Source organism: Vibrio sp. 10N.222.54.E6 (assembly GCF_041473955.1).
Lineage (GTDB): Bacteria > Pseudomonadota > Gammaproteobacteria > Enterobacterales > Vibrionaceae > Vibrio > Vibrio tasmaniensis_A.
On the sequence record NZ_JBFRTD010000006.1, the window covers coordinates 1 to 57,671 of the forward strand.

The following is a 57,671-nucleotide window of genomic DNA, read 5'->3' on the forward strand; positions in this document are numbered from 1 at the left end:
CCGGGGGAATCCATGTAGCCGCGTTAAGTGGTGAGCAACGCCACCACAAAACTCAATTTGGACGCCGTAAACACTGAACTAAACCCAAACCCAAAATGCCAAGCGTGGGGAATCACTCTTAAATTGTTTGTTAGCAGTTTATACTTACACCACCTGTTTTTCTTTCAGTAAGTCTAAGTTACCTTTAAGGATTGACGAGAAGTCTGTTAATCGGTGATAAATAACCGTACCGTGACTTTTCATAGATTTTGAATCAGATGGATTGCAAGCTACTAACTTTTCCAATAAATCGGATAATTCATTACAAAACTTGTCTATTTCCGAGTAATAACCATCAAAAAGGATTTTATTCTTCCTCAAAGTAGTGATGAAATGTTGAACTTCTTCAGCATCTTTGTCAGGAGAGACTCCGGATAAGCTAGACATTGAAGCGGAAGGACCATATTTAGAAATCAAGTTGATTGTACGACTCAGCACAGCTTCGATTCCCGAAAAATCGACAGCCTTTCGAACGTTTATGATTTCGTCACGGTAAGTTTTTGCTTTGCTCGCTTCAGTAGTTGCTTTGTATGCTTGCCAAATAGCTATAACACCACCAACAATAGAAAGGAATGTAGCCACATAGTTTATGTAATTTGGCATACTACCTAGCCTCTAGAATTAATAGTATTTTGTCCGCTCCAAGTGTGTGAGGCTTACCAAACCCTTCCCATACCGATAACATTGCATCGTATTTGTCCAGTGTGGGCATATGCGAATTGAGGTCTGGAATCTCTTGACCATACCTCAGTTCATCGTAGCGCTCTAAGTCGACGATAAAATATCGACAATAAGCCATATACGAGCTCTCTTCATTTCCATCAAACCCCGGAAATTTAAGCCAGTAATGTTCTTTTACTGTAGTGTCTGCGCACTTTTTGGCTGAAAAATGGATTGTTCGATACATGTCTAAAATATCAAGAACCCTGCGACACTCTTCCTTCGATAGACCTTCCCATAGATTTTCATAAATCCAGTCATAGTGCAGTTCATAACCCTCAGATATTGCCTGACGGTGCTGAGCATAGTAATCCGCTTCTTCTGGATACAGTTTTTCTAATATCAAGAACTGATTGACCAAAGCTAAACGCTCTTTTTTATCTAATTTCATTTCAACTCCAATGTTAAATACTACGAAAACTGCTAACGCCAAATTAAGGTGTGAACAACGCTAACCACCTTACTTAAACCATTGTGCCATAAACACTAAACTGACTTGAGGTGAGGGCGTCAAGCGTTGTGAATCACTCTTAAATTTATTGTTAGCTGAATTTTTCAAACTGTTTTAAAAGATTATTTCATTTATCCAGTACTTTACTACGCTCGCCTTCTGACACGAAATTTAAGAGGATGGATAGTTCGATGAAGTCTGTATGGCTTCCCCAAATATCTCAGAGTCATAGCAACTTTTTATCCAAGACAACTCCTCACCAGTGATGCTATGAAATACTTCCAGAGGCATGTAGTCACAATGTTCAGGATTGGCAAAGTTAGACGTAGAATTTAACACAAAAACGAAAAAGTCAATAAAAACAGAATCTTAAATAAACAAAGCTGTGTATAAAAACAGTTAAACTTCCAATTTATGGCGCATAAAACTGCCTTTTATCAGCCTGCGTAGTCATTTTTTAGATCAAGTAATCTTGCATAGTTAAGCATCGATTAGATTATTCGATGTACCATATAGATAGGCGCTAAATTATTAGCGTACTCGATGCTCTATCGTGAAGTCAGGTAATGACTCCCAGTTGATTGTACGCATTCCACCAGTACAACCACTGACAGAAGTCTTGTATGAATTCAAGCCAACCACATTACCTTTGTAAAAGTACACAACTTGGTGAGAGTTTGCTCCAAAAGATGTTCCACTTTGACAGTATTGGAATGCTTCGTTAAACCCTTTCATTTGACGATCTTGTGGCATACCCATAATTTCAATCACATCACGTTTACTCATACCGTAGTCAATTAACACTGTTTGACCATCGAGCGATTCACAACCAGATAGAGCTAAGCTTGAAAGAATGGCCGTCGATAAAATTAGTTTGTTCACTATTTAGTGTCCTTGGAAGAAAGCAGGCACTTGAACACTGCTCAATTGTTGAAAGTGGCGCTAATTCTCACCCACCTACCAAGGAAAATAACAACAAATAAATTTAGTCGTGACAGTAAGATGCAGTAAAACAAATCCACTCTATAGCTCTGCGTTTTGAATTGTGCTTAGCTCGCGGCCTCATATCCTTATTCACCAATGCTCTGTGGTTGTGGCTTAGTGCCATCACATCGTCAGCTAACGCCAGCATAACACGTTTGCTACCATGCAGATTAAGCTCAATTTACCACTGAACACGGTAAACTCAAAGAAACCTAGAATGCCGAATGTGGCAAATCGTGTTGATGCATTTGTTATATTCACTTTGCAACGAATTATCACTCGAAATCAAAGCCCACCGAGGAACTTCCAGTCTCTACTAAATCTAAACCTTTAAAATTAGCTCCTGCGCCATGCTCTTCCTCCCAATTACAACCGAATTCAATTCCGAAACGAGGAATATCCATAGTACTATCACCTTTGATATGAACCGCTACAATCCCACAAAGTTTTGAAAGATCTTTATGCGTTGAAATTTGAGGAACGATATCATCAGGTTTTTCATCAATCAGGCTATCGATTACTAAATCACGCATATACCAATATTGTTCAACAAAAGACTCAAGCGATTTATTCAGTACACCTAGCGCATTTTTTTCAATCCAACTCACTACATCAAAAAACTCTTCTGTTGATAAGTCTTTATCGCAACAAAAGTGGATTGTACCATCTGATTTTTCAGGACTTGAGATACTTCCATATGCACCGTTTCGTATTTGTAAACCAGCAAAGCCAGTGACTTTTTTCGATGTGTATTTAAAAAACTCATCAGTGGTAGTTTCTGGGAATTTACATTCCTTTACGTCAAACACTGTACCCTCCTTTGTGAATATAACAGTTCTTAGACAGAAAAATTCTGTATTTAATATAGAATTTTTCTATCTAGTTTCTTATGCCATCAATTGTACTAAATTTAGTTCATCCATAACAGTGACTTATGATGTGTACATTGAAATTCAACAAGCAAATATAGAAACTTTCTATCTAGCATGATTCACATTAAAATCATCAGGTTATGTACATAGAAACAGTATCTAACACCATGCAAATCTAGCGTTCTTCCAGAGCAAATTAGCCCCTATAAATCCAATGCTTGACCCTATACGGTAAGGTGTTTATATTGTCGCCCGCCCAACGGGGCACATCCTAAAATGCACACCGGCCATCCTGCCATCATTCGTGTATTTATATTGATGTTGTGAACTTCCATGCTAACGAAACTTCGTCCTTTTACTCGTGAATCGGGTGCGCTTATGCATCTTTCGGTTCCTATTATTTTGACTCAAATAGCGACCCAAGCGATGGGATTTGTCGATACGACAATGGCTGGCCAAGTAAGCCCTGCCGATCTCGCCGCTATTGCACTGGGTACTAGCCTTTGGATTCCTGTGTTGCTGCTACTTCGTGGCGTGATTATGGCGCTAACGCCTGTAGTCGCTTACCACCGCGGCGCACGTGACTTTCAAAGTATCTCTGTTGAGTTCTTCCAAATGGTTTGGTTGGCATTAATTGCTAGCGTCTTGCTCATCGCTTACTTAGTGAGTGCGAAACCGATCTTAGAGTGGATTGGGGTTGCCTCTGAGATCATTCCAATTGGTAGCGACTATGCGTTTGCCCTAGCCTTCGGTGTGCCGGGTATTGCCCTGTTTTACACCTTGAATGGCTTTTGTGAGGGTATGAACAACACCAAAGTACCGATGATCATTTCGGTGGTTGGTTTGTTGGTGAATATTCCGGTCAACTACGTGCTTATCTACGGCAAGTTTGGCTTCCCTGAAATGGGGGCTGTGGGCTGTGGCTGGGCGACTAGCTTAGTGTATTGGCTAATGTCGGGAATGCTGTATTCCTACATTAAAGGTCATCACCACTACAAAACCATCATCAACTTTTCAGATGCAAAGCCAAAAGCAAAAGAGATGCTTCACCTTCTAAGATTAGGTTTACCTATCGGCATGAACATCGCGGTGTGCGGCAGTATCTTTGCGGTTATCGCGTTGATGATTGGTCGTATTGGTGCAGAGAACGTGGCAGCCGCGCAAATTGCACTTAACATTTCGAGCCTGACTTACGTGATTCCGATGAGTATTTCGTTTGGTATTACGATTCGTGTTGGTCACGCTTTGGGTGAGAAAGACGAACTAGGCGCAATTGAGCGCAGTAAAGTCGGTATCTTAGTTGCAGCGTTAATTTCCTTGCTTTCGGTTGCGATGTTCCTGTTGTTCCCAGAGTGGATCATCAGGCTTTACACTACCGATCCTGCGATAAGCGCAACGGCAGCGGTATTGTTGACCTTTACTGCTATGTATCAATTCAGTGATGCTCTGCAAACCTCTGCTAACGGCGCATTACGTGGCTATAAAGATACTAAGATCCCGATGATGTTAGCCATCGCTTCATACTGGGGCTTAGCATTACCACTGGGCATGGTGCTCGGGCTAACAGACCACATTGTTCCAGCAATGGGTGAAGAAGGATTTTGGATTGGTATTCTTACGGGTTTAAGTATCTCTGCTACGCTGATGTTAGTTCGCTTGCGATTCGTGATTAAGAAGCGCGATTTACTGCCTTCAATTAACGCAGCAATTCGCTAATACTGCTTTAGTAAGCGAATACCGCACCGGAAAGTAAATACAAAAAAGCGCGTTACTGCCACTAGGCAGCAACGCGCTTTTTCTATTTAAATTGAGCTGTATTTATCTGTTTATCGCCAAATATGAGCCAGCAGCAATCATTATTCCACCAGCACTTTGATTTAATCTTCTATGCGCGCGTGGCGTTTTTAGCAAACCTGCCATTCTACCCGCGCCTACAGCGATAAGCATTAAACCGGACATTAGAGCAACAGATGCTAAACCAGAAACCAAGACAATATCTTGTGAGCGCAGAACTGTCAGATCAATGAAAGTCGGCAAGAACGAAATATAAAACAGAATCACTTTAGGGTTTGAAGCTGAAATCAAAAAGCCTTGCGCGAAACTCGCGAGTTCGGATTTCTGGCTCTGTTTGGCAGCGAGTTCAGCTGAGCCTTGCACTTCAGGTAAGCTCTTAAACATCTTATAGCCTAAGTAAATCAAATAAGCTGCACCAACGTAGCGAATCACCTCAAACGCAATCGACCAATTCTCGGCAATGGTCGCTAGGCCGAAGCAGGCGAGCGTAAGATAAATAAGGTCACTGCAAATCATACCTAACGAAAGCGTGATGCACTTGCGCCATCCATGAACCATACCACGAGCCAAAATCGCAAATACGCCAGGTCCCGGAGTAATACCAAATATAAACATGGCAATAAAGAATGTAACTGCGCCTTCTAGTGACATCTGCCGTCCCTCAAATATCATTCAACATTATAAGTTTTGAACGTATCACGGAGCTCCGATTCGGGTAAAGAACGTTTTTAACTAAAAACGATTCACACAACTCATGTTTTGAATAAGTGTCACACGTAATTTCCCCACTACGCCTAAGCCTAGCCTAGCCTTAACCCCAGACATAAACTTCAACTTAAACCAATCACCAAATTGTTTTTCGTTAAGACACAAAAAAGGCGAACCTAGAGGCCCGCCTTCGAAACAATGATCGAAAATCAACGTAACAAGATTAATTCAATATTGGTGACAACAACTCAGGGTTTACGACTATATTTCTCACACCGTGGGCGTGATCTTCGTTAAAGTCATTGCCTTCACACCAGCTACCTACTGTCGCGATATTTACTTTCGCGACTTGTGGACGAACGCTCCATGTTACTTGGAAGGGCGAACCTTGTTCATTATAACCAGGGCCTGTTGTAGAACCTGCGTATTGAATCGCTGAGCCAGTATCTTGTGGAATGTTGGTTGCTTGGTGCAAACCATCCACTTTAGAGTGTTTCGCCAATGCTTCGAAATCGAGTGCTTTGTCGTCATTCACTAATACGTAAACTTGGGTTTCTACACGCAGTTGCGGGTTGGTAATTGCATCGTTAAAACAAGCGCCCAGTGTTTCACCCGGTTCAACTTGTGCTGTCGAGTACACATAATGCACTTCGATGGTGTCACCTGAATGCAAAGAGCCATGAGCGCTCGGACAAACCTTGCCCTCAAATGGTTTCAGCTCAGCTGAACTCAACTTGCCTGTGTATTTAAATCCACTCTGGAATCCCTTACCATCACCGTTGCCAGCGTATTGAGTAAACTCACCGCCTTTATGCTCAGCGTTCTTATGGAAGTGAATATTACATAAGTTCATTGCTGTTGAATCAGGGGCATCCGAAAACAGTCTGGTATTTGTTCCTTCTAATGAACCCAAATCTCGTGGGGCTTGCGGGCCAAAACCTTGCCCTTGGGTGTTTTCAGAAAGCTTAGCTCTTTGTTCTGCGATAACACCATCTGAGACAGACTCATGGTTCACATCAGATGCATTTGCTTGAGCAGATAACATCACCATCGCGACGCTTAAAAACACACTCTTGTTGTTCATATTTCTTCCCTAGAATATTGATACCTAAACCGAACCTAACAGCAAACATCTTACTATGCTCACAAGTGAATATAAGGGTTGTCTTTGTAAGATTAGATTTCATTGCTTACTTTGGGATGAGTATTAGAACCCTAGATGTATAGAACAAGTCAAACACAGTAAATACGGCGACTCCCTTCCAGAACGAGTAATTTCCTACTTTGTTGACTGTCCCCTGACTGAGCGGCTTGATAAGCGATCAATGCATATAAAATGCAACGACGACAAGGTTTGTAAGATCAAAAAGACGAACCACTTGGCTCGCCTTCACGTCTCATTCTATCTATTAGGTTAGTGTTCTTGGTTAACGGTTTAACCATTACCAGTGGCAAATATCCCAAACGTCATGACGTTCAATGCGTCTGTCACGCCTTCTAGAGATTTAATCACTTTCTTAGTCGGCTCATTGTTAAGTAATAGGTAACTTCCAAGCCCTTTTTCATTATCGGTCTCGACTTGATCTTCGGTCGCTTGTTTAACGGTTACTTGAGATGTGCTTTCTTGCGTAGCATTAGCTTGAGGAGCTCCAACTGATTCAGCTTGCGTCTTGCCGCTTATATTTGAGTCTTTAACTAAATCCGCATTTATCTCATCAGTAGACTCAGCAATGACATTTAGATCCGTATCTTCTTCGACAGTGTTCGACAAAGTGTTTTCGTTGGTCAGTGTCTTCTCTTCGATTTGCTCATTACTCGTTGTGGAGCAAGCGGTTAAAAAAAACAGGCTAACGATGAATGTGAGTAAGTGTCTCACCATAATGATAAACATAACCTCAATAAAGCATTGTTCGATTGTATTTTGTTTGGCTGACGACATCCAGTGATAAGCGGAGTAAACACAAAAAGTCGCGTTCTTGAAGAGTAAACAAAAGCGTACAGGTTTAGTGCCTAAGACTAATAATTCGAGAGCTCAATCAGGTTGCCATCAGGATCACGAATATAAACAGAGACAATTTTCCCTATTGCACCTGTTCGTGGTACGGGCCCTTCTTCTATCGCGACTCCTTGCGATTTGATATGTTCGACAACTTGAGCCATTGGTGTATTGGTAACAAAGCAGAGGTCTGCACTACCGACCTGCACACGCCTTGCCTTCGGCTCGAACTCGCTACCGCTGAGGTGTAAATTGATCTTCTGCGTCCCAAATGACAACGCCAACCTGCCCTCGCCAAATTCGATAGGCTTCATTCCAAGTACCCGTTGGTAAAAATCGACCGTAACTTGTAAATCTTTCACGGTTAATACCAAATGATCTAAATGACTGATTTCCGTCATTACTTGCCTGTAATTGAGAGTGATAAGGGCTTATTGGCGGTGACTAGGCACAGTTAGGTGAACAATGTCATTCGACAACCCACATAACTCATAACAGAAATGTAGGTTGGAATTACTGAACTTAGCCTTCGCGCTTACTGAGCGTGTAGGAAACTACACTATCATCACCAATCTTGAACACCCAAACATTCTCGCCATCCACAAACTGAAATTGATTGGCTGATTCAGTCGGTTTTAACTTCCCAATAAATTCAGACAATGCTGGCTCGTTGATAACGAAGCTTCCTTCTGAAGTATTCGCATCCAAATCATTTTTCACTTCAATCTTCACGGTAGATTTAGGCAGAATGTCGGGTAACCATCCCCTGTCAAACAATCGCTCTTGTTTGGCTTGCGCATAAGTCGAGTACTCATCGCTGACCACATCTGAACAGCCAGACATTGAAACCAAAGCCGAAAATAAGACAGAGAGTAAAACGTTAATTTTCATTTAATTACCATAACTTGAAAGCTGGAGTGTGAAATCATGCGTTGCCATACAACCTCATTTCCATTCACAAAATCCATTTTATAAATCAACCGTAATCATCATTCAAATTAATTGACTTTATTTACATACAGCCAGTGCTAGATAATATTCAGACCAAAGACGCCTTTTACATCGAACAGTACCTTTTGCGTCCTTTCCCTAGAGACTTCGCTACCATTTCGCAAAATATCGATGAGCTGCGCTTTATCATCCAGTAACTCAGCTCTTCTTTCACGAATAGGACGAAGCATCTCTTGCAGGCACTCTTCCAACACTTTCTTAGTTTGTCCATCGCCTAGCCCACCTCTTTGGTAATGCTCTTTTAGTTGACTGACATAGTTAGCGTCTGTGTGAAAAGCATCAAGATAAGTGAACACGATATTGCCTTCTACCTTGCCTGGCTCTTCAATTCGTAGATGATTTGGATCGGTATACATGGATTTGACTGCAGCTCTGATCTCTTTCTCTGTTGCACCCAAATTAATGGCGTTGCCCATCGATTTAGACATCTTACTTTTACCATCAGTACTAGGCAGACGAGATGCATTACTGAGAAGCGGCCTGCATTCATTCAAGATTGGTTTGCCAGCGAGCGAATTCACTTTCCTTACTATCTCATTGGTTTGTTCTAACATCGGCAGTTGATCATCGCCAACAGGCACTAAAGTCGCGTTAAAAGCAGTAATGTCTGCCGCCTGTGAGATGGGATAAGTGAGGAAGCCTGCTGGAATTGAACGTCCAAACTCTTTGTTCTGAATTTCGCTTTTGACTGTTGGATTCCGTTCTAAGCGAGCGATAGAAACAAGATTGCTGTAGAACATGGTGAGCTCAGCTAACACCGGCAGCTGTGATTGCAGACAAATCGTGGTCTTGGTCGGGTCGATACCCACCGCAAGATAGTCAGCGACTACATTGAGAATGTTGGAAGAAACCTTCGAAGGATTATGGGCGTTGTCGGTAAGCCCTTGCATGTCAGCGACCAATATCGTTTGGTCGTGAATATGCTGCAAAGAGACTCTTTGTTTAAGTGAACCGACGTAATGACCCAAATGTAAAGGCCCAGTTGCTCTATCGCCAGTCAGAATAATTTCAGGCTTGTTGGTATTGTTCTTACTGCCAATATTATTGCTGTCGGTATGGCTGTTTGAGTTGGTATTCATGGTGTATCTCCAAGTTAAAAAGGCTACTGGAGATAAAAAGAGGCGACATTTTTGATGACATTCTTAGCTACCGTCCAGCAGCTAAAGAATGTAAGTATTCCGTGCTGCTCTATTGAGAGCACCACCAAAAGAAAATTGAAGTTGAAGTTGAAGTTGAAGCAGAATTAAATTTCATGGTTAAAACCTATCAACAATACAGACGAGCGACAACTGTTATTTACGCGCACCAAGAAAATAGGTCTTAAGATTAACAGGTTATAGGCTTAATCTTTACTGGAACACAGTTCAGTGATTCGGTCACACATGGCTTGGTTAACTGTGAAGTGGGTGTTGAGGAACGCTAGTTGGGCAAGTGCCGATTCAGCCGTGCGCTCGTAACCTTGGGTAAAGGTTGGTAGCAATTGAGCAAACTTAGGAAAGCGTGCTTCTAGCCTTCTATCCGACATAAATTCATCAACGAATTCAGGCTCAGAATGCTCAGTTTGATCCACAAGATCGATCAAACGATCAAGAGCGTAAGATTGAACAAAGCGAGAGCCAGAAAGCTTCTCGCCGCGATTATATCGGCTCATGCCCACATAAAGATTGGTCAGTGCTTCACCGATGATCCATTCTTGAGAGTTTGCGTGTGCCTCGCCTTTTGCTGGTGGAACACAACACTGAGTATCAAATTCAGGTTGCTGCCAAACAATGCGCCCTTTAGCAAATGGGATATGCGCTAACTCGTGGGATTCAAACACCGCAAATTCGCAAAAGATTCCGTCAGCGTACAGGACTTTATAGCCATCGACGGTATTTCTCACCGCGTAGTCGATTGGGTGAATGTCTGAGAGCCAATGCAAGCTGTCTAAGAAATACTGCTTATGCCCCGTTTGTACTATCGCGAAAAAATCGACATCTGAATACTGATCAAGTCGTTCTGTTTCAATACCTACCGAGCCCAATCCCAGTAAAGCATGAGCCTTACCCGATGCTTCCAAAGACTCCCCAATCGCATCTAAACGCTGTAGTAATTTTTCTGGTGTGTTTATATGTCTTGTCTGTATCACTTTGTCCGTCTGCATTGCTCAATCCCTATCAAGTTGAATGCCACTCAACCTAACTGATAGTTAGAACATCTAAGAAGCCTAATTTATAAAATATGTGTTTGAGATAACGATCTGCGTAACTTATTGCTTCGTTTCAACTCATCAATCATCCGTCTTTCTATCCAATTTACACCGATGACTTAGCTAAATAAGCTGCCATTTCTTGCTCTGGCACCATGCCTCCGCCAGTCGCCCACACAAGATGCGTTGCATTCGCTAGCGTCGATTCATCAATTTGTAGACGAGCAAGGTATTCGCTATTTCGCTCAACATGAACCGCACCTGGCATGCCTGCGAGTGCTGAAGGTTCAAGTTGAATACCCTCTGCTTGGTTCAGTTCGCCTAGCAATTGATACATGCGTTCATCGGTTAATGTGTAATAACCATCAAGCAAGCGCTCCATCGCGCGACCCACGAAACCTGAAGCCCGACCCACCGCCAAACCGTCTGCGGCGGTGAGGTTATCGATACCCAGATCTTGCACCGCAATCTCATCATGCAAACCGGTATGAACACCGAGCAACATACAAGGCGAATGGGTTGGCTCAGCAAAAATACAGTGTACATGGTCACCAAAAGCCATCTTCATGCCAAATGCCACACCACCGGGGCCGCCACCGACTCCACATGGCAAGTAAACGAACAGTGGATGGTCTTCATCGACCAGAATCTGCTGCTGTTCAAACTGTTGCTTTAGTCTTTGCCCCGCCACCGAGTAGCCAAGGAACAGGGTTTGTGAGTTTTCATCATCAATGAAAAAACATCGAGGATCTTGTGCGGCTTCTTTGCGTCCTTGTTCTACTGCAACGCCATAATCTTGCTGATATTCGACCACATTGACACCATGCTCACGCAGTTTGTTTTTCTTCCACGCTCTCGCATCAGCAGACATGTGAACCGACACTGTAAAGCCTAACTTGGCACTCATTATGCCAATCGACATGCCTAAGTTACCCGTAGACCCTACCGCAATACTGTATTGTTTAAAGAAGTCACGAAATTCAGGTTCGAGTAACTTACTGTAGTCATCGCTCTCACACAGTAACCCAGCTTCAATGGCAAGCTTCTCGGCATGCGTTAGTACTTCATAGATACCACCGCGCGCTTTGATTGAACCTGAAATCGGTAAATGGCTGTCTTTCTTCATCATCAAACGCCCTTTTATTGGCTGCTGATAATGAGCTTCTAATGCTAACTTCATTGCAGGGATATCGATAAGCTCAGATTCGATGATGCCATTGGTGACTTGTGTTTCAGGGAATGCCTTCGCCAGATAAGAGGCAAACCTTTGTAATCGCAGGCTTGCATCTTGAATGTCCTCTTCGCTTAACCCCACATAAGGTAAACCCTGTTCTAACGTCGTGATGTTTGGGTTAAACCAACTCACTTCTTCTAACGCTATAAGTTGTTTTAACAACGGGAAATCGTTGGTGAGCTTCTCTATATTTAATTCACTTTTTGGGTTCAAATCAGTCATGGGTGACCTTCTCTGGTATAGCGCCATCATCTCTGGTACACAGCAATCTGCGCTCTTACAAACATTTGGTTTTGAGCTTATTAAAACGGTATTTATTTAATTATTCAATGACCTGTAATTAACTAGGCTTACTTTGCTCGATACGTCTTACGACTTAATTGCTGACCACTGTCTTGATGTACTCACTAGGCGATAAACCAAATTTTCCTTTAAAGCGCTGACTAAAACGTCCTTCCGATTGGTAACCGCAAGACTGGGCCAACATCGCCACATTCTGCTGTCCGTTTTGCATCAGATAAAGTGCGTGACTCAACCGAACTTCAGCCAACACCTCACGATATTGCATACCTTCCAGTTTGAGCTTTCGGATAAGCGTGGCGCGACTCATCGCAAAGCGCTCTGCTACCGACTCTAACGGATGTTTCTCGTCCGGTGAATGCGAAAGGTAGTGGCTAAGTTTCTGGCTAAACGAAACGTTTGAGCTAATAAACAATCGATGCAACACGCCCTTCTCGGCTAATTGCTGATACAAACCCTGCAACCAAAATTGTTGGGTTTGTTCACTCATGCTCTGACGATCAAACGAAAACAACGCATTGAGAGAATCTTGCAAACCTCGATCTGCCTCCACGGTGGGTAAATCCAGTTCAATTGCTCGATCCTCACTCAGATCGAGCATTGCTTGCGTCGGTTGGAAATGAAAACTGAATACACGCGAAAGGAAACGCCCTTTGTGGGGCATGTTCTCAAAACTCAATGACGCTGATGCCTCACACAACAGCAGCTCAGAATGTGAGAGTTCTGCCGCTGAGTCTTTCCAAAACAGGCGCTTACTGCCTGTAATGATCTGAATAATACTAGGGGATAGAATCCTCACATTACGCAGTTTTTGTAACTGCTCTGCACGAAAGATCGTCACTTGATATTGATTCATCTCATCCCCTTATTTGCTTATTTGCTTATTTGCTTATTATGTACGTGTATAAGCTTTTAACGTACATAAGCTATTAGCGTGTATAAGTTGCCGTCAGTTTCGCTTTGTCTAAAGCCATGCTGTTCAACGTGAATCCAACCACTGCCGACGGCGTGTTTTCGTCTAGGTTAAGTTTGTCCGTTGGTAATGCCCAAACCGTGAATTGATAACGGTGCATACCATCTTTTTCTGGAGGACAAGCGCCACCGAAACCTACCGTTCCATAATCGATTCGGCCTTCTTTGCCACCCACTTTAGAGATATCGACACCGCGAGGTAGGTCGCTCACTGTTGCTGGAATATCAAACGCGACCCAGTGCCAGAAACCACTTTCAGTCGGAGCGTCTGGATCATAAGCCGTGACTGCAAAGCTTTTGGTTCCTGCTGGAGCATCTTTCCACATCAATTGTGGTGATAGGTTACCGCCGTCACAACCCCAACTTGAGTATTCAAAGGTCTTCGCCATTGGGTGACCTTCTTGAATATCGTTGCTGATTAATTCGAACGCTTGAGCAGAGCCTGCCGCCAAAATACTAATTGCTAATACTGATTTGATGATGAGTTTCATGATAGTTCCTCTTATTAGGTATGAGTCCAGTATAGTTCCCTCCACACGCCCAGTGATGACAATAAGTACACAATTATCTAATTTAACCCAAACAAATGATACTTACTGTATTTTTACTTTATTATTTAAAAGCATGACCCACTCGACAATTTGTTGTTAAAAGAACACTTGTTGACATTCAGGTTACAAATCGCATCCAAAACTCTTTAGACTCTCCCCACGACTTTTAACGAGAATGATTGGATGCGCAGGTTTACCTTAGCCCTTGGCTTGATCTTTTGGCTCCCAACTCTAGCCAATGCCCAAAGTTTGCAAGACAAGTGGCAAACCCTGTATCAACTGAGCTGGCAATCATCCCCAATCCTAGTCTCTCAACAAGAGTTGGCTCAGTATCCGAAAGTTCTGCTTCATGAACGTAGCCGCTATCCTGATTTCAACCAATTCAGTTGGGACGACATCGCAGCGTTAGCGTCAATACAAGATCACTGCCGAGCGATTGAAAGCAATAACCCTTCATTAGATGATGCCATCGAGTTTGAGCTCGCTTTGTGTCAGCAACAAGCATTGGATTCCATTTGGTTTGCAGCACACTCCAAACGACACCCTGCAGGTGGCAGTTTTGCTGATCGTTATTTAGCCGCTTACCCAGATGTGACCGAGCAGATACGCCCATTTTTGAGTCTTACCAACCCGCAGCACCCTTTATATAACCAGCTAGAAAACCTAAGTGCACAAGGCAGAGAAGCACTGCTCAGTGGATACCGAGCTTGGCAACAGGACGATGTGCTTTGGTTAAGTGGCGAACAAGGCTGGAAAGCCATTCCCTTAAATGTTTGGCAACCTATTGCAGAGCGGCAAGAGGTGTCTTTGACGGGTGAAACCTGCACTTTTCGTTACAGCAACGTGTGCTTAAGCGAGCCTAGCAATGACAATCTGATCATGAAAACGTTGATCTTTACATTGCTGTTAACGTTGATTTCCGGCCTAGGTAGAGTCTTATACCTAAGAACAAAACAACGAAAAGAGAGGCAGTTCATTTTACAGCTTCTTACTCATGAACTGCGCACGCCAATTACTAGCCTAGGTCTAACCGTCGAAATGTTCAGAAACCGCTACGACGATTTTCCCGATGAGATCCAAGGGGCAGTTTGGCGTTTAATTTCAGACTATCAAAGGCTTTCTCAGCTCACCGAAAACAGCAAAGTGTATCTAAGTTCGGATCAGTCGGAGCCTTTGTTGAAGCAAAACGCATCATTGGAAGAGTGGCTCGACCATGTCTGCGAAAAGCACAATATTGCTTATCAATGTGAAGCAAGAGATGTTGAACTTAACCTGCCTTATTACTGGCTGACCATCTGTCTTGATAACTTAATCAAGAATGCTAAGCAGCATGGACAAGGTAAGGTTTTAGTTAAGATCTCCCTTTCAGATAAACTGAGAATAGAAGTACAAGATGAGGGTCACTTCCCCTCTTTGATACAACGACTTATTTCAAGAACAACACGGTGCGCCAATCACAAACAAGATAATATGGGCATTGGCCTGACTATTGTCGAACACTTGATGAAACAAGCGAATGGCCGTCTCATCATTCTCCGTAATCCAACTCGATGTATTTTGGAAATCGCTTATGAACACCCTACTGCTGATTGAAGACGACCAACTGCTTGGGCAAGGCCTCGTCAGCTTCTTTGAGTCCAATGGTTATCAATGCCTTTGGGTGCAAGATGCTCAGAGTGCCGGTAAGCTGTGGTTACGAGCCGATCTCGTGGTGCTTGATCGACAACTTGAAGACGGCGACAGCTTGCGACACTTGCCTAATTGGTTACTGATCAAAGCGCTACCTGTGATAGTGTTGACCGCCAAAGTTGAAGTTCAACAACGTGTTGAAGGTTTAATGGCAGGTGCCAAGGATTACGTGACTAAGCCATTTTCGAATGATGAATTGCTTGCTAGAGTCATTACGCAGCTTCGGCCGTTAGGTGTTAGCCATTTAGATTACGCAAATATCCAAATCAACTTGTCGGAACGGATCGCTTATCTGGATGAAAGCCCAATCACGTTGAAACCTAAAGAGTTTCAGCTATTAGTTTTGTTTGTTCAAAACCAAGGGCGCGTGTTCCACCGAGATGAGTTATTGAATAAAATCTGGGGTTATCAAGCCTTCCCAAGCACAAGAACCGTTGATAACCACATACTGCGTTTACGTCAAAAGCTACCAACGCTGAAACTAGAAACGCATCGTGGGGTTGGTTATCGTTTGGTTGGGGAATCACAATGAAAGTAAGCTTATTAACAACACTGTTCTGCACATTACCCTTTACAATGCCCTTTGCGTGTAATGCGGCTTGGTTTACAGACACGCCATTGCAACACACCTATCAATCACTGCTCGATGATCAACCGCAAGTGGCATGGCAAGAACTGCAAATCGCGCTTGATCAGGCAGAGCTTAATAGCCAACTTTGGCTACCCGTTAAACAAGAGATCCTGAGTCGGACTCAATGTGGAAGCACTCTTGAACAAAGTGCTACACCCAACAACCACATTCAAGTTAGCTTTATCAAGCGCCACGGTCTTTCATCACAAGGCTATCAGATCAAAGTGTCTGCGGAGCAACTCAACGAAGTGTTAGAAGATCAAACACAACGTATTTCTCTGGTCTCGCCTGATGGAAAAGTGGTTATCGAAGGACAACTCAATTCTGATGTCGAATATCAAGAGATTGAAACCAGTGAGATGCTCATCAAACCGGAATCGGGTGTTTATCAGTTAACGATAGGTTCGAACAACTACCCTATTATTGTTGCTTTAGACGACAACAAGCGATGGCTAACACTCGAAAGCAAACTCAACGACCCTCACATTGTGGTAACACCGCCTGAGATAATCGACAGCTGCCCAGACGCCAATGTCAGTTGGCAGTGGTTTGACGAAAACTACGATATGCTAGGTTTCAAGGTGCCAATCAAAACAACGCAAGCATCTCTTCCTACAGAAAGCCCAACCGGATCTGAAGCTAAACACTTGAGTGCATCGGTTGAAATGTTTGAATACCAAGGTGCGATTGAAATCCAATATGTACAGCGTGTCGCGATGCCTTTCTAAGTTAAGCTCGCTATACAATGGCATTAAACACCGAAGGGAAAAAATAGAGACATATAGGTGACAAAATACCAACGCGATTTGGGTGTAATGACCGTACTTACCCTTTACGGAATCTAGATATGGTCAACGTTCGTCATCAACTTAATTTTACGTCTTTTGCTATTGCAGCTCTATTCACGACTTGTGCGCTCTCGGCAAACGCACAAGATAATCAAGTCACTCTTATCAGCAATAGCCACACCAACAACATTAACGCCAGCAATATAGTGTCGATTTCAACAAAAACATTAGCGATAGATTGGAATGGCTTAAGTGTGAATAGCGCTGCTTTGACCGTTGATCGTCAACCTCAAAAAGTTACTCACCTAGTCATAGACTCAAAAACCAAGGCATCTTGGACACTCATGCCGAGTGGAATCAATGTTGAAGCTGAGTTGAAGGAACATAATCTTCTTGTCCAATTCACCTTACCTGAAAACACACAAGTAAAACGAAACCAACCCATTGAACTCGTTTGGTTTGACCTAGCAGAACAACAAACTCAGACTCTATTTCTGCCCTTTAGTGAGGGTATGCGCGTTCCTACCAACAATAAGCAGTGGGCCAATTACCTAGTCGACAACCATTCTGGAAGCAACACCACTCAAGACTTAAAAATGCCTTTTTGGACGGTACAACAGAACGATCAATTCATCAGTTATCAGATGATTACCCCAACCAACAACCAATTGTTCTTTTCTGATGTATCGTCGGATACGTCCTCTGATGAGAAGACCAAGATTGATATGAGCGCTTCACACCAATTTACAACGCTGAATCAATCACGGCCTTTTACGGTTCGGATAACACTTGGAGACTCTTGGTTAGATGGTGCTAAACAATACCGTGATTGGCGTATTGAGAATGGTCTCTCTGAATCGTTTGTCGAAAAGCAAAAGCGTAACCCAGATGTAAATAAGCTAATCGGCGCAAGCCACGTCTACTTGTTTGGTAAAGATGCTTTAAGTATCCAAGATGTGAGAGACTGGTGGGGATTAAAAGCCTGGTATCTCGAAGACTCTCAATTAAACATTTCAAGTGAAGCGAAGCGTGAGTTATCCCCTCTGTCTAAAGGCAAAGATTGGTTTAGCCAGTATCACAAACAACTGTTGTTGGACTCTATTAACCAGTCATTACAAAGCTTGTATCCTGTTGCAACGCCAACACTGCCTGATAACACCATAAAAGCTCAACACACCGCTGCTCAGAGCAAGAAAAGCTGGTTGATTAAGCATGCCTCTTCTTATCTCAATGCACCGGATACTTGGGGACAAGCCTTGTCATCAGGCATGGTCAACAATCTAAACAAAGCGGGCTTGAATAAGCTTTGGTTAGGTTTTGATAACTGGATGCCAGCATTCTATCAACCGAATGCAGTAGAACTGGCTAAGCAATCTGGTTATCTGGTTGGAACCTATGACTCCTACAACACAGCCATCCCTGCGAAGCTCAATGACAACTGGCTAACCGCCCAATTACCAAAACCGATGCGTGAAAGTTGTGCGATTGAAATGGCGGATGGCAGCCTAAAAAAAGGGTTTCGAGGAAACGGTTTTTACTTGAACCCGAATTGCCATTTGGATTATGTAAAACAGCGCGCCGTAGACATCATGCGTTTTGGTCACTTCAATAGCCTGTTCCTAGATGTTGATGCGACTGCGATGGCGCGTGAGGACTACAGCGATAATAGCAGTGAGACGGATATGCTTTCTGCCTTCAATAACCGAATGCAGTGGTTAAGCGATCAACCCGATTTGGTGCTTGGTTCTGAAGATGGTAATAGCCTGACGACAAAAGGCATCGCTTTTGCACACGGCTTAGAAACGGTCGGCTTTGGTTGGTCAGACAAAGAGATGAAAGAAGACCTACAATCACCTTATTACTTGGGTCGTTGGTATCCAGACCATAAACCTGACTTTTTCTTCAAGTCAGCTAAGGTCAAAGAACCCTACAAGTCATTGCTGTTTTCGCCTCAATATCGAATTCCGCTTTACCAAGCCGTTTTCCATGATGAAGTAATCAATACGCACCATTGGCACTCAGACAGCCTTAAGTTCACTAATGTACAAGCAGAAAGAGACTTAACCGCCATGTTGTACAACACACCACCGATGGTTCACTTGACCAGAGATGAAGCTTTATCAAGTTCAAGTCCAAGGATCAAAGCACTCAAACACTATCAAGATGGCTTTGAACCGATGCACGAACAGTTATGGGATAAACAGTTAGTCGATTTCGACTGGTTAGACAAAAGCGGCGAAGTTCAACAAACCGAGTTCAGTGACGGGAGTAAGATCATTGCCAACTTCTCTAACAAGGCATTTCGTTACAACGGTATCGATATTGCTGCCCTATCGGTCAAAGCTATATTGGCGAATGGGCAAGTCGTCGACTGGCAGCCCAATCATAGTTAGCTTCGATACGGTTTAGACAAAAACGAATAATAGGAAGCTTAAGCACTTATTTAACCGCTAATGTTCAGCCCGTTACTTGTGCTTCCTATTTTGAAAAGCAGTCAGTAGATAGTCGATAAAGACCTTCTTACGTTTCGGCATCAACTGTCTGTCTGCATACACTAGGCTTACTGAAACTTCTGGCATCTCATATTCAGGTAACAAGCGAATCAGCTTACCTGTCTTGAAGTGTTCCCGACAAATGAATTCAGGAAGCACCGCCAAGCCGAGCCCATCCACACACGCTGTTAGACATGCCGTGATGGTATTCACCCGCAACTGACACGGTAGATCGATCAAAATCGACTCACCGCCTTCTAATTGCAAATGCCACTTAGGTAGACGTGCCGCCTTGTTCACGACCTCAATCATCCTAAATGGAGGCTTAAGGTCATCGGGTGAAGAGATTTCACCGAACTGTTCTAAATACTCAGGGCTGGCTACCAATACACGCTTCGATGTTGTGAGGTAACGAGAAACCAAGCTCGAGTCCACTAGCTCACCAATTTGTGCGTAAAGATCGATCCCCTCCGCAATGATGTCGACTTCTCGATTCGACAGTTCTAAGTTCAAAGTCACGTTTGGGTGCTCTTTTAGGAAACTGTGGATGTATGTGGCTAATACTTGATGCCCCAATTCGACAGGCAACACAACATTCAACTGCCCTCGGATCAAATCCTGATTGGCAGAAACCTCTAACTCAGCTTGGTTCATGATCTCTTGCATCTGCATGCTCGACTGATAAAAGCGCTCACCCTCTGGCGTTAAAACTAAACTTCGTGTCGAACGAGTGATCAACCTCACACCTAGGTGCTGTTCCAGCTCGTCTAGCTTTCGGCTGACGGTCGACTTGGTCATGTTCAATGCTTCAGCTGCGTGCGTGAAACTCCCACAATCAACAACTTGTGTAAAAACAGTCACAGCATTTAAGTCCATCGTACTTCTCCCAAAGCCCTATTAGTAAGATTCATGCAACAGTGTTTCCCTTTTTTCCTATCTTATCAATCAATCGAATTCATTTACAATTCGTTACATCTAAATAAAAACAAAATGAGAAATAAAAAATGACAGAGAACAACAACGCTTCGCAATCAGTAAGCACAAAAAAACGTAAAAAAGCCCCGCTTATTGCTACTGCGATCATGCTGTCATTAGGCTTAGCTGGCGCTGGATATTGGTATGGCTATGGCCAGTACTTCGAGTCAACCGACAATGCCTACCTACAAGGCGACATCACTAATATAAGCCCGAAGGTGTCGGGTTATATTGTTAAGTCTTACGTGAGTGATAACCAATCGGTTAAACAAGGTGACTTGTTGGTTCAAATTGATGATCGTGATTACCAATCTGCACTTGCTCAGGCGAATGCGCATTTAAGCGTCGTTCAATCAAGCGTACACAACCTTATCGCTCAACAAACGTTACAACGTAGCCAAATAAATCAAGCTGAGAGCCGTGTTGATTCCGCACAAGCTGAATACGAGCGTGCAATCCAACAAGTCGTGCGTTCTCGTAGCTTATTAAAGCGTAACTATGCTTCGCAAGATGAAGTCGACAGCATGGTCGCACAACAAAAAGTCACCCAAGCAGAACTTGAAGAAGCAAAAGCAAACCTTGTCGCAAGTAATGATCAACTAATCGTGATTGCGAGTGAAATCGAACAAGCAAACGCATCCGTGACTGAAGCTCAAGCACAAAGAGATCAAGCACAACTTAACCTTGATTACACCAAGGTCTACGCGCCAGCGGATGGCGTGATTGGTAAACGTAGCGTCCGTGAAGGCTTGCTGATTCAAGCAGGCGCGCCATTGATGAGTTTGGTACCAAACAACCAAGTGTGGATTGAAGCTAACTTCAAAGAAACTCAATTAAGCGGTATTCATAAAGGCCAAACCGTAGAAGTCGAACTGGATGCCTTTCCGGGTCAACCACTTGAAGGCGTGGTAGACAGCTTCTCCCCTGCGACTGGCGCTAAGTTTGCGCTCCTACCACCAGAAAACGCGACCGGTAACTTCACTAAAATCGTTCAGCGTGTACCGGTGAAAATTACGATTCCAGATCAGCAAGAGTTGAAAGGTCGACTGCTCCCTGGTTTGTCTGTGGTAGCGACCATCGATAAACGAGGCTAGACCATGAGTAACACTGGTGTTGTCACCCAAACAAATGATGATGACGAGGTTTCGAGACGCCATTGGATCGCCCTTTTTGGCGGCTTAATCGGCGCGTTTATGGCGATCTTGGATATTCAGATCACCAACTCGTCTCTCAAAGACATTCAAGGTGCGCTGTCTGCCACCTTGGATGAAAGCTCGTGGATCTCTACGTCTTACCTAGTCGCAGAGATGATCGCTATCCCACTCAGTGGTTGGCTTTCTAAAGCGTTCGGTAAACGCCGTTATATCACGTGGACGACGGCCATCTTCACCATTTCATCTTTGCTGTGTTCATTCTCTTGGAATATGACCTCAATGATCGTGTTCCGAGCGATGCAAGGTTTTAGTGGTGGCGCTTTAATCCCGCTTGCTTTCTCGCTAGTGATTCAGCTTTTGCCTGTCAACAAGCGTGCCGTGGGTATGGCATTGTTCGGCGTAACGGCGACGTTTGCTCCGTCTATTGGCCCAACGTTTGGTGGCTGGTTAACAGAGAACTTCTCGTGGCACTATATTTTCTACATCAATATTCCGCCCGCTCTACTCGTGATCACCATGATCCGATATGGCTTAGACGATGAAAAGCTCGACCTTGGCACGCTGAAAAAAGCGGACTGGTTTGGTATCGCGACCATGGCGTTAGGGCTCGGTTGTTTGGAAGTCGTGCTAGAGGAAGGTAACCGTGAAGAGTGGTTCAGTTCGAGCTTCATCATAGGCTTGAGTATTGTGTCTGCAGTGAGCTTAGTTTACTTCGTGATAAACGAACTCCAACACAAAAAGCCATTGGTGAATTTGCGGCTATTGCGGGATGGGCAATTTGCTATGTCTTGTATCGCCTATTTGATTCTAGGGATGGCATTGCTCGGCTCTATCTATGTGCTGCCAATGTATCTCACTCAAATTCAGCAATACAATGCGATGGAGATTGGTGAAGTCTTGATGTGGATGGGTTTCCCACAGTTGTTGATATTCCCAATCGTTCCTAAGCTGACGCAAATCATTAAGCCTAAGTACTTAGTGACCTTTGGTTTCGCGATGTTTGGCTTCAGTTGTTACGTGAATACACATATGACGATTGATTTTGGTGGCCAACAGTTGATCTTGTCCATGGTTCTGCGCGCTATCGGTAGCCCGTTTATTATGGTTCCGCTGTCTTTGGTTGCGATGAAAAACATCAGCAAAATGGACACGCCTGACGCTTCGACCTTAACCAACGTAATGCGAAACCTAGGGGGTGCTTTTAGTATCGCGATTATTGCTACGTTGTTAGATAACAAAACGCGCGAGCATTTGGCGCATATCAAAGAGTCGCTGCCTTCAGTTAGCCAATTGGGTTGGCAAACGCTCAAAGATCAACAAGCGTTCTTTATTCAATCAGGAAGTGATGCCGCAACGGCGATGCAACAAGCGCAAGCTAGCCTACTTGGCACAATGCAACGTGACGCTGCCATTATGGCTTACAACGATGTGTTCTTAATGATGACGGCGTTCTTGGCTCTAGCTGCAGTATTGATTCTAAATATGCGTGATTAGCGCTAGAGTTTTGTTTAATAAAGCTTCAAGAAAAGAACAACATTTCGAATAAAAACTCGAACAATAAAACAGAGAGGTTAGCTTACCGGCTTGCCTCTTTTTTATTTCTAAAACACGTATAACCCAACGAAAATCAGGTAAAAGTAACCTGCGTTTGAAGTCTTTCATAAATGTTATCGAATACTCCTTAATTACCAATAGTTTATTGAGTGTTTGTCTGTGATATTGGCACCTTGACAATGTGCAACTTGACACCTAAATTAAAAATAACATTTGGTATTGAGGAAAATGGATTTGACCTTACCACCTGACCTACGAGTTTTAATTGTCGACGACTCCAAGAGTGCAACTATTCTTATAAAGCAGCAACTCTCGAGCTTGGGCATTGCACATGATTGCATCTTTATTGCGACCGACTATCGACAAGCAATTAAAGCGGTCGAGACTCACTCTTTTCATGTACTCCTCATCGATTACCACCTAGAGCAATTCTTCACGGGCTTTGAACTTTTGGGTATTCTGTATCGAAATAGGCTCATCGACCATACGGTTGCGACAATTTTACTCTCTGGAGATATGCGTCAAGAAACGGTATTAACTGCCCTGTCAGGCGAGGCACACCATTTCGTTTCTAAACCGATTCATACTCAGAGGTTAGGTAAAAAGATCCAAAGTGCTGTGTCCATCTCGAAGAAGCTGACACAACTGAACGAGTTATATCCGATCACCAGTCAGGATAAATTGGCTCAAGCATTAGCGGTCTCGCCTAATGGCACTAGCGTTCAATTCGAAGCGACACTGATTGAACATTTAATTTCAGGTAAGAATTGGCAATTGCTCTCTAGCGTCATTAACAACTCGAAAACCAACATGCACCCGACAAAACTGGTTGCTGAAGCTCTGATTCTCGACAGTTTAGGCAAACAGGATCTAGCCATAGATAAGCTCCACAACTTTCTGATCGCGCAGCCACTCTCATTGAGCGTCATTGATTGCTTAAGCTGTATCTACGAAAAACATAAGATGCTGCTTCCTGCTCTGAAATTAGCGATTCGTGCATTTGAGATGACACCAAGTATCAGCCATCGTGCAATCAGGGCGATTGACTTGGCTGAGAACGCAGACAACACACGTATGATCATAAAGTTAGGTGAGATGTATGCGACCCATATTTCAGCTGCTGACATTGATGTCATTCACTCCATTTGTGCGCACTTTAATTCGTTAAAAGCGACTTATCAGCGCGAGACGCAACTAAAGTACAAACGTATTTTGCTTGAGCACGCCAACCAATTCACCGAATTAGTAAACCTGAAACTTCCGGTAAAACAACAGCAGCAGGTTTTAGCCAGCCTTGCCCTGTTTCAGAGCAGTATCTTGCTGATCGAAAATAGCCCTCAGGTTGCCCACAAAAAAGTGATTAGAGCTTCAACGCTGTTAGCGAATAATTTCCACAGCCAACCAACTTACTTGCTCGCTCAACTATTACCACTGCTCGTCCATTTTGGGGAGTACTCTCTTTATCACTTAGCAGTGGAATGTCTAAAATCTCGTGGAGAAGCAGTAAACCACAAACTTGAGTCCAAAAATGTCGACCCTTCAACTTGTATAAACATTGAAAACTTTGGGTCAATACAGGAATTAAAAGACTATATTCACAGTTACCCATATTCAGTTGCCGCCAAACTTGACTATATATATGCCGTTCATAAAGCTCATATAGATGAAAAACTTAGCGACGACTATTTAAGAGAAATTTTACAGTTAGAACTTCCTCCAAAATGGAATCAATGGATTAGTGATTCATTAAGATCTGGTTTTTCGAGTAAGCCGCCTAGCCCATTTTCAACATACAGCCAACAGGAGTCTATATGCTAGATATCGATGCCTTAAATGCCTACTTAGATAATGACAGAGAAATAATCTTCGCTGTATTGTCTGTGTATCAAGAAGACCATGGCAATTCATTAGAAGAGATACAAGAACTGGTACAGCAACAAGATTGGGGCAAGCTTCATTTTATCGTACATACATTAAAAGGCATATTAGCCAGCTTCGGCGAAGAAACAGCTACAGCGGCCTTAGAAAGAGTCGAGCAAAACACATCCAATAAACTAGCACCTCAAACGGATGACCTTTCGGTTATCTACAGCGAAGTAAAAATCATCAATCAACAAATCGATGATGTGCTCAGCACTTATTAGTCGATAGAACTAAGAGTTACGTGGTGAAACTTAGTAGCCAAAGGAGTTGAGGTATTTGGAAACATTGAACCTCGACTCTTGTCATTTTCTCTCTCAATGATATAGCTAATCCACGCCTATAAATTCATGGTATTTATCTAGATAAGCTCAAACATAGCAACACTTTATAGACCTCCTACATACATGTCTTGAACAAAAAACCGTCACACTCGATGGGATGCAAAATAGTTAAATATTTGTAGATTTTTTTGTGACATAAACATACGAAATTGCATTTTATTTATTGGTAAAGAAGAAACTGTTACCTACACTTAAATGAAACCAAGTGTTATTCACCTGGTGACATAATAATAAAATAAATAAAACGTTCAGTCGGCTAGATAAGGACAAGGAAATGAACAATGACAATTTTGCTGCGTTTCAGGGGCTCACGAATGAAACTCCCATTAAAGAATCATTTTCAACTGCTACAGAACCTTATGCTCACTATCTAAAGGATATCGTGGGCATTGATCTGTTATCGCGTGAAGATGAATTGTATTACGCAAAGTTGAATCGTGCGGGTGACAAACATGCACGTGACATCATGATCGAATCGAATCTACGCCTCGTTGTAAAAATCGCAAAAAGTTATCTAAAACGCAAAGGCAACAACTTCACACTGCTCGACCTTATCGAAGAAGGGAATATTGGCTTAATCAAGGCCATCGATAAGTACGATCCAGAACCCGGCTATCGTTTTTCCACTTATGCTGTGTGGTGGATTCGCGAAAATATTGAAGCGGCCTTAATGAATAAAGGTCGTACCGTTCGCTTACCTGCTCATGTGTGTAAAGAAATTAATAGCCTTGCATCAAAGAAGCTCGATGTAAGCAAAAAAATGCGCAAAGAAATCTCGATCTCAGAATTATCGAATAGCTCAGGCGTAAAAGCTGAACGTGTCGATCAACTGGTTGCGTTAAGCGGGTTTATTGACGTAACAACGACGGTTGGTATCAGCCACGCACCACTTGTACTTGAACAGTGCGAAAGTGAATACATCCCCGATCCTCAACAAGACTGTGAAGACCAATCATTTACACATGCGCTAGAGCAGATCATAAACACACTGCCACCTAAATTGCAGAAGGTTCTTATTCACCGTTTTGGTTTCTTCGACAACAAGGTGAAAACACTGTCTGAGGTTGGACAAATGTTGGATGTGAATGTCTCTAATGAGCGAGTTAGACAGATGCAGAAAGAAGCGGTCGAGAGGATTCAAAAACGACTGAAATTTGATGGTTGGGTCTAAGTCGCACCTGTATAGAATTAGGTGAAAATAACGGTCAGTAAAAACTGTAACGTTAAGTAAAGAAAGAACCTTAAGGGTGAGCCTCAAAGCTTGCCCTTTTTGTTTGCCTACTTTCTTAGCAAACTTGAGTCATCATAAGCGCTCAAAACAAGCAATCATAGTCAGCGAACCCAGGCTGCGTTTAATCACCTTAACGAAGTGGCTCTTTCGCTGCGTAGAATGAGGTAATTAACATAGGTGGTTTCAAGGCAATCTTGTTCCCACAAAGATAGGATACGCTTAGTGGCAAAGTAATAGTCTTTGTTCCTCAATAACATGCCAACCGTGCGGCTAAGTTTCTCAAATCGAACTTGGTCGCTTGCCGCAATGTAATCGTCATCACTTTGAATAATGGGAGCCAAACCATCGGCAAACCAATTATTTAGAATTTCTCGCATCTCCAATTCAGACTCAGGAACATCCACACTCGACAACTCACGATGTTGAGGTGGTGGTACGATGTATTTCGACGCTTGTGGCGAACTGACATATCGATACATGTCGTCCCTCCTTTTAATTAACTCTTCTAATAATTAAGGACATTTTTATCTGTTCTCAAGTTTATTTAGCGAGACAAAAACAAATAAAAAAGCCACGCAAAGGCGACGCTGCATGGCTTTAACGAGGGCAACATCACGCTGCCCTGCCTACTTGTCGGTTTAGACTAAATGTCGGTTCAGACTAAAACCAAGCCCTCTCGATTAAATCGAGCTTTGGTCGAAGTCGTTGCCTTGATCGGTTCCAGTTTGAGAATCTGAATCGAAGCTTCCAGAGTCGTCCGTGAAGTCAACACCTTGATCTTGACCACCAGAACTTGTCCAATCGCTACCGCCGGATTCCATACCCGCCATGTCTGGTTGCTGCTCTTGAGTAGAACCTTGCATGGTGTATTGATCATCGACTTCAACGTCCACAGAGCCGCTTGCACCGTCTATTGAGCTACCCAATTCGTCATAACCTTGGAATTGGATCTCGCTAGTACCTTCGTAACCCTCAGGAAGTTCAACCGATACAGACTGCTCTAAGTTGCCGCTGATTGTGAAACTACCATCACCGTTATCCAATGCGTTACTCACAGTAGATCCCTCAGGTAAGCCCGACATTTCAGCATAATCAACCGATTCGTTACCACTCACCTCATCTGGAATCGAGATAGAGATAGTATCGCCCGGAGCCGCCGTTACATCAGCCACGCTGTCTTCAATTTCAGCATCCTGAGCTTGGTCATCAGCTTGTAGTGCGACTTCCACTTGCTGCTCTTCCGTTGCTTGAGCGGCTTGTGCTTGTGGTTCATCACTCTGTGCTGAGTCATCGGCTACTTGGATACTTAAGCTATGGCTCGACACCTCACCACCATCGTTAACGTCGACATTCATCGCTAAGTTGCCGTCAAAGTCTTCGTTTGGCCAGTAAGTCCACTCACCTTCGCCAGATTCAGCAAAGAAGCCTGCATCGTTCGCGTCTGCAACATCAACAACTTGTGCAGAATCGCTCACGCCTAACTCATCCACCAGCTGTGACTCGGTGATAGTTAGTGAACCATCATCAGCTAAGTCATAACCTTCACTCGCCGCTGCTTCATCGCCACCTTGAATATCCACATTGAAGAAGCTTTCGATGCGATTTTCGCCATCAGTCGCTATAAACCCAACTTGAACATCGCCGGTGTAGTCTTCAGCAGGTGTGAATTGATAGTTACCTTGGTTATCGCTCTCAATTACGCCTTGACCTTCCATCAAGCTCACTGACTCAATGCTCAAGCTATCGCCTTCTGCATCGGTCAGGTTCGCTAACATGTCTTCATCAGTGAACGACAAGGTTGCATCCGCCGCGATTTCCGTCGTCGTGATGCTGTTAACTTCTGGTGCTGCATTCTCTTGCGAGTCGCCTTCTTTCACGACTACGCCAGTTTGCTCATCATGAAGCACGCCATCTTTATCAACTACGTAAGCAATGTCTGCTTCGCCAGTGAAGCCTGGTGCTGGTGTGAACGTCCAAGTGCCATCGCCATTATCGACAATCTCACCTTGGCTGCGGTCAGCAAGATGAACCAGTTTCACTTCATCGTCGCTGTCAGCATCCACATTCTCAGCTAATCCGATTAGGTCATCAGCGGTTAGGATGATGGAATCACCCGCCACGGTTTCGAAGTCACCAGAATCGATGCCATCTTCAAACGCTTCTGGCTCATCTCCGTAATCAACCGTTGTTGCGCTTACGGTTACGAAGAACTCACCATGGAAGTCTTCAGGCGGCGTCATTTGAATGTTTGAGATATCCCAGTCGAACAGGTCGATGTATTGACCCGGCTCAGTGATCATCACGGTATTCACACCATCGGTTACCTCGAATCCAACAGGGAAACCTGTCATCACTAGGTTACTTAGCGTTTCTGAATCATCGACTAGTCCAACGTTCAGTCCCAAGTGACCCGTTTCATCTTCACCGAACACTAATGGACCGTCATGGTCAGTTGAAATAACCGCGCCATCTGCGACAGGACGTACGTACACTGGAACATCGAGAACCGTTTCGAATTCACCATCACTCACGACAACTTGTAGGTCAGAGACGCCTGCAAAGTCGCCTGTTGGTGTGAATGTCCAAGTACCATCACCGTTGTCTGTTACTTCACCACCATCTTCACCGTCTGCGGTAATAATGCGTGAAACAACAAGGTCAGCGGTATCAATGTCACCGAACAGGTTCATCAAGTCGCCAGCATCGAAGGTGAACGCGCCATCTTCGTTTGTGGTCATCATTGCGTTACCGACGTTAAACGGTGCGTCGTTAACAGGAATGACATCCACATTCAGCGACCCATCAACCACTTCTTCACCATCAGTTGCCTGATAACCCAGTTCTACTAAGCCATTGAAGTCTTGCGTAGTCACTAAGTGATACATGCCGTCTGGTTGCTGAGTTAAGGTTGCATTGGCTGGAGCACGAACCGTGATGCTTTCGATGCTGATCTCATCACCATCAAGGTCTGTGACTTGATCCGCGATGTAAGCCGGGTCAATCACCATGACTACATCTTCTTCGCCTTGCATCTCAATCATTGGTGCTTCAGGTGCATCGTTCACTGGCGTGACATCGATGTTGCCGTCGACTGAGATTGTCTCTTGGCCATCGCTAACGTTAAACGTCATTGGCACATCGCCATTGAAGTTTTCGTTTGGTGTAAATGACCAAGTACCATCTTCGTTGTCTAGCAACTCACCTAAGCTAGGGTCGATTTGTAGACCCGAAGCTGACAGCTCATCTGCGGTGTTATCGATGTCGGTAGCTTGAGCTAACAACATGTCTTGTGTGATAAGGATGGTGCTGTCTTCGGCTGTGGTTAGTTTCACATCCTCAGATTCAGGTCCATCGTTCACAGCCAGAACTTCGATTCCTGCCGTTGTTGTTGCAGTTGCACCGTCATCGTCGGTTACAACCACATCTAGGCTGATATCACCATTAAAGTTCTCGTTTGGCGTGAAGGTCACAGACCCATTATCGTTTTGAACCAAGGTGCCGTCAGAGCCTGAGTAAGTCACGCTTTCAAGCGACACTTCACCATCAACGTCAGAGCTATTAGCAATCAACTGCTCAGGGCTAATAGTAATCGTGCCATCTTCGTTCATTTGGTAAGACGTAGAACCCGCTACCGGCGCATCGTTAACATCCGTTACCGTCACACCAATATTGGCATCGACTGTCTCAGTGCCATCAGACACTGTGAAGCCAAGGTTTACATCGCCATTGAAGTTCTCGTTTGGAGCAAAGCTGTAAGTGCCATCACCGTTGTCAGTGAACACACCCTCTGCGCCCGTGTAAGACACATCCGTGATAGATAGGTCATCACCATCAATATCCGCAGCGCCTGCTAATAGGTCAGCGTCAGTGAAGGTTAACGTACCATCTTCCTCAACGGTAAAGCTCTGGTCAGCAGCCGTTGGTAAGTCGTTCACTGGGTTAACGGTTAGGTCGACGCCAGCTTGGACTGTCTCGATACCGTCTGAAACATCGAAGCTTAGGTCTATGTCGCCGTTGAAGTCAGCATCCGGAGTGATAGTAAATGAACCATCATCGTTCGCTGTTACGGTCGCATTGTCACCTGCAGATAGGTTGCTTGCGGTCAGTGCATCACCATCAACATCGGATGCGTTAGCCAGCAACTGCTCTTGAGATAGCGTAATTGAACCATCTTCATCAACCGAGTAAGCCACGTTTCCGGCCACTGGTGCGTCATTAACAGCAATGACTTCAATACCAGCGGTAGTCTGAGCCGTCGCACCGTCGTCATCAATAACCGTCACATCAAGGTTGATGTCGCCGTTAAAGTTTTCGTTTGGTGCGAACGTTACCGAACCATCTTCATTTTGAACCAAGATACCGTCTGCACCTGAGTAACTCACGCTATCAAGCGACACTTCACCGTCCACATCGGAGCTATTAGCAATCAACTGCTCAGGGCTCAATGTGATAGTGCCATCTTCGTTCATTTGGTAAGACGTTGTGCCTGCCACTGGTGCATCGTTAACGTCTGTTACCGTTACGTCGATATTTGCATCAACCGTCTCTGTACCGTCAGATACTGAGAAGTCCAGACTTACTTCACCGTTGAAGTTTTCGTTTGGAGCAAAGGTGTAAGTGCCATCGCCATTGTCGGTAAACACACCCTCTGCGCCAGTGTAAGACACATCAGCAACTGAAAGCTCATCACCATCAATATCAGAAGCACCCGCTAGCAGTTGCTCGTCTGTAAAGGTAAGTGAACCATCTTCTTCAATGGTGTAAGCGACATCTTCTACAACCGCGATGTCATTTACTGGATTCACAGTAAGCTCGGCCGTTGCCACAACCGTTTCAGTACCATCAGAAAGGTCGAAGCTTAGATCAATGTCGCCATTAAAGTCGGCATCCGGTGTGATAGTAAATGAACCATCATCGTTTGCCGTAACGGTCGCGTTATCACCTACGGTTAGGTTCGCCGCGGTAAGATCATCGCCGTCCACATCCGATGCTTGAGCAAGTAGCTGCTCTTGGCTTAACGTGATTGAACCATCTTCATCCACTGAATAAGCCAAGTCACTTGACACTGGCGCGTCGTTAACCGCGATAACTTCAATACCCGCAGTGGTTTCAGCCGTTGCACCCTCTTCATCAGCAACGGTGACATCTAGGCTGACATTGCCGTTAAAGTTTTCATTTGGTGCGAAGCTGTAAGTACCATCACCATTGTCAGTAAAGATACCGTCTGCGCCTGAGTAGGAAACGTCGCTAACGGATACATCACCTTCAATGTCTGAGCTGTTCGCAAGAAGCTGTGCTTCAGAGACGGTAATCACGTTATCTTCGTCAACGCTGTAGGTCGTTGAACCTGCAACCGGCAAGTCATTAACAGCAATGACGTCGATACCTGCGGTTGTTTCAGCGGTTGCGCCATCTTCATCCATAACAGAGACATCAAGACTGATGTCACCGTTAAAGTTTTCGTTTGGCGAGAAGGTGTAAGTACCATCACCATTATCAGTGAACACACCATCTGTGCCGCTGTAGCTGACATCGCTAACAAACACTTCCCCTTCAACATCTGAGCTGTTCGCCAGAAGTTGCGCATCGCTTAGGGTAATGCTGCCATCTTCTTCAACAGTGTAAGCGGTAGTTCCGGCAACCGGTACGTCATTAATTGGCACAACTTGAACATCAATATTCGCCGATACAACATCCGTACCATCACTAACATCGTAAGTTAGGTCGACACTGCCATTGAAGTTCTCGTTTGGAGCAAAGGTGTAAGTACCATCGCCGTTATCCGTAAACACACCTTCGGTGCCTTCGTAGTTAACAGATTCAACAGAAAGGTCGTCGCCATCGATATCCGTTGCACCAGCGAGTAACTGCTCATCAGTGAAGGTTAATGAGCCATCTTCATTGATGGTGTAGTCATGGTCGTAAATAACCGAAAGGTCATTAACTGCTGTTACGGTAACGTCAAGTTCCGCAGGTGTAACCCCTCCGTTGCCATCGTCCACGTTGTAGCTAATGGAGAATTCACCGTTGAAGTTCTCTTCCGGAGTAATGGTGTAAGTGCCGTCACCATTATCAGTGATAAGAGCGTTCTCAATTGAAACATCTCCAACACTTGGTTCATTACCACCCGTCTCACCAGAATCATCACCTTCATCGCCGGTTAGCAATTCAGAGATATCAATGCTGTTTTCATTCGCGAGCGCTTCTTCTGCCGTTGGCAAGTCGAATGCATTTTGAGTGCCTACGTCTTGGCTTGGAACAATAACGCCGTTCACGATATCGAATACATGCCAGTGGTCACCCGATGGGTTTTCAGATAAGTCCGGACTAAAGGTTTCAACCAATGTATCGCCAACAAACACCTGAACCTGTACATCTTCAACACCATCCACATCCCAACTTCTGCTGGTGTAGTTGTGTACTGAATAGTGCATATCAGCATCTTGATAATTTGGAATAGTGATGGTTTCAGGACCACCACCATTCGTGTCATCTACATCTTGCTGAACGACATTACCTTCACCCAAATCATGGCTCATGTCGCGATAGTAAATATGGTCTAGCTCGTTGCCATTTTCTGTATCGTAGAGCCATAGATGGTTGTCCATATCACGTGGGCTTTCACCCCATGTGACCACGATACGCATATCGGTTTCTTCAAGTACTTCAGATATTGCAGTTACGCCACCGTTGGTATCTTCACCAGCTGGAACTAGGAAGCTGCTAGTAATAGAGCCTTCTTGTTCAATAGTAACGGTACCTTGGTCAACAACAGGACCGCTCACAGAGTAGTTACCGGATTGATCCGTCACCGCCGTGTAAGAATGACCTACGTTGTCGGTTAGCGTGACATCCGCACCTGCGATTGGATTGCCAGTTTCAGCATCCAACACAGTACCGGTAACGGTCGTTTCATCGCCTTGCTCTCCGATAATTGCGGTCATGTCATCGTCTTCAATGTCAGTCGCGAATTGTAGGAGCTCTTCTTGAGTAATGGTGTATGAACCGTCTTCTTCAATGGTTATCGCCACATCAGCAGAAACAATTGGCGCGTCGTTCACTGGGTCAACGGTCAAGCCTAAGTTAGCGGCAATTGGTGTGTCGCCATCGCTGATGCTGTAGGCAACATCGATGTAGCCATTGAAGTTTTCGCTTGGAGTGATTGAGAACGTGCCATCGCCGTTATCGACAATCGTTGCATCGTCACCCACTAAGGTTAAGTCGGAAGCGACAAGGTCATCGCCCTCAATATCAGCGGCATTCGCAAGTAACTGCTCCTGCGTGATAGTGATGACATTATCTTCATCAACGTTCGCATAAACATCGTCGTTAGTTGGCAGGTCATTAACAGGGTTTACCGTCAGATCGGCGTTCGCCACAATCGACTCAGTGCCGTCCGAAATATCAAAGCTTAGGTCGATATCGCCATTGAAGTTCGCATCTGGCGTTACCGTAAAGGTGCCATCGCCATTATCAACAACGGTTGCATTATCACCTGCGCTTAAGTTGCTTGCGGTTAGGTCATCGCCATCCACATCAGATGCTTGAGATAGCAACTGCTCTTGAGTCAGAGTAATGGAACCATCTTCATCAATGCTGTATGCCAAGTCACCCGATACTGGTGGATCGTTAATTGGAAGAACATCAATGCTTGCCGTCGTGGCCGTCGTTGCACCATCCTCATCGGTCACCACCACATCGAGGCTAACATCGCCGTCGAAGTTTGCGTTCGGTGCAAAGCTGAATGTTCCATCGCCATTGTCAGTAAAGATGCCGTCAGCGCCTGTGTAGTTCACGCTATCAATCGCTACTTCACCTTCAATATCAGAAGAGTTCGCCAACAGTTGCTCTGCACTGATGGTGATAATTTCATCTTCGTTCACTGAGTAGCTGGTAGAACCTGCGATTGGCGGATCGTTCACCTCAAGTACGGTAATTCCAGCTGTGGCCGCTTCTGTTGCTCCTTCTTCATCGGTAACAACAACCGCTAAGCTCACATCACCATTGAAGTTCTCGTTTGGTGAGAAGGTGTAAGTGCCGTCACCGTTGTCTTCGAACACACCGTCACTGCCAGTGTAAGCCACGCTATCAATCGCAACCTCACCTTCAATGTCTGAAGAGTTGGCTAATAGCTGTTCGTTACTGATCGTGATTGAGTTGTCTTCATGCACAGTGTAAGACGTACCACCCGCCACTGGTGGATCGTTCTCTGGCGTCACACTCACATCAATGTTGGCTTGAACCGTATCTGTGCCATCTGACACATCAAAGCTGAAGTTCACATCACCATTGAAGTTCTCGTTTGGCGCAAAGCTGTAGCTTCCGTCGCCATTATCAGTAAGAACACCATCAGCACCCGTGTATGTCACACCTTCTACCGTCAGGTCATCACCTTCAACATCCGTTGCACCTGTTAACAGGTCAGCGTCAGTGAAGTTAAGAACCCCATCTTCACCAATAGTGAATGCTTGGTCTTGTGGCTCTGGCGCGTCATTGACTGGTGTTACCGTCAAGTCTAGGCCAGCAGCGACCATCTCTTCCCCATCGGTGACATCGTAACTAAATTCGATATTACCGTTGAAGTTTTCACTCGGTGTAATGGTGAAACTGCCATCGTCGTTCATTTGAACGGTCGCATTTTCATCATTGGTGGTTAGGTTGATTGCGGATAGATCATCACCATTAATGTCGACAGCGTGCTCTAGCAACTGTTCTTGAGTTAGCGTGATGCTGTTATCTTCGGCTGTAACGGCACTGATATCACCATCAACTTCTGGAGCATCGTTCGCTGGAGAGATATGAATCGTCACATCTTGCGTTGCCGTTGCGGTGGTGCCCGTATCAACATCAGTCGATGTCGCATTCACGGTTAGAACCACATCACCATTGAAGTCACCTGAAGGGATAAACTCTAGCCCTTCTAGCTCACCTGGTTGCAATGACCATGTGCCATCACCATTATCGGTACCTGCAGAAAGCGAACTTCCCTCTGGTACATCTTCAATCAAGATAGCGAGATTTTCTGAACCATCGGTATCGGTTAGCGCCGCATCAATATCCAGTGGTACTGGCGTATCTTCGGTACCAATAATTTGGTAATCCGCATCAGACACTGTGATTTCAATGTTATCGATGCCAAACGACTCATCACTCACACCTTGGTTCAAAGTTGAACCGAAGCCAAGTTCAAGTTGGCCATCTTCAACTGGTACCGTTAGGTTTATTTGGTGCGCTTGGTCATTCCAACCACTGAAACCCTCACCTTGCGATACGCCGTGAACGACTTCACCCACTTCATTGCCAGCTGAATCGTACAACGTTGTCGTGCCATCTTGAGTTTGGAACGCCGAGTTGTCTAACGAAGTAAGCTCTTCGCCGCCGACAAAGATTTGGAATGACTCACCATCCCAAGAATCAATTTCATAGAAGCTAAACGAAATATTAACTTCGCTCACATCACTTGGAATGTCGTAAGTTTTGCTGACTGCTTCATCGCCACCAGTGCCACCAATACGACCTAGCATGTCTCCTGATTCGAAGCCTTGTGAGCTTTCAGTGCCTGTATTCCAGCCGTTCGAGCCAGACTCGAAGTTGTCTGAAGCAATCACCAAGTCAGACGCAATAGACAGCTCTGGCATATCAACCACAGATTGAACATCAATCATCGCTTCTGCTGGTACTATCGCTGTGCCGTCATTCACATCGAAGGTCACATTCACATTACCATCGAAGTTTTCATTCGGTGCGAATGTGTAAGTACCGTCGCCGTTATCAACCAAAGTACCGCTATCTGAAGCCACATTTTCAACCGATAGGTTATCGCCATCAATGTCGCCCGCATTTTGCAGCAGTTGCTCTTCTGTGAAGGTAAAGCTGGTGTCTTCTTGAGTCACAAATTGTGGCTCACCGACTGTTGGCAAGTCATTAACTGGGTTAACCGTTAGGTCAGCTGTTGCTTGAAGCGTCGCATCACCATCGGTAATGTCGAAGTTCAAATCAATGTCGCCATTGAAGTTAGCATCTGGCGTGATAGTGAAACTACCATCATCGTTTGCAGTAACTGTCGCATCACCACCAACGGTTAGGTTAGCCGCTGTTAAGTCATCGCCGTCAACATCGCTCGCTTGAGCAAGTAATTGCTCTTGGCTCAAGGTAATTGAACCATCTTCGTCCACGCTGTACGCCAAATCGCCCGATACCGGAGCATCGTTAACAGGAAGAACATCAATGCTTGCGTTGGTCGCTACAGTTGCACCATCTTCATCAGTAACGACAACATCAAGGCTGACATCACCGTCGAAGTTCGCGTTTGGTGCGAAGCTGAATGTTCCATCGCCATTGTCAGTATAGATGCCGTCAGCGCCTGTGTAGTTAACGCTATCAATCGCCACTTCACCTTCGATATCAGAAGCATTCGCCAACAGTTGATCTGAACTGATGGTGATAACTTCGTCTTCGTTCACTGAGTAGCTGGTTGAACCCGCAATTGGCGGATCATTCACCTCAAGTACCGTAATACCCGCGGTTGTCGCTTCTGTTGCACCCTCTTCATCGGTAACGACAACATCTAGGCTAACTTCACCGTTGAAGTTTTCGTTTGGTGAGAAGGTGTAAGTACCGTCACCGTTGTCTTCAAAGACACCATCAGCGCCAGTGTAAGTCACGCTATCAACGGCAACATCACCTTCAATATCCGAAGAGTTAGCTAGAAGTTGCTCATCGCTGATGGTAATTGAGTTGTCTTCATGAACTATGTAAGACGTGCTACCCGCAACAGGCGGATCGTTCTCTGGTGTCACGCTGACATCAATGTTGGCTTGAACCGTATCCGTGCCATCTGACACATCAAAACTGAAGTTCACATCACCATTGAAGTTCTCGTTTGGCGCAAAGCTGTAGCTTCCGTCGCCATTGTCAGTAAGAACACCGTCGGCACCTGTGTAAGTCACGCCTTCAACCGATAGGTCATCCCCATCGATATCGGTAGCACCTGTTAGCAAGTCTTCATCTGTGAAGTTCAAGATGCCGTCTTCGCCAATGCTGAACGTTTGATCTTGTGGTTGTGGAAGGTCATTAACTGGATTAACGGTGAGGTCAGCCGTCGCAACCAGCGTATCGGTACCGTCGCTAATGTCGAACGTTAGATCAATGTCGCCATTGAAGTTCGCATCTGGCGTAATGGTAAAGCTACCATCATCGTTAGAAACAACTGTCGCGTCTCCATCAACAATTAAGTTAGAAGCAGTAAGGTCGTCTCCGTCTACATCGCTAGCTTGAGAAAGAAGTTGCTCTTGGCTCAAGGTAATCGAACCGTCTTCCTCAACGCTGTATGCCAAGTCTCCTGATACTGGAACATCATTGATTGGTAGGACATCAACCGTAATATGAGTATCAACTTGAGCGCCGTCTTCATCTTGAATGGTCACATCCAATTGCACTTGGCCGTTGAAGTTTTCATTCGGTGCAAAGCTACATGTGCCGTCACCATTGATTGAGAAGATTCCGTCTGGGCCGTCGTAGTTGATCTCAACAAGTTGTACGTCACCTTCAATATCAGAGGCGTTCAGCAGAACTTGAGACTCATTAAAGGTCAGTACCGAGTCTTCATCGATAGTGTAAGACGTTGGGCCAGCAACTGGCGGATCGTTCACTTCTAGAACCGTAATGCCCGCAGTCGTCGATACGACTGCATCGTCTTCATCTACAACAACCACATCTAGGCTAACTTCGCCATTAAAGTTCTCGTTTGGAGAGAAGGTGTATGTACCGTTACCGTTGATTTCAAGCACACCATCACTGCCACTATAGGTAACACTATCAATCGCCACTTCCCCTTCAATATCTGAAGAGTTCGCTAACAATTGTTCGTTGCTGATCGTGATGGAATTGTCTTCATGAACCGTGTAAGACGTGCTACCCGCGACAGGTGGATCATTCTCTGGCGTCACGCTGACATCAATGTTAGCGGTTACCGTATCGGTACCATCTGATACATTGAACGAGAAGTTTACATCGCCATTGAAGTTTTCGTTTGGCGCGAAGCTGTATGTACCATCGCCATTATCGGTTAGAACACCATCTGCGCCAGTGTAAGTCACACCTTCAACGCTTAGGTCGTCCCCTTCAATGTCCGTCGCACCCGTTAATAGGTCTTGGTCATTGAACGTTAACACGCCATCTTCACCGACTGTGAATGCTTGGTCTTGTGCTTCTGGACCATCGTTCACTGGTGAAACTGTTAGCTCTAGGTTGGTAGAGACAACATCATCGCCATCAGACACATCAAACGTAAAGCTAACATCGCCATTGAAGTCAGCATCTGGCGTTAATGTGTAAGTACCATCCCCGTTATCTGTGATAGTTACGCTGTCGTCATCAGTCGCTAAGTTAAGCGCTGTTAGTTGGTCGCCATCTAAATCACGAGCATTAGCTAGCAAGTCTTCTTGCGTAATGATGATAGAACCATCTTCTTCCACTGTTGCTGCAACAGGAAGTGCTTCAGGTGCATGCTCAATGTGTGCGCCTGTCGCGTTAATGTAAATGGTTTGGGAAACCGTTTCAGAATCATCATTCGATAACTCTGTCGCAGTTGCGGTTACATGAACTTCAAGCTGCTCATTGAAGTCTTCTGGTAACTGGATCTGTAGCGCATTTTCGATAGCCGTTGTTGGTAAGTTCACCGTACCATCAGGACCAACCGTCACTTCACCACTGTAGATTTGGCTGTTCACTTCACCCACATCGATTGTGAAGTTGAAGTCTGAATAGTCAGCATCACCGCCGCCATACAAATCTTCAAATCCGTAAACGAGCTCGCCATCTTCATTAACAGTGGTACGCGTATGTTCGATACCATCTTGGTTTAGTTGAGCGCTTGAACCACCATGGAAGATCGCGTCACCATTCTGCCCTTGAACTACAGTTTCAGTGCCATCGGCAGCAACAAATACAAGTTGAGGATCAACCGTATCCATTTTCGCAGGTGAACCATCCTCAGCACGGAACTCGTACTGACCGTCTTGCATCGCGTCAAAGTCATTGTGCTGATGTCCGTTTGGAATCAAGAACAGATTGAAACTTTCACCTTCTTCAACTTGGAAGCTGAACTGGTCTTGTCCTGGAACAAGGTCACCGCCGCCGCCAAATTGTGACGCGTTTTCGTAAACAACCTCAACACCCGTGATATTACCGTCTTCATCGACTTTGTAGTAACCCGCTGCGTTTTGGTAACCTGCCGTTTCACCTTCAAACGTTACTGTAATTTCAGTGTCGTTGTAACTGGTGATGCCGTTCTCTTGGTCATTCAGAACGCCTTCGTTATCGTATTGAATAACCGAACCTTCTGGCACACCATCAACCGTTACGGTAAGTGTTTCAGACAAGTCTTGATCGACAAGCGCCGCTGCAATGTTCAGTTCAACAATGCCGCCTGGCTCAACCAGAATTGCTTCATCATCAACGTTAACGCCGTCGCCATCGGTTATCACAAGATCCGGTGCATCCGCGACCGCTTCAATATGAACGCTAATGTCTTGTTCTACCTCATCAGTGCCGTCGGTAACCGTAAAGCTGAACTGCAGGTCACCACTAAAGTGTTCTTCAGGAACGAAGCTAAACGTGCCATCACCGTTATCGGTTACCGTGCCTTCATCACCAGAGTAATTGATGCTGGTAACGCTAAGGTCATCGCCATCAATATCAATCGCACCGCTCAATAGATCTTCTTGAGTGAACAGGATGCTGCCATCCTCTTCGATGTGGTACATGCCTGGGGCAACAATTGGAATGTCATTCACCGGATTCACGGTCAATGTCATGTCATTGGCGGTACTTAGCTCACCATCACTCACTTCATAGGTGAATGCGATATCACCATTGAAATTTTCCGAAGGTGTTACTGTGTAAGTACCATCGCCATTGTCTACGATACTTGCATTCGGATCGTTGGTTTCTAGCGCGCTAGCAAACAGTTCATCACCATCTTGGTCACTCGCGTTCTCCAGCAACATCGCTTGTGTAACGAGAATTGAACCATCTTCGTCGACATCCGCAACCATTGGTGTTACTTCTGGTGCATCATTAGCGAACTCAACTTTTAGGTCGATGTTTGCAGCCACCACGTCGGTGCCGTCACTCACATCAAACGTTAAGTCAACATTGCCGAAGAAACCCTGCTCTGGCGTTAATGTGTATGTGCCATCACCATTGTCTGTCACATCTACCGTATCACTCGCACTTGTCACGTTCAGTACAGAAAGCTCATCACCTTCAACATCTGTCGCTTGTGCTAGTAGTTCAGCTTCTGTAATGGTGATCGCTTGACCGTCTTCCGTAGTGAAAGACATGTCTGGAACGTCTGGTGCATCATTGATAGGGTTTACGGTTAGGTTAAGGTCAGCTGCAACAGTTTCGATCGCGTCAGTGACATCGTAAGTAAATTCAATCTCACCAAAGAAATCAGCACTTGGTGTAATCGTGAAGCTACCGTCTGGGTTTTCTACAACAACCGCATTTGGATCGTTGGTCGCAAAGTTAACCGCTTCAAGGTTATCGCCATCGACATCCGTTGCATTCGCTAACAGATCCTCTTGAGTGATAGTGATTGAACCATCTTCATCAACAGCGGCTTCAATTGGGCCGCTCACTTCAGGGCCTTCGTTGACAATTTCAACGTCTACTCTTGCAGTACTTGGTGCACTGGCTTGACCGTCACTGATATCGAAGGTCAGATTCACTTCACCGTAGAAGTCCTCTGCAGGTTCGAATGTGAAAGTATTGTCTCCATTGTCTGTTAATGTACCTTGTGATTGGTCAACAAGCAGTAGATTCTCAACATGCAGGATATCGCCATCAACATCGGTCGCGCCAGACAATAGGTCTTTCGCTTCGATGATCATAGAGCCGTTTTCAAGCATTTGGGTGTGCAATGGCTCGCCCGGAACTGGCACATCATTAACAGGTACAACGGTCAGATCTAGATGGGTTGCAACTTCATCGGTACCATCGAATACCTTGTAATCAATGTCGATTTCACCATTGAAGTTTTCATTCGGCATGAAGGTAAATGTACCATCACCATTGTCGACTAAATCACCGTCATCACCACCGTAAGTGATGTCAGAAATAGACAGCGCATCACCTTCTACATCTGTGGTGTTCGCCAGTAAATCATCAGCACTGAACGCAATACCTTGGTCTTCGTCTGTCGATAGAACCATTGGACCAGAAACGATTGGCGCATCATTCACTGACTCAAAGTTGATGTTAATTATGTTGTCATCAGTCAGTTCACCATCAGAAACTTGGTAACCCAGCTCAATTTCACCGTAGAAGTTTTCATCTGGTGTCACCGTCCAAGTACCATCACCGTTGTCAATCAGTGTTGCATGCTCTGAGTTTTCACCCACCAGCTCAAGATTTTGAATATCAAGGTCGTCACCATCAATATCTGATGCTTGTGCCAGTAACTGTTCTTCTGTAATCACAACAGAAGCAAATTGAGCAGAACCTTCAGTATCGATAGTGATATTAGGAAGATCAGCCGTTAGCTCAATTTCGTTGTCACCCGCGTGGATGTTCAACTCAACCGTTTCGGTAATTTCTGAACCGTCTACACCAATCGATGTGAACACGGCTTCATCATGACAAGTTTGTGACACGGTCATGTTTTGAACAACATAAGTACCATTTCCTTGAACTGTACCGAGTTCAAAGTAAGACACTGGTTGGTCAACCGTTAACGTGTAGTCTGTCTCGAAAGTACCACGGTCTTCTTTGTGGTAAGTCATCGAGTCAATTAGGTCACCGTCCTCATTGAACGCTTTGATTTCTACTTCCGTAAAGTGACGCGATTCTTCCATGAACCAACCACCTAAACCATCTAGGTGGAAACTGATTTCATTGATGTCTTGACCTTCAACTGAAATAGTCAGTTTTTCATCACCACTCAACCCTTGGCGATCGGTATCACCAAGGCCGTGACCTATGTGGGTGTTACCATTCCAAGCACCAAGCGGATCATCGTTACTTTGAACCGTAACCGTTAAATCACCATCCGAGAACTCACGAGTGTAAGGGTCAACTTCTGTACCCCAATCGTCTACGCTAGCGTTATCGTCGAAGGTACCAATTTGCGTAGTATGTGTGCCTTCAGCAAGAGCCCCCTCACTTGGAACAAAGCGTACTTCTGTATCAGCCGGTACTTCTTGCCCTACTTCCAGCACCACCCACTCATCATTAACATTCGCTTCAATGATGCCGTTTTCTGGCGCTTGGTCTAAACGTAGTGCAGGTTCTTCACGAAGCGTCACACCAACCGTTTGATCTTCTTGCGCTTGGATGAAGATCTCTTCGCCCGCTTCTGGCGCATCATTAACTGGATTAACCGTTAGATCGAGAGTGGTCAGAACTTCATTGTCACCATCATTGATGCTGTATGTGAAGTCCAACTCGCCATTGAAGTTTTCTGTGTGCGTGATGGTGAATGAACCATCGTCATTAGCAACAATTGTCGCGTCAGGGTCGTTGGTTTGCAGGTTAGACGCCGTTAACTCATCACCCTCAACGTCAGTAGCATTTGCAAGCAGCTGCTCTTGAGTAATAGTGATTGAATTATCTTCGTCGACTTCTGCTTCAATACCGGACGTTTCAGGGCCGTCATTGACAGCAATGACATCAATGCCCGCTGTCGTTGTCGCCGTTGCACCGTCTTCGTCAACGACGACAACATCTAGTGAGATGTCTCCGTCGAAGTTTTCATTTGGCGTGAAGGTGTAGGTGCCATTACCGTTATCAACGAACGAACCATCGTCACCAGCGTAAGTAACGCTCGATAGAGCAACATCACCCTCTACATCTGAAGAGTTCGCTAATAACTGTTCATCACTGATCGTGATTTGGCCATCTTCTTGAACTGTATAAGCTGTCGAGCCCGCTACAGGAGGATCGTTCTCCGGCGTTACACTTACATCAATAACAGCTGATGTTGAATCAGTACCGTCAGAGACATCGAACGAGAATTGAACATCACCATTGAAGTTCTCGTTTGGAGCAAAGCTGTATGTGCCGTCGCCATTATCGCTAAGAACACCATCTGCACCTGTGTAGAGCACGTTTTCAATCGACAGTTCATCACCGTCAATATCCGACGCGCCTGCAAGCAGATCAGCATCGGTGAAGAGTAACGTACCGTCTTCTTCAATCGTGAACTCTTGATCTTCCGCTTGTGGCAGGTCATTAACCGGATTCACAGTAACGTCTAGGCCAACTTGAACTGAACCACCATCGTTATCGATGATATCGAAGTTCAGATCTAGGTCACCGTTGTAGTCTGCGTTCGGTGTGATGGTGTAGCTGCCATCATCATTATGTTGGATGGTCGCATTTTCATCAGTAGATAGATTGATAGCTTCTAAGTTGTCGCTATCAATATCACCTGCTCTTGCTAGCAATTGCTCTTGGCTTAGCGTGATGGAGCTATCTTCATTGATGGTGTAAGCCAAATCACCCGATACTGGCGCATCATTGATTGGCAATACATCAACGTTAATGTGTGTTTCAACCGTTGCGCCATCTTCATCTTGAATGGTCACACCCAGTTGAACCTGACCATTAAAGTTTTCATTTGGTGCAAAGCTGCATGTACCATCACCATTTACAGTGAAGATACCGTCAGAGCCATCGTAGTTAATGCCAACAAGTTCTACATCGCCTTCGATATCCGAAGCATTCACAAGAATCTGAGATTCACTGAACGTCAGAACCGAATCTTCGTCAATGGTGTATGACGTTGGACCCGCAACCGGTGGATCATTCACTTCTAGAACGGTGATGCCCGCAGTGGTTTCATCAATCGAACCGTCTTCATCGGCAACAATAACGTCAAGGCTGATATCGCCACTGAAGTTTTCATTAGGAAGGAAGGTGTAACTGCCGTCACCATTATCTTGGAACACACCATCTGTGCCGCTGTAAGTTACGCTGTCAATCGACACTGCACCTTCAACGTCAGAAGAGTTTGCTAGCAACTGCTCATCAGAAATTGTGATGGCATTGTCTTCGTTGACCATGTACGAGGTTGAACCCGCAACTGGCGGATCGTTCTCAGGCGTCACACTGACATCAATGTTAGCGCTGACCGTTTCTGTGCCATCAGACACATCGAAACTAAAGTTCACATCGCCATTGAAGTTTTCATTTGGCGCAAAGGTATAAGTACCATCACCGTGGTCGGTCAGTACGCCATCACCACCTGTATAGCTAATACCTTCAACGGTTAAGTCGTCGCCATCAATATCGGTGGCACCGGTAAGTAAGTCGGCATCTGTAAATTGCAGCGTACCGTCTTCTGCAATACTGAATTGTTGATCTTGAGGAACCGGCAAGTCATTAACTGGGTTAACAGTAAGATCGGCGGTTGCTTGAACTGTGTCAGTACCATCAGTGATGTTGAATTGAATATCAATGTCACCATTGAAGTTCTCATCTGGCGTAATCGTGAAGCTGCCATCGTCGTTAGCTACAACTGTCGCATCACCACCAACCGTTAAATCGCTTGCTGTTAGGTCTTCACCTTCAACATCAGACGCTTGAGACAACAGCTGATCTTGGCTCAGTGTGATTGAACCATCTTCGTTAACGCTGTAAGCCAAATCACCCGATACTGGCGCATCATTGATTGGCAATACGTCAACATTGATGACGGTTTCAACTTCTGCACCGTCTTCATCACGAATGGTGACATCAAGCTGAACTTGGCCATTAAAGTTCTCATTCGGAGCGAAGCTACAAGTGCCATCACCATTTACTGAGAAGATTCCCTCAGGGCCATCGTAGCTAATACCCACAAGCTCAACATCCCCTTCTACATCTGAGGCATTAAGCAACACTTGAGACTCACTGAAGGTCAGTACTGAGTCTTCATCAATGGTGTAAGACGTTGGACCCGCAACCGGTGGATCATTCACTTCTAGAACGGTGATGCCCGCAGTGGTTTCATCAATCGAACCGTCTTCATCGGCAACAATAACGTCAAGGCTGATATCACCATTGAAGTTCTCGTTTGGCGAGAAGGTGTAAGTACCGTTACCGTTGATTTCAAGGACACCATCACTACCCGAGTAAGTCACGCTGTCTATCGATACATCACCTTCGATGTCTGAAGATGTTGCCAATAGTTGTGCATCAGAGATGGTAATCGAATTGTCTTCATTAACTGTGTAAGACGTAGAGCCAGCAACTGGCGGATCGTTCTCTGGAGTCACGCTAACATCAATGTTTGCAGACACCGTATCGGTGCCGTCTGAAACATCGAAACTAAAGTTCACGTCGCCATTGAAGTTTTCATTTGGCGCAAAGCTGTATGAGCCATCACCATGGTCTGTCAGTACCCCATCAGTCCCTTCATAACTGATGCCTTCAACCGTGAGATCATCACCCTCAATATCGGTTGCACCGGTTAGCAGATCTGCATCAGTAAACTGCAGCGTACCGTCTTCTTCAATGCTGAACTGTTGATCTTGAGGAACTGGCAGGTCATTGATTGGGTTAACGGTTAAATCGGCAGAAGCTTGAACCGTGTTAGTACCATCTGAAATATCAAAGCTGATATCGATATCGCCATTGAAGTTCTCATCTGGCGTAATGGTAAAGCTGCTATCGTCGTTTTGAATAACTGTCGCATCGCCACCAACCGTTAGGCCACTAGCAATTAGATCATCGCCTTCTACGTCAGATGCTTGAGACAGTAGTTGCTCTTGGCTTAGACGAATCGAACCGTCTTCATCGACTGAGTAAGCAAGGTCGCCTGATACTGGTGCATCATCGACTGCTGTTACGCTTACATCAATGTTTGCAGCAACCGTGTCTGTACCGTCTGATACATCGAAGCTGAAGTTTACGTCACCATTGAAGTTCTCGTTTGGCGCAAAGGTGTACGTGCCATTACCGTTATCAGTAAGAATGCCATCGCCGCCATCGTAGGTCACACCTTCAACCGTTAGGTTGTCACCTTCAATGTCCGTTGCGCCTGTTAATAGGTCGGCGTCTGTGAACAGTAAAGTACCGTCTTCTGCAATACTGAACTGTTGATCTTGAGGGACTGGTAGGTCGTTTACTGGGTTAACGGTCAGGTCTGCTGAAGCTTGAACGGTATTGGTGCCATCAGAGATATCAAAGCTGATATCGATGTCGCCATTGAAGTTCTCATCTGGCGTGATGGTGAAACTGCCGTCATCGTTAGCTACAACCGTCGCATCACCACCAACCGTTAGGTCGCTCGCTGTCAGGTCATCGCCTTCCACATCTGATGCTTGAGAAAGCAGCTGCTCTTGGCTTAGACGAATTGAACCATCTTCGTCGATTGAGTACGCTAGGTCGCCCGATACTGGCGCATCATCAACAGCTCTAACACTCACATCGATGTTGGCAGAGACTGTATCGGTACCATCTGATACATCGAAACCGAAGTTTACGTCGCCATTAAAGTTTTCATTCGGTGCGAAGGTGTATGTGCCATTACCGTTGTCGGTAAGAATACCGTCGCCACCGTCGTAGGTCACACTTTCAATAGTAAGGTTGTCACCTTCAATGTCCGTTGCGCCGGTTAACAGGTCTGCATCAGTGAAGATTAACGTGCCGTCTTCTTCAACGCTGAACTGTTGATCTTGAGGGACTGGTAAATCGTTAACTGGATTAACCGTAAGGTCTGCAGAAGCTTGAACCGTGTTGGTACCATCAGAGATATCGAAACTGATATCGATGTCGCCATTGAAGTTCTCATCTGGCGTGATGGTGAAGCTGCCGTCATCGTTCGCAACGACTGTTGCATCACCACCAACCGTAAGATCGCTGGCTGTCAGGTCATCGCCTTCAACATCAGATGCTTGTGATAGCAGTTGCTCTTGGCTTAGGCGAATCGAACCGTCTTCGTCGATTGAGTACGCTAGGTCACCAGAAACAGGCGCATCATCAACCGCTGTCACGCTCACATCGATATTGGCTGATACCGTATCGGTTCCGTCAGAGACATCGAAGCCGAAGTTTACATCACCATTGAAGTTTTCATTCGGAGCGAAAGTATATGTACCATTACCGTTGTCGGTCAGGATACCGTCGCCACCATCGTAGGTCACACCTTCAACAGTAAGGTTGTCACCTTCAATGTCGGTAGCACCTGTTAACAGGTCTGCATCGGTGAAGATTAACGTGCCATCTTCTTCTATTTCAAACGTTTTATCTTCTGGTACAGGTGCGTCATTAATAGGACGAACCGTTAAATCAATTGCGCTACTTATGGTTTCTTGGCCGTCACTGATATCAAAAGTAAGGTCTAGCTCGCCATTAAAGTCAGCGGAAGGTACAACTGTGAACGTACCGTCACCATTATCTTGAACCGTTGCATCTGCACCGACTTGAACGTTTGAAGCAACAAGCTCATCACCATCAACATCACTTGCGTATTCGAGTAATTGTTCTTGAGTAAATGTTATGGAGCCATCTTCATCCATGATGTAAGCCAGATCTTGTTCAGCCTCCGGAGCATCATTTTCACTTTCCACCTTGATTTTGAACGTTTCACTTGTTGTCTCAGAATCAAAGTCATCTTCTACTTCACTGATGGTCTCTTCGTCAGAAGCTTGAACATCAACGGCGAATGTCTCTTCTACTGTCTGTGAATCGAGATCATCATCGACTTGTTGGCCATCAGATTCAGAAGATGTAGCACTCGGAGCTGCAGAGGTACGTGCTGCTTGGCCTTGTTCTTCATTACCCTCAGCGTCGGATCCACCTGTCGCAGCCTCTGCGTTATCGCCACCTACGGCTTGAGCGCCAGCACCTGCTCCGCCACCACTGCCAGCAGCATTATCCGAGCCAGCTTCCGAAGCCGCACCACCGACTACATTAGATTGAGCTGCATCTGAATCTCCATCGCTTTCTGGCGTCTCTTCTTGAACAGCAGCACCAGAAGCTGCTGCTTCTTCTGTATTACCAGCACCACTTGGATTGTCTTCCAACGCTTGGTTCACTTCGTCTGCCGCGTCGGTATTTTCAGCACCCGTCGCTACCGTCGACGCAATCGTGTTCTGTTGATTTTGTTGATTCTGCTGTTGGGAGGGCGTACCCGCGTCGTTCGTGTCCGTCTGTTCTACCGCGTCATTGAGATCTTCATTTTGGTTGTTTTGGTTATTTTCGCCTGCCATTACAGCCTCCGTTGCTACTAGCTAACTGATCGTATTTAGAGGCATTAAAGGACACCATTTTAAAAAACCAAGTTTTTATACAACTTTTTTCATATTTTCTTTTTTATGCATAAAGAAGTGAAAAGAAGCAAAAAAAAAATTGAAAACTGCCTTTAAAGATCCTTAGTTATTGTGATTAAAGCAATTAAGGCAGTGGAATGATGATAGACATGACGAATTTGTTGCGTTCAATCGACAACAACCACAAAGGGCTGCAATTGCTATTAGGCGACTTTTATAAGGACTTTTCAGACGCAGCAATCAACATAGAAACGCTTCATAAGAGTAATCGCTTTGACGAACTCAACAACTACTCAAAAAAATTGAAGACCATCTTAACCTTGCTGTGTGACCAAGACCTGCCGCCCAAAATGGCCAAGTTGGAACATTTGAGTAAACACGAATTCCCTGCGCCGGAAGCGCTTTTAGAAGATGTGAAAACTGAACTACAAAACGTCAATAGACAAATTAATCACTTGTTGGATATTAAGGAAGTTGTAGATGACGAGTCATCGAGGTAGGTCATGAGCAATAACCAAATAGAGCATCATCTCAGAAAAGCGCTCGTTTCTAACAACGAGGCTTCCAAGGTCACAGCAGATGACACCATCGTGCTTGCAAGTGCGATGACTAGCGTTCACAAGACGTTACTCATCATTTTTCTACTTGCTTTGGTGGCTATCGCCGTAGCGTCACAGGCACGCATCGACATTGTCGTTTCTGTGCGTGGCGAGCTGTTACTAGAGTCTGATGTTGAGAAAGTTCAACACCTAGAAGGCGGTATTTTAGAAGAGCTGTTAGTGAGAAAAGGAGAAGTTGTGTATGAAGGCCAGCCGATTGCTCGAATCCGCTCACTCGACCGTAACACCCAACTCGATACAGTGAACACCGAAATCATACAGCTGGAACTCGATAAAATTCGTTATGAAAGCTTGCGTGACATGGTCGAACCAAACTTTGCTTCTTACATCGAAAAGTACCCAGAACAAGTTCAAGTCAACATGAATACTTGGCAGCAAGAGTTCTCGAAGAACCGCTCTAACGAAGAGCTGATCACTCACGATATTAAACACAAAAACTCTCTAATTGGATCAATGCTAAAGCGTCGCAAAAGCTCAGAGAACCAACTCTCGCTCATTCGCAAACAACTCAACATCAAAAATACGCTTTATAAAGAAGAGATGGCGTCATATGTCGACGTTCTAAATATGAAAGTACAAGAATCCAATATGGTTCGTGAGATTGAAAACCTTGATGAGTCCGTCATGAACGAACGTTTCCAACTCGACAAACTCGAGAAACAACATCGAGATTTGGTTGAGAATCGTAACTCTGAGTACCAAGCACAGATCATTCAGGCCAATAAAGACCTCAAACTAAAACGGATCTTGCAACCACAACATTCCGATAAGGTAGATCGCTTAATCGTCTACTCACCAGTGGATGGTGTGGTCGACAAATTACACTTCAACTTCCGTTCTGCGGTAATACCACCCGGCGAGAGTATCGCTGATATTGCTCCAATCAATAACTCCCTACACGGTGAAGCGAAAATTCCGCGTAAAGACATGGGGTTTGTTGAAATTGGCCAGGCGGTAAAAGTAAAAATGGATACTTATAACTTCGCAAAATATGGATTTGTTGAGGGAACCATCGCCTCAATTAGCCGTTCATCATACGAAGAAGAAGATGCCGAATTCTATTTGGCAGAGATTGAGATTGATCGAAACTTTCTTGAACGAGGAGGCACTCAATACAAATTATCACCTTATATGGAATTTACCGCCGACGTAAAAACAGGCTCGCGTCGCGTGATCGAATACGCTGCAAAACCTGTGATGTCAGCCATCGAAGATGCATTCGATGAGAGGTAATCAATGAGCGGAAAACCTTCTTATAACATTTCCGTACCAGCTCTACGTCTGAGCATATTGTTCAGCGTAGTACTAGCGGCGCTCGCTTTCTATTTATACTTTTCTTGGTCAAAAATAGATTCGGTTGCTCAAGTGCAAAGTGCCCCACTGCTCATACAAGCTCAGAAGCTTAATCAGACCATCGAACAAGATATTCAAACTCTACAGCAGTGCTTAAGTACCGACACTTGTGGTACTAACGAATTCAATCTAGTTAACTTGAAGCGTGAAATAGATGAATTTAGATCGCTAGCCTCTTTGAACAAAACTGAGTTCAGCTTGGTTGGCGCGACTGAATACACCCAACTTGAATTAGCTATCAATCGCTTTTCCGACAGCACTAAAACACGCAACGACGTACTCGACTTATACCTGTCACTGACCAACAACTACCTACAGATGGACGACAACTACCGCACCATGTTCAACAACCATGCGAGCGACTTGATGTCAGAGAAAAATGAGTTCTTTATCTGGTTGTTTATGGTGGTCGTGATACTGGCAGTAATCACGGTCCTATCGAACTCAGTTGCTATGTTGAAGCTGAAGAAATCCAGCTCTAATGAACGAGAAATCGACTATGAGTTCGATGCTCTCTATCAAGAGCTGAAACAACTCGACTTACAAAGACTCGAAGAGCTTCTGAATGAAGTGAGCATCAATCCGAAACAACGCCAGATCTACTCTCACCTCAAACTGATTTTCAGTAAATTGGAAGACCAAAAGCGCAATAACGATCTCTACAAACAGCTGTATGCACTGATCGGGTATGAGATTCGCGGTATCACCAACACCATCAACGGCGGTGTCCAATATCTGGTTCAAGAAACCGATGAAAACGGCGTATTGATGGCGAAGGATATTACCTCAGCATGTAGCACCTTATCTGAGTTAGCAGAAAACTATAACCGATTGATTTCACAGGGTACGGAAAGTAAGTCGAAGGAATTCTCGCTACTGAGCGTGTTGTCTGAATTGATGATTCATATTAGCGCCAAAGTTCAGAGGAACGAAGGTCAACTCGACTGCTTTATCTCTGATAATTTGCCGAACCGTGTTGAAGGCCAATCCACCAGCTTGTTCTGGATCTTGTTTCTGCAGCTTTCTAACGCCATCCAACTTAAATCAAATAAGAAGCTATTTGTGACGATTGAATCGGGTGCGGCGTCAGACATGGAAAATACCCGTGTCACCATCAATCTCAACTTCTTATCAACGCTGGATGTCTCTGTTGCCAAGCTCAATAAACTCCATTGGAGCGCACACAAAGACCATACAGCCAATACAGATGACTTAGCAAAAAGCGTTCTGAAAGATTACGGCTATTACGAGAGTCACTGGTTCCAGTCAGGGGCACAGGAACGTTTTCAGATCGAGCTTGATCTTAAAGCTAAGAATTTCCACACAGAGAAGACGCGCTTCGATGGCAAGCGTTTACTGCTGTGCGCCAATACTCAAATCCGTATCGATGTGATGAAGAAGATGCTCAGCAATTTGGGGCTCGACATCACCGAGATTCGCACTGCAAATGAGCTTTTCTCAGCGGCGAAAACATTCGGTGATTACGATGCGATTATGCTGACCGATACCTTTGAACCCAATAAGCTGCCGTCGTTGAGTAAAACGGTCAAATCTCAACTTAAGAACCACCCAAATACCAAGTTACTGTTGTCAGTGACCAACACTCAGCAAGCACAAGAGTGTCATAGCTTCGTCGACAAGATCATCAACGCCCCTGCTATCCCTTACGAGTTCATTCCAAACCTACTCACCATTATGGAAGCGGAAGCATCGGAAGAACAGATGGAGAACAGCTCATTCCTTATCGTTGAGGATGACCGAGTTCAGCAGATCTTACTGAAACGAATTCTTACCAAGCAAGAGTATGAACCAGACACCGTTGGCGATGGTGCCGATGCCGTGAAGCACTTCATGAATAAACGTTCTGACATCATCTTCATGGATTGCATCATGCCGGGTATGGGCGGCATCGAAGCAACAAAACGCATTCGCCAATTCGAACAAGAGAACGAGAAAAACCCTTGTACCATCATAGGTGCAACCGCATTGACCAGCAGTAACGAACACCAGGCTTGTATTGAGGCCGGAATGGATTACGTGATCAGCAAACCTTATAAAAGCGACCAAATCATCAAGGTGATCAACAAGTATGTGGCGGTACAGAAACTTAACTAGCAGCATCATAGCTGCACTCGCATTCAGCACGACACCTTCAGCATCGGCGACTACCTTGCTTGAGGCGGTAGAACTCGGCCTGCAAAACAGCCTGTCTCTTCGCGCCAGTGATAAAGGTGTGGAAGAGAACGAATACAACATTGGGATCAGTCGCTCTAAATTTCTGCCTTCACTCAATGGTGCTGCCGATACCACATGGAACGAGAATGAAACCTTGCTATCGAGCGTACCCGATGAAACCTCTAGCTATAACTCAAACAGCTACAGCCTTTCGTTATCCCAGTCCATATTCAATCTTGGTGACATTTTTAAATATGGGACGGCAAAACTCGACTTCAATATTGAAGAGATTAAACACGAGAACAAAGTCCAAAGCACCATTTCGGAAATCGGCTCTCAATACTTCGAGTATTTGAAAAACAATGCGCAAATAAAAGCGACCAAGGTAGAGCTTAAGTCGTCTGAGACTCGTGAACATCAGATGCGACGCAACGTAGAGTTGGGGAACACAGCCGCCAGCGAGCTGTACGAAGTTATCGCTCAGAAAGAAGGTGTGTCGAATCGATTAAGAACCTTGCAGAAAGATCGCCGTGTCATTCTCAACGGGCTATCCATTCAGATTCAGTACCCTATCACTCCATCACAAGATATATACGAAAGTGTGCCATTAAAAGAGATAAACGAAAGCGAACAACACTCAATCATGGATCAAGCGTTAAAGCTCAACAACGACTTACTAGTAGCCAAGAAAAACGTCGAGAGAAGCCGTAGAAGCTTAAAAGAGAGCGGTACAAACTTCTTACCTACCGTGTCACTCTCAGCCAGCTATCGTCACGATGACGCCAATAACTACGATAAAACCGACATCACAGCGACAGGCGAAAGCAACTCAACTAGCGTTGGCTTGAACCTAGCCTTGCCTATTTTGTCTGGTGGTTCTGATTACTATGGATATCAAAAATCATCGACGGCAATTGAACGTACTGAACTGCTTTATCAAGACTCGCTTTACACCACTCGTAACAGCGTAAACACTTCGGTCCTAAACATTAACGATTTTTCGCAATCTATAAGCAGTTACGAGAACATCATTCGTGCCAACTATGCCTCTTACAAAGGCATTCAAAGGGCATACCAGTTAGGCACCCGTACCATCACCGATTTGCTTGCCGCAGAAAGTAAGCTCTTCAGCGCCTTAAGAGATTATGAAAGCGCACGATACGACTACATCATCGAAACCATCAAGCTCGAACAAACAAAAGGCGTGCTCTCGATTCAATCGATAGAAAGCATCATGCAATTGATGAGTGATATCGAAGGACGAAACAATCAAGAATTAGTGCCTAAACACCTTCTCTCAACTGAGTCGTTGAAAACAGGAGGTCGTAATGCAAACTGAGCAGTTTTCTCAAAAGATCAATATGGCAGATAAGTGTTATCTGACTTTCTCTACAATAATTTCCACTCTATTTGGCTTGGTACTGCCCTTCTCCATTCTGATCATTTTCGACCGAGTATTACCAAACCAAGCACAAGATACGTTGTTCTTGCTGTTCGCGATTATCCTGATTTCTATCTTCCTCGACTACCACCTGAAAAATCAGGAAGAGAAGATATCTTCCGTCATCATGAGGCAGTTTGAGACCAACTTAACCAACAAGGTATTCCAATCCATCTGTTTGGCTGAGATCTCTAAATTTCGCCGCTTAGAACCGGGCGAATACCTAGAGCGAATCTCAACCATTCCTGAGTTGAAAACCTTCTTTGGCGGCGAATCGGTTCGAGCCCTGATAAACCTTGCTGTCAGCGTGATCACCATCCTCATTATTGGTCTGATCAACATATGGGCTGGCGTGACGCTTCTGATTGCCTCGCTCATTTTAGCCATTTTCGCTTGGAGCCTTTCTAAGCAGAAGATTGGCAGCTTACAAAACAAGTCCGATATAGAGGGCTTAACCACATCCAAAATCATTGAAATCATTTCTAGCCCTCTGGATATCAAAGCTCGAAACATGGAATACCGCGTTGAAAGCCTGATGACCCAAATGGTCGAGGAACGTGAAGTTGAAAACATCAAATACGAACAGATTGAATCGAATTTTGGCTTAATCTTAGCGCTCATCCAACAACTCTCGATTGCTTGTGTTGTTGTGGTATTGGCAACAGCCGTGATCAATATGGAGTCAAGCCAAGGCATTATGGCCGCGATAATCATGCTTACCAATCGTTACTTCGCGCCCTACCAACAAGTGATGCGTACCGCGAGCCGCTGGGAACTAAACAAGCTCCATATACAACGTATCGCCGAACTTCTTGAACTGGCCGCGTCGGTTGAACATCAACATGAGACGACCGAAGTAGAACGTATTTCTGTTAAATATTCTGAAAAGCAGCGTATCGAATTCGAACTCGGACAAACTTATTTGCTTACCGGGAAAAGTGGCTCCGGCAAGACCCACCTTGCCAACTGTATTACACGTCAGAACAATGATAACAAACTGGACATCATGATTAATGACACGCCTCTGAGTGACGTAAACTACAACGTTTGGCGTAACAGCGTGCTGATGGTCGATAAAACAAGTTCATTCGTGGAAGGGACCATTATTGATAACCTAACCTGTTTCCGTCCAAGCCTGAACAATACGGCTTTCGCCTTATGTGAAACCATGAACATCAAGGCTCAAATTGATGGGCTGCCTGCAGGTTTCTATACCGAGCTCAAAGGTCACATGCGTAACCCATTCTCACGCCAAGTTGGCTATGCTCTGTTATTAGTCCGTGCCCTGCTCGCCAGTAAGCGTGTGTTGATATTCGACGATATAGACTGCGTCTTTGATGAAGAATTTGCACGCGTCGTACTGACCAGTACTGCCTATCGTGCCAATGACAAAATCTTAATCATCGCCAGCAATAAAATGGACAAACTCAACCACCGCCTCAAACGCGTAAAACTTACCGGAGGTGACCAATGAGTATCCTAGTAGACTTCAATAATGTGCCGCAACGTGTCTTGGATTTTGAATCTAGTGGATACGACGAACGTTACAGTCAATCGCCACTTATTCGTGGTTTGGCCTACACCTTGATAGCACTCGAATGGGAAGGCACGCCCGCTATACTCAGCGATGCTTTTATTCCAAAACCCAAAGACGGTGATAGCTTTACAGCAACCATAGAGCGCCTTGGATACCGCTGTGATGTGACCAAACTAAAGACACTCGAGAATATCGATAAATATCCTCACCCGTGCTTTATTGAGATAGAAAACCTCAGTGCCATCTTCTTAGGGACAAAAGATGGGAAGTTGCTGCTGTTTGATTACACGAACAACAACACCATTGAATACCCAATGTGTAAAAAGCCCTGCTTGCTGATTTCTATTAGCGAATATTCTCGTCTGTTCCGCGAACCACCTCCGGAATCGCAAGATAGAAGCAATTGGATAAAATACGCTTTCTATCGTTACAACAATGAACTTAAAAGCCTGATCATTCTGAGTTTCGTCATCAGTATTCTCGGTGCATTGCAGCCATTCTTCATCATGAGTGTCTATAACTTCGCACTGACTTCGAGCTCTCAAGCCACACTCTATTGGTTAACCTTATTCGCCATTATTGTTGGCTTCTCTGAATACTTCTTTAAGAAAATGCGGGTAAATATCATTGCCACTTCCGGTAAAGATCTCGCGGTGCACATCTCACAAGCCGTAATATCGAAACTTCTCTGGCTGCCCTACGCGATGACATCAACCGCTGGGGTTTCGTCGCAGTTGGCTCGTTTGAAAGATATCGATACGTTCCGCCGCTTAGTGACTGCAGAATCAACGCTCAGCTATTTTGATATGCCGTTTGTGATTGTATTTATCATCGCCATTGCTCTGATGTCTGGCACGGCTGCACTTGTGGTGATGGGTGGCTTAATATTAATGTTGGTGTTCTGTGTTTACTCTCGTTACATCTACTCACAAGCTACATCTAAAAGCTCTCGCGCTAACGCCATGGTCTCTTATCAATGGAATGAAATCCTTCGTGGTATCAAGACCATTCAAGGTTTGCCTTTACTGCGCGTGGTTCAATCTCGTTTTAGTGCCTCCCATATGCAAAGCACTAGTGATGCGGAGAATGTAGCTGTAACCAACAGTAAAATTCAGGCTGCTGGCGGTAGTTTGATTCAGGTGATTGGTACTGCAAGTATCGTGACCGCAGTAATCGGAGTCATGGAAGGCACTTCTGATGCGGGCGCGATGCTCGCAACCGTTATTCTCGTTTGGAAAGCACTAGGCCCGATAATGGGCATCTATAACTCAATTTCTAAGTTTCAATCCATCAAGGCTTCGTCGGCACAGATCAACAACTTGATGTCGATGAATGACGACAAGTTAACGCTAGAAAAAAGCCCGCCTATTCGGCTGTTCCAAGGAAATATTGTAGGCAGTGGTGTCAGCCACCGTTACACAGGGGCAGCAACAGGGTTAACCAACTTGGGGTTCAAAATACCACCCAGTGCAAAAGTGGTCATTTGTGGCCCTACGGGCTGCGGAAAAACCACCTTAATTTCAATCATTGCTGGGCTAGAAGACCGCTATCAAGGCGCAGTTTCTGTCGATGGTTACAACATTAAACAGTTCAATAGCTACCGTTATCGCACCTCAATTAACTACATCCCTTTTAACCTGCATATTTTTGAAGGCTCACTAGAAACCAACTTCATTCTGCATAACGGA

At 44.9% G+C, this 57,671-nt stretch carries 33 protein-coding genes (1 of these 33 running past the window's edge); 16 read left to right on the plus strand and 17 right to left on the minus strand.

What is annotated here, in order from left to right; genetic code table 11:
* Window positions 1-144 precede the first annotated feature (144 nt).
* From AB4513_RS01260 to AB4513_RS01275, 4 genes are all read right to left on the minus strand, one after another.
* Window positions 145-642 (minus strand): hypothetical protein, encoded by a 498-nt coding sequence (locus tag AB4513_RS01260; RefSeq protein WP_102257634.1) that lies wholly within the window; start codon window positions 640-642, stop codon window positions 145-147.
* 1 nt (window position 643) lies between these two features.
* A complete protein-coding gene (locus AB4513_RS01265) occupies window positions 644-1,150 on the minus strand; it encodes a YfbU family protein (RefSeq protein ID WP_102257633.1) in 507 nt (168 codons plus the stop codon).
* Window positions 1,151-1,741: 591 nt separating this feature from the next.
* Window positions 1,742-2,092: a hypothetical protein gene (locus tag AB4513_RS01270; RefSeq protein ID WP_012600708.1), complete on the minus strand. Its 351-nt coding sequence runs from the start codon at window positions 2,090-2,092 to the stop codon at window positions 1,742-1,744.
* Between the two features lie 377 nt (window positions 2,093-2,469).
* On the minus strand, window positions 2,470-3,003 hold the full coding sequence (locus AB4513_RS01275; RefSeq protein WP_032555029.1) for a DUF6985 domain-containing protein: 534 nt from the start codon (window positions 3,001-3,003) through the stop codon (window positions 2,470-2,472).
* A 396-nt stretch (window positions 3,004-3,399) separates the two neighbouring features.
* Between AB4513_RS01275 and AB4513_RS01280 the strand changes: the two genes are divergently transcribed.
* Window positions 3,400-4,782, plus strand: coding sequence for an MATE family efflux transporter (locus AB4513_RS01280; protein ID WP_032555026.1), 1,383 nt, complete (start codon window positions 3,400-3,402; stop codon window positions 4,780-4,782).
* Between the two features lie 102 nt (window positions 4,783-4,884).
* Here the strand turns inward: AB4513_RS01280 and AB4513_RS01285 are convergent, their stop codons facing one another.
* The 10 genes from AB4513_RS01285 to AB4513_RS01330 all read right to left on the minus strand — a co-directional run bounded on the left by AB4513_RS01285 (window position 4,885) and on the right by AB4513_RS01330 (window position 13,760).
* Entirely contained in the window at window positions 4,885-5,511 is a 627-nt protein-coding gene (locus AB4513_RS01285) for a LysE family translocator (RefSeq protein ID WP_032555025.1), read from the minus strand.
* Window positions 5,512-5,791: 280 nt separating this feature from the next.
* On the minus strand, window positions 5,792-6,652 hold the full coding sequence (locus AB4513_RS01290) for a delta-class carbonic anhydrase (protein ID WP_102257632.1): 861 nt from the start codon (window positions 6,650-6,652) through the stop codon (window positions 5,792-5,794).
* A gap of 351 nt (window positions 6,653-7,003) precedes the next feature.
* Window positions 7,004-7,447, minus strand: coding sequence for a hypothetical protein (locus AB4513_RS01295; RefSeq protein WP_032555129.1), 444 nt, complete (start codon window positions 7,445-7,447; stop codon window positions 7,004-7,006).
* Window positions 7,448-7,584: 137 nt separating this feature from the next.
* Window positions 7,585-7,965, minus strand: coding sequence for a VOC family protein (locus AB4513_RS01300; RefSeq protein WP_032555022.1), 381 nt, complete (start codon window positions 7,963-7,965; stop codon window positions 7,585-7,587).
* 121 nt (window positions 7,966-8,086) lie between these two features.
* Window positions 8,087-8,455 carry a hypothetical protein gene (locus AB4513_RS01305; RefSeq protein ID WP_032555021.1) on the minus strand — a complete coding sequence of 123 codons (369 nt, stop codon included), beginning with the start codon at window positions 8,453-8,455 and terminating at the stop codon, window positions 8,087-8,089.
* Window positions 8,456-8,592: 137 nt separating this feature from the next.
* On the minus strand, window positions 8,593-9,654 hold the full coding sequence (gene trpS / locus AB4513_RS01310; RefSeq protein WP_050395109.1) for a tryptophan--tRNA ligase: 1,062 nt from the start codon (window positions 9,652-9,654) through the stop codon (window positions 8,593-8,595).
* Between the two features lie 263 nt (window positions 9,655-9,917).
* A complete protein-coding gene (locus AB4513_RS01315) occupies window positions 9,918-10,718 on the minus strand; it encodes a hypothetical protein (RefSeq protein WP_032555020.1) in 801 nt (266 codons plus the stop codon).
* Window positions 10,719-10,869: 151 nt separating this feature from the next.
* Complete coding sequence (locus AB4513_RS01320; RefSeq protein ID WP_050395107.1) at window positions 10,870-12,249, minus strand: D-serine ammonia-lyase; 1,380 nt, start codon at window positions 12,247-12,249, stop codon at window positions 10,870-10,872.
* 124 nt (window positions 12,250-12,373) lie between these two features.
* Window positions 12,374-13,153, minus strand: coding sequence for a helix-turn-helix transcriptional regulator (locus tag AB4513_RS01325; protein WP_009845017.1), 780 nt, complete (start codon window positions 13,151-13,153; stop codon window positions 12,374-12,376).
* A gap of 73 nt (window positions 13,154-13,226) precedes the next feature.
* Window positions 13,227-13,760, minus strand: a complete 534-nt coding sequence (locus AB4513_RS01330) for a YbhB/YbcL family Raf kinase inhibitor-like protein (RefSeq protein WP_029225307.1) — start codon at window positions 13,758-13,760, stop codon at window positions 13,227-13,229.
* Window positions 13,761-14,003: 243 nt separating this feature from the next.
* On the opposite strand from AB4513_RS01330, the gene AB4513_RS01335 reads away from it, so the two are divergent.
* From AB4513_RS01335 to AB4513_RS01350, 4 genes are all read left to right on the plus strand, one after another.
* Complete coding sequence (locus AB4513_RS01335; RefSeq protein ID WP_032555017.1) at window positions 14,004-15,413, plus strand: DUF3404 domain-containing protein; 1,410 nt, start codon at window positions 14,004-14,006, stop codon at window positions 15,411-15,413.
* The gene (locus AB4513_RS01340; RefSeq protein ID WP_032555016.1) at window positions 15,391-16,041 is read left to right on the plus strand and encodes a response regulator transcription factor; all 651 of its coding nucleotides are present in this window, start codon (window positions 15,391-15,393) and stop codon (window positions 16,039-16,041) included. Before AB4513_RS01335 ends, AB4513_RS01340 begins: the two co-directional genes overlap by 23 nt.
* Window positions 16,038-16,868, plus strand: coding sequence for a DUF2861 family protein (locus tag AB4513_RS01345; protein ID WP_032555015.1), 831 nt, complete (start codon window positions 16,038-16,040; stop codon window positions 16,866-16,868). The genes AB4513_RS01340 and AB4513_RS01345 overlap by 4 nt, the downstream gene beginning before the upstream one ends.
* Before the next feature lie 119 nt (window positions 16,869-16,987).
* Complete coding sequence (locus AB4513_RS01350; RefSeq protein ID WP_102257631.1) at window positions 16,988-19,321, plus strand: glycoside hydrolase; 2,334 nt, start codon at window positions 16,988-16,990, stop codon at window positions 19,319-19,321.
* Window positions 19,322-19,393: 72 nt separating this feature from the next.
* Here the strand turns inward: AB4513_RS01350 and AB4513_RS01355 are convergent, their stop codons facing one another.
* Window positions 19,394-20,296, minus strand: coding sequence for a LysR family transcriptional regulator (locus tag AB4513_RS01355; RefSeq protein WP_017097897.1), 903 nt, complete (start codon window positions 20,294-20,296; stop codon window positions 19,394-19,396).
* 128 nt (window positions 20,297-20,424) lie between these two features.
* Here AB4513_RS01355 and AB4513_RS01360 point away from each other — a divergent pair, with 128 nt between their 5' ends.
* The 5 genes from AB4513_RS01360 (at window position 20,425) to AB4513_RS01380 (ending at window position 26,538) form a co-directional block, all read left to right on the plus strand.
* A complete protein-coding gene (locus AB4513_RS01360; RefSeq protein WP_009844998.1) occupies window positions 20,425-21,489 on the plus strand; it encodes an HlyD family secretion protein in 1,065 nt (354 codons plus the stop codon).
* Window positions 21,490-21,492: 3 nt separating this feature from the next.
* Entirely contained in the window at window positions 21,493-23,043 is a 1,551-nt protein-coding gene (locus tag AB4513_RS01365) for a DHA2 family efflux MFS transporter permease subunit (RefSeq protein ID WP_032555013.1), read from the plus strand.
* A gap of 288 nt (window positions 23,044-23,331) precedes the next feature.
* Entirely contained in the window at window positions 23,332-24,921 is a 1,590-nt protein-coding gene (locus AB4513_RS01370; RefSeq protein WP_102257630.1) for a response regulator, read from the plus strand.
* Entirely contained in the window at window positions 24,915-25,247 is a 333-nt protein-coding gene (locus AB4513_RS01375; RefSeq protein ID WP_009844988.1) for an Hpt domain-containing protein, read from the plus strand. The genes AB4513_RS01370 and AB4513_RS01375 overlap by 7 nt, the downstream gene beginning before the upstream one ends.
* 394 nt (window positions 25,248-25,641) lie before the next feature.
* Complete coding sequence (locus AB4513_RS01380) at window positions 25,642-26,538, plus strand: RNA polymerase sigma factor RpoD/SigA (protein ID WP_017099449.1); 897 nt, start codon at window positions 25,642-25,644, stop codon at window positions 26,536-26,538.
* A gap of 185 nt (window positions 26,539-26,723) precedes the next feature.
* Here AB4513_RS01380 and AB4513_RS01385 read toward each other — a convergent pair whose 3' ends face one another.
* Together AB4513_RS01385 and AB4513_RS01390 are read right to left on the minus strand one after the other, a co-directional pair.
* The gene (locus tag AB4513_RS01385) at window positions 26,724-27,077 is read right to left on the minus strand and encodes a hypothetical protein (RefSeq protein WP_012600731.1); all 354 of its coding nucleotides are present in this window, start codon (window positions 27,075-27,077) and stop codon (window positions 26,724-26,726) included.
* A 201-nt stretch (window positions 27,078-27,278) separates the two neighbouring features.
* A complete protein-coding gene (locus AB4513_RS01390; RefSeq protein ID WP_102257629.1) occupies window positions 27,279-48,797 on the minus strand; it encodes a tandem-95 repeat protein in 21,519 nt (7,172 codons plus the stop codon).
* 197 nt (window positions 48,798-48,994) lie between these two features.
* Here AB4513_RS01390 and AB4513_RS01395 point away from each other — a divergent pair, with 197 nt between their 5' ends.
* The 6 genes in view from AB4513_RS01395 to AB4513_RS01420 are tightly spaced (at most 3 nt apart) and all read left to right on the plus strand, a layout consistent with a single transcriptional unit that may run on beyond the window.
* Window positions 48,995-49,357: a hypothetical protein gene (locus tag AB4513_RS01395; RefSeq protein WP_032555011.1), complete on the plus strand. Its 363-nt coding sequence runs from the start codon at window positions 48,995-48,997 to the stop codon at window positions 49,355-49,357.
* A gap of 3 nt (window positions 49,358-49,360) precedes the next feature.
* The gene (locus AB4513_RS01400) at window positions 49,361-50,710 is read left to right on the plus strand and encodes an HlyD family type I secretion periplasmic adaptor subunit (RefSeq protein WP_009844977.1); all 1,350 of its coding nucleotides are present in this window, start codon (window positions 49,361-49,363) and stop codon (window positions 50,708-50,710) included.
* 3 nt (window positions 50,711-50,713) lie between these two features.
* The gene (locus AB4513_RS01405) at window positions 50,714-52,945 is read left to right on the plus strand and encodes a response regulator (RefSeq protein WP_009844976.1); all 2,232 of its coding nucleotides are present in this window, start codon (window positions 50,714-50,716) and stop codon (window positions 52,943-52,945) included.
* Window positions 52,920-54,344: a TolC family protein gene (locus tag AB4513_RS01410; RefSeq protein ID WP_009844975.1), complete on the plus strand. Its 1,425-nt coding sequence runs from the start codon at window positions 52,920-52,922 to the stop codon at window positions 54,342-54,344. The genes AB4513_RS01405 and AB4513_RS01410 overlap by 26 nt, the downstream gene beginning before the upstream one ends.
* Window positions 54,334-55,920: an ABC transporter transmembrane domain-containing protein gene (locus AB4513_RS01415; RefSeq protein ID WP_009844974.1), complete on the plus strand. Its 1,587-nt coding sequence runs from the start codon at window positions 54,334-54,336 to the stop codon at window positions 55,918-55,920. The genes AB4513_RS01410 and AB4513_RS01415 overlap by 11 nt, the downstream gene beginning before the upstream one ends.
* Window positions 55,917-57,671, plus strand: the 5' portion of a protein-coding gene (locus tag AB4513_RS01420) for an ATP-binding cassette domain-containing protein (RefSeq protein WP_009844973.1). 384 nt of this gene lie beyond the right edge of the window; 1,755 of the gene's 2,139 nt are visible here — the first part of the coding sequence; the start codon lies at window positions 55,917-55,919; the stop codon falls past the right edge of the window. The genes AB4513_RS01415 and AB4513_RS01420 overlap by 4 nt, the downstream gene beginning before the upstream one ends.

Coding starts and splice junctions, on each gene's coding strand:
- AB4513_RS01345 (WP_032555015.1), top strand. CDS start 16,038: ATGAAAGTAAGCTTATTAACAACACTGTTCTGCACATTACCCTTTACA.
- AB4513_RS01380 (WP_017099449.1), top strand. CDS start 25,642: ATGAACAATGACAATTTTGCTGCGTTTCAGGGGCTCACGAATGAAACT.
- trpS (WP_050395109.1), bottom strand. CDS start 9,654: ATGAATACCAACTCAAACAGCCATACCGACAGCAATAATATTGGCAGT.
- AB4513_RS01280 (WP_032555026.1), top strand. CDS start 3,400: ATGCTAACGAAACTTCGTCCTTTTACTCGTGAATCGGGTGCGCTTATG.
- AB4513_RS01260 (WP_102257634.1), bottom strand. CDS start 642: ATGCCAAATTACATAAACTATGTGGCTACATTCCTTTCTATTGTTGGT.
- AB4513_RS01370 (WP_102257630.1), top strand. CDS start 23,332: ATGGATTTGACCTTACCACCTGACCTACGAGTTTTAATTGTCGACGAC.
- AB4513_RS01300 (WP_032555022.1), bottom strand. CDS start 7,965: ATGACGGAAATCAGTCATTTAGATCATTTGGTATTAACCGTGAAAGAT.
- AB4513_RS01290 (WP_102257632.1), bottom strand. CDS start 6,652: ATGAACAACAAGAGTGTGTTTTTAAGCGTCGCGATGGTGATGTTATCT.
- AB4513_RS01315 (WP_032555020.1), bottom strand. CDS start 10,718: ATGCAGACGGACAAAGTGATACAGACAAGACATATAAACACACCAGAA.
- AB4513_RS01410 (WP_009844975.1), top strand. CDS start 52,920: ATGTGGCGGTACAGAAACTTAACTAGCAGCATCATAGCTGCACTCGCA.
- AB4513_RS01355 (WP_017097897.1), bottom strand. CDS start 20,296: ATGGACTTAAATGCTGTGACTGTTTTTACACAAGTTGTTGATTGTGGG.
- AB4513_RS01295 (WP_032555129.1), bottom strand. CDS start 7,447: ATGGTGAGACACTTACTCACATTCATCGTTAGCCTGTTTTTTTTAACC.
- AB4513_RS01360 (WP_009844998.1), top strand. CDS start 20,425: ATGACAGAGAACAACAACGCTTCGCAATCAGTAAGCACAAAAAAACGT.
- AB4513_RS01305 (WP_032555021.1), bottom strand. CDS start 8,455: ATGAAAATTAACGTTTTACTCTCTGTCTTATTTTCGGCTTTGGTTTCA.
- AB4513_RS01285 (WP_032555025.1), bottom strand. CDS start 5,511: ATGTCACTAGAAGGCGCAGTTACATTCTTTATTGCCATGTTTATATTT.
- AB4513_RS01330 (WP_029225307.1), bottom strand. CDS start 13,760: ATGAAACTCATCATCAAATCAGTATTAGCAATTAGTATTTTGGCGGCA.
- AB4513_RS01415 (WP_009844974.1), top strand. CDS start 54,334: ATGCAAACTGAGCAGTTTTCTCAAAAGATCAATATGGCAGATAAGTGT.
- AB4513_RS01350 (WP_102257631.1), top strand. CDS start 16,988: ATGGTCAACGTTCGTCATCAACTTAATTTTACGTCTTTTGCTATTGCA.
- AB4513_RS01335 (WP_032555017.1), top strand. CDS start 14,004: ATGCGCAGGTTTACCTTAGCCCTTGGCTTGATCTTTTGGCTCCCAACT.
- AB4513_RS01265 (WP_102257633.1), bottom strand. CDS start 1,150: ATGAAATTAGATAAAAAAGAGCGTTTAGCTTTGGTCAATCAGTTCTTG.
- AB4513_RS01395 (WP_032555011.1), top strand. CDS start 48,995: ATGATGATAGACATGACGAATTTGTTGCGTTCAATCGACAACAACCAC.
- AB4513_RS01320 (WP_050395107.1), bottom strand. CDS start 12,249: ATGATGGCGCTATACCAGAGAAGGTCACCCATGACTGATTTGAACCCA.
- AB4513_RS01340 (WP_032555016.1), top strand. CDS start 15,391: ATGAACACCCTACTGCTGATTGAAGACGACCAACTGCTTGGGCAAGGC.
- AB4513_RS01390 (WP_102257629.1), bottom strand. CDS start 48,797: ATGGCAGGCGAAAATAACCAAAACAACCAAAATGAAGATCTCAATGAC.
- AB4513_RS01325 (WP_009845017.1), bottom strand. CDS start 13,153: ATGAATCAATATCAAGTGACGATCTTTCGTGCAGAGCAGTTACAAAAA.
- AB4513_RS01375 (WP_009844988.1), top strand. CDS start 24,915: ATGCTAGATATCGATGCCTTAAATGCCTACTTAGATAATGACAGAGAA.
- AB4513_RS01365 (WP_032555013.1), top strand. CDS start 21,493: ATGAGTAACACTGGTGTTGTCACCCAAACAAATGATGATGACGAGGTT.
- AB4513_RS01405 (WP_009844976.1), top strand. CDS start 50,714: ATGAGCGGAAAACCTTCTTATAACATTTCCGTACCAGCTCTACGTCTG.
- AB4513_RS01385 (WP_012600731.1), bottom strand. CDS start 27,077: ATGTATCGATATGTCAGTTCGCCACAAGCGTCGAAATACATCGTACCA.
- AB4513_RS01400 (WP_009844977.1), top strand. CDS start 49,361: ATGAGCAATAACCAAATAGAGCATCATCTCAGAAAAGCGCTCGTTTCT.